Origin of the sequence: Flavobacterium ovatum (assembly GCF_040703125.1) — a bacterium.
In the GTDB taxonomy this organism is placed as follows: Bacteria; Bacteroidota; Bacteroidia; order Flavobacteriales; family Flavobacteriaceae; genus Flavobacterium; species Flavobacterium ovatum.
On sequence record NZ_CP160035.1, the window covers coordinates 4,190,413 to 4,248,083 of the forward strand.

58 protein-coding genes (1 of these 58 running past the window's edge) are annotated in these 57,671 nt (G+C 33.1%); 25 read left to right on the forward strand and 33 right to left on the reverse strand.

Going from position 1 to position 57,671, the window contains the following annotated elements; all coding sequences use genetic code 11:
- Positions 1-144: 144 nt before the first annotated feature.
- The 3 genes from ABZP37_RS17200 to ABZP37_RS17210 all read right to left on the reverse strand — a co-directional run bounded on the left by ABZP37_RS17200 (position 145) and on the right by ABZP37_RS17210 (position 2,693).
- Positions 145-1,638 (reverse strand): malate:quinone oxidoreductase, encoded by a 1,494-nt coding sequence (locus ABZP37_RS17200; protein WP_366184503.1) that lies wholly within the window; start codon positions 1,636-1,638, stop codon positions 145-147.
- A gap of 111 nt (positions 1,639-1,749) precedes the next feature.
- Positions 1,750-2,166 (reverse strand): Holliday junction resolvase RuvX, encoded by a 417-nt coding sequence (gene ruvX / locus ABZP37_RS17205; RefSeq protein WP_366184504.1) that lies wholly within the window; start codon positions 2,164-2,166, stop codon positions 1,750-1,752.
- 293 nt (positions 2,167-2,459) lie between these two features.
- Positions 2,460-2,693 carry a hypothetical protein gene (locus tag ABZP37_RS17210; RefSeq protein WP_366184506.1) on the reverse strand — a complete coding sequence of 78 codons (234 nt, stop codon included), beginning with the start codon at positions 2,691-2,693 and terminating at the stop codon, positions 2,460-2,462.
- A 101-nt stretch (positions 2,694-2,794) separates the two neighbouring features.
- On the opposite strand from ABZP37_RS17210, the gene ABZP37_RS17215 reads away from it, so the two are divergent.
- Entirely contained in the window at positions 2,795-3,610 is an 816-nt protein-coding gene (locus tag ABZP37_RS17215) for a 2,3,4,5-tetrahydropyridine-2,6-dicarboxylate N-succinyltransferase (protein WP_366184507.1), read from the forward strand.
- Positions 3,611-3,671: 61 nt separating this feature from the next.
- Here ABZP37_RS17215 and ABZP37_RS17220 read toward each other — a convergent pair whose 3' ends face one another.
- On the reverse strand, positions 3,672-4,433 hold the full coding sequence (locus ABZP37_RS17220) for a lipopolysaccharide kinase InaA family protein (RefSeq protein WP_366184509.1): 762 nt from the start codon (positions 4,431-4,433) through the stop codon (positions 3,672-3,674).
- A gap of 65 nt (positions 4,434-4,498) precedes the next feature.
- On the opposite strand from ABZP37_RS17220, the gene ABZP37_RS17225 reads away from it, so the two are divergent.
- Positions 4,499-5,560 (forward strand): glycosyltransferase family 9 protein, encoded by a 1,062-nt coding sequence (locus ABZP37_RS17225; RefSeq protein WP_366184511.1) that lies wholly within the window; start codon positions 4,499-4,501, stop codon positions 5,558-5,560.
- Here the strand turns inward: ABZP37_RS17225 and ABZP37_RS17230 are convergent.
- A complete protein-coding gene (locus tag ABZP37_RS17230) occupies positions 5,555-6,376 on the reverse strand; it encodes a glycosyltransferase family 2 protein (RefSeq protein WP_366184513.1) in 822 nt (273 codons plus the stop codon). The genes ABZP37_RS17225 and ABZP37_RS17230 overlap by 6 nt on opposite strands.
- A gap of 53 nt (positions 6,377-6,429) precedes the next feature.
- Here ABZP37_RS17230 and ABZP37_RS17235 point away from each other — a divergent pair, with 53 nt between their 5' ends.
- On the forward strand, positions 6,430-7,167 hold the full coding sequence (locus ABZP37_RS17235) for a glycosyltransferase family 2 protein (RefSeq protein ID WP_366184515.1): 738 nt from the start codon (positions 6,430-6,432) through the stop codon (positions 7,165-7,167).
- A 231-nt stretch (positions 7,168-7,398) separates the two neighbouring features.
- On the opposite strand, the gene ABZP37_RS17240 is transcribed toward ABZP37_RS17235, so the two are convergent.
- Positions 7,399-8,109 carry a polysaccharide deacetylase family protein gene (locus ABZP37_RS17240; RefSeq protein WP_366184517.1) on the reverse strand — a complete coding sequence of 237 codons (711 nt, stop codon included), beginning with the start codon at positions 8,107-8,109 and terminating at the stop codon, positions 7,399-7,401.
- Positions 8,110-8,190: 81 nt separating this feature from the next.
- On the opposite strand from ABZP37_RS17240, the gene ABZP37_RS17245 reads away from it, so the two are divergent.
- Positions 8,191-8,949, forward strand: coding sequence for a glycosyltransferase family 2 protein (locus ABZP37_RS17245; protein WP_366184518.1), 759 nt, complete (start codon positions 8,191-8,193; stop codon positions 8,947-8,949).
- Positions 8,950-8,955: 6 nt separating this feature from the next.
- Here ABZP37_RS17245 and ABZP37_RS17250 read toward each other — a convergent pair whose 3' ends face one another.
- The 6 genes from ABZP37_RS17250 to ABZP37_RS17275 all read right to left on the reverse strand — a co-directional run bounded on the left by ABZP37_RS17250 (position 8,956) and on the right by ABZP37_RS17275 (position 16,294).
- The gene (locus tag ABZP37_RS17250; RefSeq protein ID WP_366184519.1) at positions 8,956-9,822 is read right to left on the reverse strand and encodes a hypothetical protein; all 867 of its coding nucleotides are present in this window, start codon (positions 9,820-9,822) and stop codon (positions 8,956-8,958) included.
- Between the two features lie 166 nt (positions 9,823-9,988).
- Positions 9,989-10,801, reverse strand: coding sequence for a glycosyltransferase family 2 protein (locus ABZP37_RS17255; protein ID WP_264618947.1), 813 nt, complete (start codon positions 10,799-10,801; stop codon positions 9,989-9,991).
- Between the two features lie 85 nt (positions 10,802-10,886).
- Positions 10,887-12,032: a glycosyltransferase family 4 protein gene (locus ABZP37_RS17260; protein WP_264618946.1), complete on the reverse strand. Its 1,146-nt coding sequence runs from the start codon at positions 12,030-12,032 to the stop codon at positions 10,887-10,889.
- A 403-nt stretch (positions 12,033-12,435) separates the two neighbouring features.
- Positions 12,436-13,305: a glycosyltransferase family 2 protein gene (locus ABZP37_RS17265; protein WP_366184520.1), complete on the reverse strand. Its 870-nt coding sequence runs from the start codon at positions 13,303-13,305 to the stop codon at positions 12,436-12,438.
- A complete protein-coding gene (locus ABZP37_RS17270) occupies positions 13,298-14,434 on the reverse strand; it encodes a glycosyltransferase family 1 protein (RefSeq protein ID WP_366184522.1) in 1,137 nt (378 codons plus the stop codon). Before ABZP37_RS17270 ends, ABZP37_RS17265 begins: the two co-directional genes overlap by 8 nt.
- 27 nt (positions 14,435-14,461) lie before the next feature.
- Positions 14,462-16,294, reverse strand: coding sequence for an ABC transporter ATP-binding protein (locus ABZP37_RS17275; RefSeq protein ID WP_366184524.1), 1,833 nt, complete (start codon positions 16,292-16,294; stop codon positions 14,462-14,464).
- Positions 16,295-16,622: 328 nt separating this feature from the next.
- On the opposite strand from ABZP37_RS17275, the gene ABZP37_RS17280 reads away from it, so the two are divergent.
- The 3 genes from ABZP37_RS17280 (at position 16,623) to ABZP37_RS17290 (ending at position 19,610) form a co-directional block, all read left to right on the forward strand.
- On the forward strand, positions 16,623-17,417 hold the full coding sequence (locus tag ABZP37_RS17280; RefSeq protein ID WP_366184525.1) for a glycosyltransferase family 2 protein: 795 nt from the start codon (positions 16,623-16,625) through the stop codon (positions 17,415-17,417).
- Positions 17,414-18,340 carry a glycosyltransferase family 2 protein gene (locus tag ABZP37_RS17285; RefSeq protein WP_366184527.1) on the forward strand — a complete coding sequence of 309 codons (927 nt, stop codon included), beginning with the start codon at positions 17,414-17,416 and terminating at the stop codon, positions 18,338-18,340. Before ABZP37_RS17280 ends, ABZP37_RS17285 begins: the two co-directional genes overlap by 4 nt.
- 70 nt (positions 18,341-18,410) lie before the next feature.
- Entirely contained in the window at positions 18,411-19,610 is a 1,200-nt protein-coding gene (locus ABZP37_RS17290) for an LETM1-related biofilm-associated protein (RefSeq protein ID WP_366184529.1), read from the forward strand.
- 34 nt (positions 19,611-19,644) lie between these two features.
- On the opposite strand, the gene can is transcribed toward ABZP37_RS17290, so the two are convergent.
- The 4 genes from can to ABZP37_RS17310 form a co-directional block, all read right to left on the reverse strand.
- Positions 19,645-20,280 carry a carbonate dehydratase gene (gene can, locus ABZP37_RS17295; RefSeq protein WP_366184531.1) on the reverse strand — a complete coding sequence of 212 codons (636 nt, stop codon included), beginning with the start codon at positions 20,278-20,280 and terminating at the stop codon, positions 19,645-19,647.
- 51 nt (positions 20,281-20,331) lie between these two features.
- Positions 20,332-21,990, reverse strand: coding sequence for a SulP family inorganic anion transporter (locus ABZP37_RS17300; protein WP_366184533.1), 1,659 nt, complete (start codon positions 21,988-21,990; stop codon positions 20,332-20,334).
- Between the two features lie 83 nt (positions 21,991-22,073).
- The gene (locus ABZP37_RS17305; protein ID WP_366184534.1) at positions 22,074-22,361 is read right to left on the reverse strand and encodes a hypothetical protein; all 288 of its coding nucleotides are present in this window, start codon (positions 22,359-22,361) and stop codon (positions 22,074-22,076) included.
- Between the two features lie 128 nt (positions 22,362-22,489).
- On the reverse strand, positions 22,490-22,963 hold the full coding sequence (locus tag ABZP37_RS17310) for a Dps family protein (protein ID WP_366184535.1): 474 nt from the start codon (positions 22,961-22,963) through the stop codon (positions 22,490-22,492).
- Between the two features lie 104 nt (positions 22,964-23,067).
- On the opposite strand from ABZP37_RS17310, the gene ABZP37_RS17315 reads away from it, so the two are divergent.
- The gene (locus ABZP37_RS17315; RefSeq protein ID WP_366184537.1) at positions 23,068-24,009 is read left to right on the forward strand and encodes a LysR substrate-binding domain-containing protein; all 942 of its coding nucleotides are present in this window, start codon (positions 23,068-23,070) and stop codon (positions 24,007-24,009) included.
- 58 nt (positions 24,010-24,067) lie between these two features.
- On the opposite strand, the gene ABZP37_RS17320 is transcribed toward ABZP37_RS17315, so the two are convergent.
- The 3 genes from ABZP37_RS17320 to mnmD form a co-directional block, all read right to left on the reverse strand.
- Positions 24,068-24,265, reverse strand: a complete 198-nt coding sequence (locus tag ABZP37_RS17320) for a hypothetical protein (protein ID WP_366184539.1) — start codon at positions 24,263-24,265, stop codon at positions 24,068-24,070.
- Between the two features lie 428 nt (positions 24,266-24,693).
- Positions 24,694-24,894: a hypothetical protein gene (locus ABZP37_RS17325; protein WP_366184540.1), complete on the reverse strand. Its 201-nt coding sequence runs from the start codon at positions 24,892-24,894 to the stop codon at positions 24,694-24,696.
- A 123-nt stretch (positions 24,895-25,017) separates the two neighbouring features.
- Complete coding sequence (gene mnmD / locus ABZP37_RS17330) at positions 25,018-25,680, reverse strand: tRNA (5-methylaminomethyl-2-thiouridine)(34)-methyltransferase MnmD (RefSeq protein ID WP_366184542.1); 663 nt, start codon at positions 25,678-25,680, stop codon at positions 25,018-25,020.
- Between the two features lie 306 nt (positions 25,681-25,986).
- Here mnmD and ABZP37_RS17335 point away from each other — a divergent pair, with 306 nt between their 5' ends.
- On the forward strand, positions 25,987-27,057 hold the full coding sequence (locus tag ABZP37_RS17335) for a branched-chain amino acid aminotransferase (RefSeq protein ID WP_366184544.1): 1,071 nt from the start codon (positions 25,987-25,989) through the stop codon (positions 27,055-27,057).
- Between the two features lie 54 nt (positions 27,058-27,111).
- Here ABZP37_RS17335 and ABZP37_RS17340 read toward each other — a convergent pair whose 3' ends face one another.
- The gene (locus ABZP37_RS17340; RefSeq protein WP_366184546.1) at positions 27,112-27,498 is read right to left on the reverse strand and encodes a nucleoside triphosphate pyrophosphohydrolase family protein; all 387 of its coding nucleotides are present in this window, start codon (positions 27,496-27,498) and stop codon (positions 27,112-27,114) included.
- 84 nt (positions 27,499-27,582) lie between these two features.
- Between ABZP37_RS17340 and ABZP37_RS17345 the strand changes: the two genes are divergently transcribed.
- On the forward strand, positions 27,583-27,771 hold the full coding sequence (locus ABZP37_RS17345) for a hypothetical protein (protein ID WP_366184547.1): 189 nt from the start codon (positions 27,583-27,585) through the stop codon (positions 27,769-27,771).
- 51 nt (positions 27,772-27,822) lie between these two features.
- Here ABZP37_RS17345 and ABZP37_RS17350 read toward each other — a convergent pair whose 3' ends face one another.
- Complete coding sequence (locus ABZP37_RS17350) at positions 27,823-28,698, reverse strand: PPK2 family polyphosphate kinase (RefSeq protein ID WP_366187558.1); 876 nt, start codon at positions 28,696-28,698, stop codon at positions 27,823-27,825.
- Between the two features lie 324 nt (positions 28,699-29,022).
- Positions 29,023-29,919, reverse strand: a complete 897-nt coding sequence (locus ABZP37_RS17355; RefSeq protein ID WP_366184549.1) for a L,D-transpeptidase — start codon at positions 29,917-29,919, stop codon at positions 29,023-29,025.
- A 335-nt stretch (positions 29,920-30,254) separates the two neighbouring features.
- On the opposite strand from ABZP37_RS17355, the gene ABZP37_RS17360 reads away from it, so the two are divergent.
- Positions 30,255-30,971 carry a 3-ketoacyl-ACP reductase gene (locus tag ABZP37_RS17360; RefSeq protein WP_366184551.1) on the forward strand — a complete coding sequence of 239 codons (717 nt, stop codon included), beginning with the start codon at positions 30,255-30,257 and terminating at the stop codon, positions 30,969-30,971.
- Positions 30,972-31,217: 246 nt separating this feature from the next.
- Here ABZP37_RS17360 and mtaB read toward each other — a convergent pair whose 3' ends face one another.
- Positions 31,218-32,549 (reverse strand): tRNA (N(6)-L-threonylcarbamoyladenosine(37)-C(2))-methylthiotransferase MtaB, encoded by a 1,332-nt coding sequence (gene mtaB / locus ABZP37_RS17365; RefSeq protein WP_366184552.1) that lies wholly within the window; start codon positions 32,547-32,549, stop codon positions 31,218-31,220.
- Positions 32,550-32,744: 195 nt separating this feature from the next.
- On the opposite strand from mtaB, the gene ABZP37_RS17370 reads away from it, so the two are divergent.
- Genes ABZP37_RS17370 through ABZP37_RS17395 form a run of 6 tightly spaced genes read left to right on the forward strand, consistent with a single transcriptional unit; the run spans position 32,745 to position 40,534 of the window.
- On the forward strand, positions 32,745-33,422 hold the full coding sequence (locus ABZP37_RS17370) for a response regulator transcription factor (RefSeq protein WP_366184554.1): 678 nt from the start codon (positions 32,745-32,747) through the stop codon (positions 33,420-33,422).
- Entirely contained in the window at positions 33,415-34,683 is a 1,269-nt protein-coding gene (locus tag ABZP37_RS17375; RefSeq protein ID WP_366184556.1) for a HAMP domain-containing sensor histidine kinase, read from the forward strand. The genes ABZP37_RS17370 and ABZP37_RS17375 overlap by 8 nt, the downstream gene beginning before the upstream one ends.
- Before the next feature lie 51 nt (positions 34,684-34,734).
- Positions 34,735-35,166, forward strand: coding sequence for a hypothetical protein (locus tag ABZP37_RS17380; RefSeq protein WP_366184557.1), 432 nt, complete (start codon positions 34,735-34,737; stop codon positions 35,164-35,166).
- A gap of 4 nt (positions 35,167-35,170) precedes the next feature.
- A complete protein-coding gene (locus ABZP37_RS17385) occupies positions 35,171-36,469 on the forward strand; it encodes a TolC family protein (protein WP_366184559.1) in 1,299 nt (432 codons plus the stop codon).
- A 16-nt stretch (positions 36,470-36,485) separates the two neighbouring features.
- Positions 36,486-37,421 carry a biotin/lipoyl-binding protein gene (locus ABZP37_RS17390; RefSeq protein ID WP_366184561.1) on the forward strand — a complete coding sequence of 312 codons (936 nt, stop codon included), beginning with the start codon at positions 36,486-36,488 and terminating at the stop codon, positions 37,419-37,421.
- Positions 37,418-40,534, forward strand: a complete 3,117-nt coding sequence (locus ABZP37_RS17395) for an efflux RND transporter permease subunit (RefSeq protein ID WP_366184562.1) — start codon at positions 37,418-37,420, stop codon at positions 40,532-40,534. Before ABZP37_RS17390 ends, ABZP37_RS17395 begins: the two co-directional genes overlap by 4 nt.
- Before the next feature lie 117 nt (positions 40,535-40,651).
- Here ABZP37_RS17395 and ABZP37_RS17400 read toward each other — a convergent pair whose 3' ends face one another.
- The 9 genes from ABZP37_RS17400 to hisS form a co-directional block, all read right to left on the reverse strand.
- Entirely contained in the window at positions 40,652-41,449 is a 798-nt protein-coding gene (locus tag ABZP37_RS17400) for a Cof-type HAD-IIB family hydrolase (RefSeq protein ID WP_366184564.1), read from the reverse strand.
- A 96-nt stretch (positions 41,450-41,545) separates the two neighbouring features.
- Positions 41,546-41,764, reverse strand: a complete 219-nt coding sequence (locus ABZP37_RS17405; RefSeq protein ID WP_366184565.1) for a DUF2007 domain-containing protein — start codon at positions 41,762-41,764, stop codon at positions 41,546-41,548.
- A gap of 52 nt (positions 41,765-41,816) precedes the next feature.
- A complete protein-coding gene (locus ABZP37_RS17410; RefSeq protein WP_366184567.1) occupies positions 41,817-42,446 on the reverse strand; it encodes a DEAD/DEAH box helicase in 630 nt (209 codons plus the stop codon).
- 68 nt (positions 42,447-42,514) lie between these two features.
- Positions 42,515-43,678 carry a sigma-54 dependent transcriptional regulator gene (locus ABZP37_RS17415; RefSeq protein WP_366184569.1) on the reverse strand — a complete coding sequence of 388 codons (1,164 nt, stop codon included), beginning with the start codon at positions 43,676-43,678 and terminating at the stop codon, positions 42,515-42,517.
- Positions 43,679-43,942: 264 nt separating this feature from the next.
- Positions 43,943-45,265 (reverse strand): ABC transporter permease, encoded by a 1,323-nt coding sequence (locus tag ABZP37_RS17420; RefSeq protein ID WP_366184571.1) that lies wholly within the window; start codon positions 45,263-45,265, stop codon positions 43,943-43,945.
- A gap of 78 nt (positions 45,266-45,343) precedes the next feature.
- Complete coding sequence (locus tag ABZP37_RS17425; RefSeq protein ID WP_366184573.1) at positions 45,344-46,264, reverse strand: ABC transporter ATP-binding protein; 921 nt, start codon at positions 46,262-46,264, stop codon at positions 45,344-45,346.
- A 266-nt stretch (positions 46,265-46,530) separates the two neighbouring features.
- Positions 46,531-47,649 carry a molecular chaperone DnaJ gene (gene dnaJ, locus ABZP37_RS17430; protein WP_366184575.1) on the reverse strand — a complete coding sequence of 373 codons (1,119 nt, stop codon included), beginning with the start codon at positions 47,647-47,649 and terminating at the stop codon, positions 46,531-46,533.
- A gap of 46 nt (positions 47,650-47,695) precedes the next feature.
- On the reverse strand, positions 47,696-48,271 hold the full coding sequence (locus ABZP37_RS17435; RefSeq protein WP_366184576.1) for a nucleotide exchange factor GrpE: 576 nt from the start codon (positions 48,269-48,271) through the stop codon (positions 47,696-47,698).
- 492 nt (positions 48,272-48,763) lie between these two features.
- Positions 48,764-50,134, reverse strand: a complete 1,371-nt coding sequence (gene hisS / locus ABZP37_RS17440; protein WP_366184578.1) for a histidine--tRNA ligase — start codon at positions 50,132-50,134, stop codon at positions 48,764-48,766.
- Positions 50,135-50,455: 321 nt separating this feature from the next.
- Between hisS and ABZP37_RS17445 the strand changes: the two genes are divergently transcribed.
- The 6 genes from ABZP37_RS17445 (at position 50,456) to ABZP37_RS17470 (ending at position 55,025) form a co-directional block, all read left to right on the forward strand.
- On the forward strand, positions 50,456-51,064 hold the full coding sequence (locus tag ABZP37_RS17445; RefSeq protein ID WP_366184580.1) for a nucleotidyltransferase domain-containing protein: 609 nt from the start codon (positions 50,456-50,458) through the stop codon (positions 51,062-51,064).
- Complete coding sequence (locus ABZP37_RS17450; protein ID WP_366184582.1) at positions 51,057-51,398, forward strand: HepT-like ribonuclease domain-containing protein; 342 nt, start codon at positions 51,057-51,059, stop codon at positions 51,396-51,398. The genes ABZP37_RS17445 and ABZP37_RS17450 overlap by 8 nt, the downstream gene beginning before the upstream one ends.
- 343 nt (positions 51,399-51,741) lie before the next feature.
- Positions 51,742-52,671, forward strand: coding sequence for a putative phage abortive infection protein (locus ABZP37_RS17455; protein ID WP_366184583.1), 930 nt, complete (start codon positions 51,742-51,744; stop codon positions 52,669-52,671).
- A 159-nt stretch (positions 52,672-52,830) separates the two neighbouring features.
- Positions 52,831-52,965 (forward strand): hypothetical protein, encoded by a 135-nt coding sequence (locus ABZP37_RS17460; RefSeq protein WP_366184585.1) that lies wholly within the window; start codon positions 52,831-52,833, stop codon positions 52,963-52,965.
- A 190-nt stretch (positions 52,966-53,155) separates the two neighbouring features.
- A complete protein-coding gene (locus tag ABZP37_RS17465; RefSeq protein ID WP_366184587.1) occupies positions 53,156-53,416 on the forward strand; it encodes a hypothetical protein in 261 nt (86 codons plus the stop codon).
- A gap of 367 nt (positions 53,417-53,783) precedes the next feature.
- Positions 53,784-55,025 (forward strand): ABC transporter permease, encoded by a 1,242-nt coding sequence (locus tag ABZP37_RS17470; RefSeq protein ID WP_366184588.1) that lies wholly within the window; start codon positions 53,784-53,786, stop codon positions 55,023-55,025.
- Between the two features lie 169 nt (positions 55,026-55,194).
- Here the strand turns inward: ABZP37_RS17470 and prmC are convergent, their stop codons facing one another.
- Positions 55,195-56,076 carry a peptide chain release factor N(5)-glutamine methyltransferase gene (prmC, locus tag ABZP37_RS17475; RefSeq protein WP_366184590.1) on the reverse strand — a complete coding sequence of 294 codons (882 nt, stop codon included), beginning with the start codon at positions 56,074-56,076 and terminating at the stop codon, positions 55,195-55,197.
- Positions 56,077-56,185: 109 nt separating this feature from the next.
- Between prmC and ribD the strand changes: the two genes are divergently transcribed.
- Together ribD and ABZP37_RS17485 are read left to right on the forward strand one after the other, a co-directional pair.
- Complete coding sequence (gene ribD, locus ABZP37_RS17480; RefSeq protein ID WP_366184592.1) at positions 56,186-57,232, forward strand: bifunctional diaminohydroxyphosphoribosylaminopyrimidine deaminase/5-amino-6-(5-phosphoribosylamino)uracil reductase RibD; 1,047 nt, start codon at positions 56,186-56,188, stop codon at positions 57,230-57,232.
- Positions 57,225-57,671: the 5' portion of an HAD family phosphatase gene (locus tag ABZP37_RS17485; protein WP_366184594.1), read on the forward strand. Its footprint extends 156 nt past the window's final position; only the first 447 of its 603 coding nucleotides appear in the window; the start codon lies at positions 57,225-57,227; its stop codon lies beyond the right edge, outside the window. The genes ribD and ABZP37_RS17485 overlap by 8 nt, the downstream gene beginning before the upstream one ends.

Here is a 57,671-nt window from a genome sequence, read left to right on the forward strand (position 1 = left end):
ACTCAATAAATTCGGCAAACATAAGTCCGTACTAAGGTTTTTATAGTAAAAAAACCTATAGTAAAAAAACACCCCCGAATAAATTTAGACCAAAAAAAAGAGCTTGACAGTGTCAAGCTCTTTGTACATACATGAATTCTAAAATTATTTTAGTTTTAATACCTCAGCCGTATTAGTACGAATTTGAACTAATAATTCTGGATTTTTATTTAATTCTTGACCATAAGAAGGAATCATCACTTTGAACTTCTCTTGCCATTCAGTTGTCTTCATTTGTTCTTTATAACATCTTCCAATTACATCAATCATAATAGAAACAGCTGTTGAAGCTCCAGGAGAAGCTCCTAGCAAAACAGATAAAGAACCATCAGCAGAAGTAATTACCTCAGTACCAAATTCTAATTTACCCCCTTCTTTTTCGTCCTTTTTGATCACTTGAACTCTTTGTCCTGCACGTTCTATTACCCAATCCTTAGACTTAGCACCAGGAACATACTCTCTTAAAGCATTAATCCTATCTTCGGGTGATTGTCTTACTTGTTCAATCAAATATTTAGTCAATGGAATGTTTTTCGCTCCTGCAATCATCATTGGAACTATATTATCTAACTGAATAGATTTAGGCAAATCTGAATAATTACCGTTTTTCAAGAAACGAGTAGAAAACCCTGCAAAAGGTCCAAACAATAATTGCTTCTGTCCATTAATCATTCTAGAATCAATATGTGGAACTGACATTGGTGGTGCCCCAACGCTCGCTTTACCGTAAACTTTAGACTCATGTTGCGCGATAATTTCTGGATTGGTACATTTCAACCATTGTCCACTTACTGGAAAACCTCCAAAACCTTTACCTTCTGGAATATTTGCTTTTTCTAATAATGGTAAAGAACCACCACCCGCACCAATAAATACAAATTTGGTATACGCTTTTCTCTTTTGACCAGTACTTAAATCAGTTATTTTTATTCTCCATGATTTGTCATCACGCTGTTTTAATTTTCTAACTTCATGATTAAAGTGCATATTAACACCCTCCATTTTAGCTAAATAATCAAACATATTTCGGGTCAACTCCCCGAAATTCACATCAGTTCCAATAGCCATAGTTGTTCCTGCTACTTTCTCTGATTCTTTTCTACCTTCCATTACTAGAGGCATCCACTTTTTTAATTCCGAAAAATCTGTGGTATATAACATCTCCTTAAAAAGAGGATTTGCTTGTAATGCTTTGTAGCGTTTTCTTAGGTATTCTACGTTCTTATCCCCCCAAACAAAACTGATATGTGGAATTCTTTTGATAAAATTCTCAGGAGCAGACACTTTTTCTTGTTGTACCAAATAAGACCAAAATTGACGAGAAACTTCAAAAGATTCTGCAATACTGATGGCTTTTTTAGGATCGATGCTTCCATCTTGTCCTTCTGGAGTATAATTCAATTCACAAAAAGCAGAATGCCCAGTACCAGCATTATTCCATGCATCAGAACTCTCGGCAGCTGCTTTATCTAATCTTTCGTAAATATCAATAGTTAAATCTGGTTGTAATTCTTTTAGAATTAAGCCAAGTGTGGCACTCATAATTCCAGCTCCAATTAGAACTACATCACTACTCGAACGTATGGTTGTATCAGGCATAATATTTTTTTATAAAACGCAAAGATACTTTATATTGTTATAATTAAAACCCCTATTCAAGGCTAAATAGTTACATTTATCACTGCAATATCTCGTTTTAACAAAGAATTATTAAAACATTTTTCGCGATAAATAATCTTGCAGCATAATCGTTGCTGAAATTTCATCTATTAAAGCTTTATTTTGACGCTGTTTTTTCTTCAACCCGCTATCAATCATGGTTTGAAACGCCATTTTGGATGTAAATCGCTCATCTACTCTAACCACTTTCATATCCGGAAAATGATTGGTAAAATGAGTCACAAATCCTTTGATAATAGAAGCACTTTCAGAGGGTGTTCCATCCATTTGTTTGGGTTCGCCTATAAGGACCAATTCGACTTTTTCTTTAGTAAAATAATCTTTCAAAAAAGCAATGGCAGTAGCACTCGGAATAGTAGTTAAGCCCGAAGCTATAATTTGCATTTCGTCAGTAACGGCAATTCCGGTACGTTTTTGACCGTAGTCTATGGAGAGGATTCTTGGCATTTATATGGAGTCTTTGTATTTTATAAAACCGAACACGGTAACTATTTATTTTTCTATATCTACTTCGTAAATAGACACATAACCTTTAAAAACATAGTCTCTACTATTTTCCTTTTTAATGTAGTTCGAGTTTTTAAAGTGAAATGGAGTTTTTAAATCTTTTTTGATGTTTCTCAGTAAATCTTTTCTGAATTTTAACGCTGCTTTTGGTTTATCTTTATAAATATAACGCACTTGGTCAACCAATAAAACTAACTATGTCCTTTAAATCGTAATTAAAATCAACAGTTAATTTAATCCTCATATTTTGAAATAGCATCTTCTAATAAAACATCCAACTCATCAAAAGTAGAATATTTCGCAGTCCCGTTTTTAACTTTATCAATTCTAGCCTGTAACATCCTTTTTTCGGCTTCAAAAGTAGAACCTTCAGTAACTATTTTCAGCTCATCCGAAGAAAATGAACTCAATAATTCTAAGATTTTGCTTTTTATATTCGAATTAAATTCTAGTCTAATAGTTTCCATAGCACAGATATATTAATATACAAATATATAACATTTTCAGCATTCATATCTTTTTTGCTATTGGTTAAAAATGGTATATTTGTGCCAAAAATTTTAAAAACATGAGTGCATTACAGACAATTATAGAACAAGCTTGGGAAAACAGAGCTTTGTTACAAGAGAAACCAACAACTGACGCGATAAGAGAAGTTATCGAATTATTGGATTCTGGAAAACTACGTGTTGCTGAACCAAAAGGTGAGGGTTGGCAAGTAAACGAATGGGTAAAGAAAGCAGTAGTTATGTATTTCCCTATTCAAAAAATGGAAACTTGGGAAGCGGGAATTTTTGAATACCATGACAAAATGGAATTGAAGAAAGACTATGCTGCCAAAGGTGTTCGTGTGGTTCCTGGAGCTTCTGCTCGTTACGGTTCTTATATTTCTAGTGGTGTAATCATGATGCCTAGTTACGTAAACATTGGTGCTTATGTAGACGCTGGAACAATGGTAGATACTTGGGCAACTGTTGGTAGTTGTGCTCAAATTGGTAAAGATGTTCACTTGAGTGGTGGTGTTGGAATTGGTGGTGTTTTGGAACCACTACAAGCGGCTCCAGTTATTATTGAAGACGGTGCTTTTATTGGTTCTCGTTGTATTGTTGTAGAAGGTGTTCACGTAGGTAAAGAAGCAGTTCTTGGTGCTAATGTATGTTTGACTGCCTCAACTAAAATTATTGATGTTACAGGAGAAACTCCAATTGAAATGAAAGGTTACGTTCCTGCTCGTTCAGTTGTTATTCCTGGAAGTTATACTAAAAAATTCGCAGCTGGTGAATTCCAAGTGCCTTGTGCATTGATCATTGGGACTCGTAAACCATCTACTGACTTGAAAACGTCATTGAACAATGCGTTAAGAGAATATGACGTAGCGGTATAATCCCTTACTATAAAATTCAAAAGTCCCCAATTCGAAATTATTTTTGAATTGGGGACTTTTTTTATTTCATCAATCCTGCTTTTCTTTTTAGGTATTTTTTTCTGGTAATTTTACCTTTGAAAGCTTTTGTTTTATCGAGTAAAATTTGATGCAATTGCGCTTCTGGATGTCCGCTTAATTTGGAGTAAGCTTTTGCGATTACTTTTACCATTGTTTTAGATAACCACATTTTCTTGAAATTGTCCATCCTTTTTTCGATAGACATCCTTTCAAATTTCATTCGATTTAAATCTATTAGATAAAAATCATAATCACCTTCACCTTTTTTCACAATCAACGTATTTCCAGGAGAATGGTCTAGAAAATTAACTTTGGATTCGTGCATTTTATAAGTAAAAGCAGCAAACTGTTCCAGTATATTATTACGCTCAGGAAACAACGGATTATGGATTAATTCTCGAATGGTGAAATCATAATCAATTTGCTGGCAGATATAAAAACTATCCTGAAGCAACCCCAAACTATTGTAATTTTCTATATATGCAACAGGCAAAGGTGTTGGTATGTCATGCTCCAATAAATAATTGGCGTAGTCATAAGAACGCTTGGCTTTGGTACTTCTAAAAAAAGAATAAATTATGGATTTAAAAAGTCCTGGTTTTTGAAAAAACTTGATATTAACTACTTCACCATCTAAATCATTTGATTTAATCGTATTTCGAGAACCTTCAACAATCATATCACCACTGCTGAAAAAATAATCAACCAACTGAGAGATAAGCATTTCTTTTTCTTTGTAAAGCGGATGAGCGGTGATTTGCACGATATAATATATTATTTTTGGTTTAAAAGTATAAAAAATAGTACTTTGCAGCAAGAAATAGTTTTATGAAGAAAGTTTTAATCATACAGAATAAACGAATTGGTGATGTTTTAATCAGTTCCGTAATTGCTAATAATTACAAAGCAAAGCATCCTGATTCCATCATTCATTTTATGGCTTATGACTTTACACATGGTGTAATATTAAACAACCCAAATATAGACAAAATCATTACCATCAATGATAAAGAGCTTAAAAGTTTGGTTGTTTTATTAAAACTTATTCGAAAAGTTAAAAAGGAGCAGTACGACATCATCTTTGATCCTTATTCCAAAACGCAAAGCAGATTGATTTGCAAATTCTCAGGAGCAAAACAAACCATTGGTCACAAAAGCCGTAAAAAAATAGGGCAACTAGGCTTTTACACCCACCCTGTGACGATTTCCAAAGAGAAAACCAAAATATGTGGAAAAGCCATCGAAGACCGCATTCATTTGTTAGAACAAGCTGAAAAATTCTCTCCTATAGACTACGAGCCAAAAATATTTTTGACCGATGAAGAAAAAAACGAAAATCTCTTAGGGCACTATGCTAATAAAAAAGTAATTATCCTTGGCGTTTTAGGAAGTACTCCACAAAAGTCAATGCCTTATGAGTATGTTGCAGAAATTGTAGATTTTATTTCTAATAAATATGATGTTTACATTCTGTTCAATTATGCACCACACCAAAAAGCAGAAGCTGAAAAAATATACAATCTTTGCCAAAATAAAGAAAACATTATTTTAGATATTTATGCTCCTAGCATAAGGGATTTTGTCAAACTAATGAATCAATGTGCACTTTTAGTTTCGAACGAAGGTGGAACGGTCCATATTGCCAAAGCATTGAACAAGCCGACCTTTACTATTTTTTCACCCTATGTCAACAAAGACCATTGGGCAAGTTTTGAGGATGGCAAATTTCATTCTTCAGTCCATTTATTAGATTTACTACCCAATGCAATTTCTGATTTATCCTATGAAAAATGCAAAGAGATAGAGAAAAACCCAACAGAACTATACCTAAAACTAACACCCGAAATGATTATTCCAGAACTAGATAAATTCCTTAAATATAATTTATAGTATTTTTTTAATTCCTGAAGCAGTCCAGATTTTCTTTTGATTTTTAGTCTCTTTTCTAATTTGAGTGTTTTTAAGAACCATTTCAGGTTTCACATAACCACGCGCATGATCCAGATGAACACAAACGGTTGAATATCTAATTTGTTTTGGTTTTACACCATAATTTACCAGACGTTCTCCAAACTCTCTATCTTCACCGCCGTACTGCATCCTTTCGTCGAAACCATTGATGGCCAGAAAATCTTTTTTCCATCCCGAAGCATTATGACCGTTCCAGCTTGGTGTAGTTGGCGTTATAGTATTCAATAACCAACTAATCAACCCCTTAGACGACAGCTTACTGTTTTTAAAAGATGATTTCATTCCATGGTTTCTTAACCATTTTAAATCAAAACATTTTCCGGAATAAATAGTTAGCTGATCTATTTTTTGGGATATATCCATAGGTAATTTAAAGTACCCCCCAGAAATAAAGTAACCTTCTTCCCTACTTTTAATATGCTGTTCTACAAAATCTTCTCTTGGAATACAATCTCCATCTGTCATCAAAATATAATCTGTTGCTACAGCCAATATGGCTTTATTTAAAATTATAGTTTTTTGAAAACCCATGTCTTCATGCCACACATGAACAATAGGAAAAAAAACCTCCTTTTTCATTTCTTCTATCAAATCAAAAGTCTCTTGATTGGATCCATCATCTGCAATTATGATTTCAAAATTGCGATAGGTCTGTGTGTTATACCCCCAAAGTACTTTTTTAAGCCATTCGGGAGAATTATAGGTGCTAATTATTATGGATATATCTTTTCTCATTGCATTACAAATATAATTTTTTTTTTTAAATTTGAAATCTATATATCCTTTTCATGAAAACGCTTACCGTAATAATCCCCACCTACAACGAAGAAAGTTATATTACTGATTGCCTGCAATCCATTAATTTTGCAAATCAGATAATTATAATTGATTCTTTTAGTACTGACAACACAGTCGTTAACGCTAAAAAATTTGATTGTGAAATTATTCAACGAAAATTTGATAATTTTTCTTCCCAAAAAAATGAAGCTATAAAAAAAGCTACAGGTGACTGGATTCTATTTCTGGATGCAGATGAACGTGTGACCCAAAAATTAAAATTGGAAATAATTAGCACAATTAACCAACCAAAATACGATGCTTATAAGATTCGTTTTCCTCATTTTTACATGAATCGATTTTTATACCATACCGAAAACAAAGTTTTACGATTAGCCAAAAACGAAACACTCTTTTTTGAAGGATTAGTTCATGAAAAATTAATCCATAAGGGAAAGGTTGGTATATTAAAAAACCACATGCTTCATTACACTTATAAAGGCTTATTTCAATACATCCAAAAAAAGGACTCCTACGCTTGGTTTCAAGCAAAAATGGCTAGAGAAAAAAACAAAAAAGCAACTTATTTTCATTTAATTTTCAAACCCGCTTACCGATTTTTTCATACTTATATTATCCGAAGAGGATTTCTGGATGGTATCCCAGGACTTGCAGTTGCCAGCATTGATTCCTACGGTGTTTTTTCGAGATATGTAAAAATGATTTTATTAGAAAAAGACTTGAAATAATTAAAAGATTTTTGATTTTTGATTTCTGATTTCCTGGAGATAAAACAGGAATTGGCTCCAACATGGTATGCAGTATTAAAATTATAAAGAGAACCTCAATAAATTAATAATTGTCGCAAACTCACAAGGGTTTAGCCAAAATTTAAGCCTTTGAGCCTTCTTAGAAATATAATTTGAAACCTTCTCTCTTAACTGTAGAACCTCTGACTACATTAATTTCCTGGTCTTTTTCTAAAACAATTTTAATTTACCAAAGCGTAATTTTAATTTAAATCGCAGTAGGTTATCTTCACCTCTAATATCAATACGGGTAATTTCGTAACTATTTTTAAACGGAAAACGATTAATCTTATTCCCTATTCGCAATCCCATTTTTACTTTGTTCTCTTTTAACAACGTCTGAAAATGAGTCTTCCTTGGTTTTTTTTTGGGGAAATTCCCGTAAGGGTAAGCTATTGCGGGATAAACCTTCAAGTTGTTTTCACGAATGCTTTTATAACATTTATCAAAATCTAAATTAATTTCCTCATCTGATAAAGTCGCATATTTTCGGTGAGAATAAGAATGTAAACCTAATTCTATTAATGAGTCTAAACTTTGAAGCATTTCAAAGGTCATAATAGATTCGCTCCCCTTATTCCATTCATCGGTTTGACCTACATATTGAAAAGGAATAAAAAAGGTAGCTTTGAGGTTGTATTTTTTCAAGAGAGGAACGGCATATTCCAATTGATTCACGGTTACATCATCAAAAGTAATCACAATACTCTTGGAAGGAATCTCTTTTAAACTTTCAAGTTCTGACAAGTTAAAGGAGGTAAAACCTTCCTTCGCTAAATAACGAAATTGATCTTCTAATTTTGATTCAGAAATAGTCAGTCCTATGGATAAATCATCACTTTTACTGATATTGTGGTACATTAAAATCGGTAATCTAGCCATAGTCAAATATTAAATAAAAAACATCAGCGTAAAATTATTACATTTGTCAACGATATTCTAACAAATAGAAATTAAAATAATTTGAGACCAAAAATAACTGCTTTAGCGATCACCTTAAATGAAGAAGCATATGTAAAAAGATATGTCGAAAGCTTAGCTTTTGCTGATGAAATTCTTTTTATTGATTCATTTAGCACTGATGCTACAGTAAGTACTGCAAAAGAACTAGGTGTTAAAGTGATTCAACGTGAATTTGATGATTTCACTAACCAGAAAAACTTTGCTATCAAACAAGCCCAAAATGATTGGATTATCTTTTTTGATTTAGATGAAATTATCACTACTGAACTTGAAGAAGAAATCATAAAGACCGTTTCTAATCCTATTGAGCATGCTGCTTATAAAGTAAAAAGAAACTTTATTTTCCAAGGAAAAGACATAAAATACGGAGGTTGGCAATCTGACAAAGTTATCCGATTATTCAACAAAAAAAACTGTAGCTATATTGGTGATTTAGTTCCCAAAAGTATTGTGGTATCAACTGGATCAGTTGGGCAACTCAAAAAAATAGTTAATCATCATAGCTATAAGAGTTTTGATAATTATAACCAAAAATTAAATCGACTTAGTCAATTAGAAGCTAAAAGTCTCTATACTAAAAACCAAAAGCCTAACTTTTATCATTTATTCATTAGACCATTATTTCACTTTCATTGGCAATTCTTCTACCGATTGGGTATATTAGATGGTAAAGAAGGCTTTATCCTGGCATACATCCATTCATTTGCTGTATTTAAACGCTATCTACAATTATGGATGATGTATAGAAAATTAGAATAGAAAACTTTACTTCTTAATTAAATACTTAAACCATTGTCCGAAATTTTTTAATCGAATATAGTTTCTGCCTAATTTCATGGTTCTATTCTGTTTGATAAACTTCCGAATTTCTCCAATGTTTTTTGTTGGAAAATAATTCAATTTCTTCCATCTTTTAGGTTCAATGTAATACAAGTCTGAGAACTCTTTGTAGTTGTTTTCATTAACGTTAATCCATTTCCTCATGAATCCTTCGTTCACCTCATTATTATGTCCCCAGTTACTTATTTTTTGTGTTAATTCTTCTTTTGATCTTGATAATGACTCATGCAAAACAATATTATCTAAATAAATCACCCTCTCATCTGTTCTTCGAGCGCATTTATAATTTGGATAATTGGTAGCAAAAATTGCTTTCATTGGTTTATCTACATACAAAATACCATTTTCTGTATATTTATAAATAATAATCCAAAAAGCGGCAATTTGAATTTTATTCTTTTCAGGATTATCTAAATAATGATCGTATTTATGAAGCCTTGTTACAAATCTTTTGAAATTAACAAAATACTCATCTGCATCAATTTGTATTAACCAATTACCAATCCCCATTTTAAGAGAAAGTAAATGACGTTCTCGGGTATCATTATCAATAGCAGAAAGTGTAGGAATATAAAAATCATCTTCATAAATTTCTATCTTATTATCAACATCTATTTTTTTTAGCCACTCATAAAACACGTCTTCTATGACAAATTTTTGTCCTGTCCATGTACGTAGCTCATTGTCTATTGCGATAAAAATCCTATCCGAATCCTTATATACTGGAGGGATAGAAAGTTTTAACTTTTCGTAATCGTATGACAAGAGAAAACCTACATGAATCTTCTTCATTATTTATTTATTTTGAAAAACAGTATTCACGGTAAATTTACTATATTTTTTCATCAATGCTTATGGATAATTATACTTTTCAAAAAAGATGGTCAAAATCTATGAAATAAATTAAAAAAAAACAATCCACGTACTTTTTACTCTTTTAATCCTCAACAACTTAAATCTACTTACTTGTAAAAAGTTCTAAAAAATTAATAATTCCTTTGAACCATTTCCAAGGCCTCTTAAATGTTTTAATATATAAAATTTGTTGAATCCTTTTGGACTTAAAATCATTTACTGTTTTAAACCCGTCCAAAAACAAAGGAAAATACTTATTAAGCACAACTTGCTTTTCTAAATCTAAAATTGACTGATACTCTTTGACTGATGACATACCAGTAAAATCATAATTACTAATGGTCATATTCAAATACTTATAAGGTCTATTCTCTACACAAATAGTATATATAAAAAACTCCCAATCGGCAACGATTTTTAAATTTTCGTTGTACATAAAATAATCAAAAAACAGTTGCCTTCTAATAAAACTAGCCTGATGATTGATGCAACTAGAATAAAAAAACGTAAAAGATAATACTTCTGGATAGGTCTTCTTCCTTCTAGAATTTGGTTTTACCTTAAAGTTATCTCCATAATAAATATCGAACTCATCAACGAGCAATGGATTGACATTCGCTAAAACAGTGTTTTCATAAAAACTATCACCACTGTTCATAAAAATGACAAAATCTCCTTTTGCAGCTTTGATACCTTTATTCATGGCGTTATAAACTCCAGTATCAGGCTCGCTTATCCAGTAGTCTATTTTGTCGGCGTACGATGCTATCAATTCTTCACTTCCATCAGTACTTCCTCCGTCTATGATAATATATTCAAAATCGACCAGAGTTTGATTTACAACAGACTTAATAGTTTGCTCTAATCCCCGTTTGTTATTATAGTTTATAGTAATTACCGAAATTTTCTTTGACATTGATTTAAAACTTTTTATTTATTTGAATAAACTTTATCGACAAAATGCAAAATAGCACCTATAAATATTGAATAAAAAAGACGGTTTAAAAATTAAATAATTTATCAAAATTATCATAAACTGAACTAACGTTATGGTGTGCGTCAAAATATATTTTAGCCTCAGTTGATACTTTTTGATAATACTGTGAATCACTTAATAATAATTCAATTTGTTTAGCAAAATGAGTTTCATCGTCAGTTACTAAACACCCATTATTTGACTTATTAAGTAATCCATCTACCCCTCTTGTATTACAAATCACGGGAAGTCCAAATGATAATGCCTCAATAACTTTAATCTTCAATCCTGTTCCGGACAGCATTGGACATAAACCAACGCGACTATGACAATAGACTTCATCTAAATTATCAATAAAACTAATTTTAGTAACATTTTCCTTGTCAGGAGCAAAGTTTGTAATTTTACCTACAACAAGAATTGTAATATTTTTATCTAAAAGAGGGTAAACTTTTTCAAAAAACCATCTACACGATTTAACATTATGTCCATTGTCACTCGCTACGTAAATCAAATCATAAGTTTTATGCTCCGATAATTCTTTTTTATCTACTGAGTGAGTAATCATGTGAACGGGTTTTCCTAAAAATTGTTCGAAAATATATTTTTCTTCATTTGAAATTACAATTATTTTATCGTATTGATTTGCTAATTGCATTTCTGTTTCGAAATATTCCCCAATTTCGAAAAAACTAAGTTTTTTAAAATGAGCAAAATGAGCAGTTAAAAAATCGTGCGTATCTACTATTTTCACAGTATTTACTAGATTAGGATTATCATTTATAATTTCCGTCCATAACAAGTAGGAAACAACAACATAGTCATACTGATTCTGCTCTAAAATTTGATTAAATTGTTTTTTATAACCAGACTTAGTCCTATCAAAATCCTTAACCTTTATTATATTTTTTTTAGGTAAAAAGTAATCAAAATATTTTCTAAATCTATTTTTCTTTCTTTTTTCCTCGTATAGTAAAAACCCTTTCCTAATAAGTCGCTGAGATTTCATTTTTTCAATATCATCATCCAAAAAGCATTCAGAAGCTATACCTACAAAATCAACAACAAACGATCTGCTTTTAAAATAATTCAACAATGCCATTGCACGTGCATTATTACCTTGAGTTTTTAATAAAGGGTTTTCAGGGTAAAAAAAAAGTAAATTTAGCATAATAATTTTTTGTGTGTGTGTGTGTAAATATAATAAAGCAAATGACGCATTCTAAATTTAAAACATTTGAAATTGTTACCAAAAAAATTTTAGCTATTTCAGCATCAACATATTTTGTGCAAACTTAATTAATTATTAACAAGGTTTTATCTTGACTTTTTGTTTTTATTTACTAAAATTAAATTTGATACAACTTGAAAAATTAAACCAAAAAAGGTTTTTCTCTTAGAACTGTCATTTATATTTTAAATAGAGTATATTTCGCCTTGTAGTTATCCTAAAATAAAAATTAACATCTATTTCTATGCTTCTATTGTGTTTTAGTCTTAAAATAATTATTTATCAATGCTTTAATTAAAAGGGCTTCGTGCATAAGTACTTTATTCCAATTAAAAAAAACAGGTTAAGACCAGTCATTTTCTTTTTGTTTGGGAAGAACAAATAGAAATATAGAAGTCCAATATTTTAATATTTTCCACAAAAATCTACTGTCTTTTATTTTAATTACTTTCTGCATTCTTCGATCAAAGGTTCTATTAACATCACACGTAAAATCATCATAAAATAAAGGGAAATGCTTTTTTAAAAAAACCTTACGCTCTAAAAGTCCAGGAGGAATATTTTCAGGAACTGAAGAAATTCCAGAATAATCATAATAACAAATTATCTTTTCTAAATGTTGATAAGATTCGTTTTTTTTACATAATACATAAACAAAAAATCCCCAATCGGAAACAATTTTGTATTCAAGACTATAAAAAAAGTGTTTGAAAAACAAGTCCCGTTTGATAAAACTTGCTTGATGACAAAGACCGTCAGTTAGAAAATGAGTGAATGTCAAAGTTGATGGCATTTTAATTAGTTTATCATCCCACTCATCACAGAAAAACATTGCATCGCCATACAAAACACCTACATTATTACTAAAATTACTCTTAATTTCTTCTAGAATTGTATTGGTATAAAAAAAGTCTCCACTATTCATAAAATTGAGATACTTCCCTTTTGCAATCTGAATTGCTTTATTCATGGCATCGTAAATCCCTTTATCTTTTTCCGAAACCCAGTAATTAATGTATTTATCATATTTATTGAGCGTTGATAGACTGTCGTCTGTGCTCCCTCCATCGATTATAATAAATTCAAAATCGGTCCAAGTTTGATTAATAATGCTTTCAATAGTTTTTATTAATCCTTCATTATTATTATAGTTAATAGTAATAATAGTAAGCTTAACAGCATTTTTATCTGATTCCAAAACATCTTTAGTCATTTTTTATAGCTTTATTATATAATTCCAAACATTGTGAAGCTGCTTTTTCCCACGTAAATAGTTTTACGCGTTCCAAGCCTTTTAAAATATATTCATTTCTAAAATTTGAATCCTTTAGAACTAAAGCTATCTTTTCTTTTAAATCTTCTTTGCTAGATAGATCAAAATAAATTCCTGCTTCACCTGCAACTTCAGGTAAAGAACTAACATTGGATAAAACTATTGGGCAACCACAAGCCATCGATTCTAAAACAGGAATGCCAAAACCTTCATACATTGATGGAAAAACAAAACACTTGGCATTTTTATAAAACAAACCCAGTTGTTCTTCTTCAAAATATCGTTGCTCTACTTGTTCCTGAAGTCCTAACTTTTTTATAAATTCAACCTCTTCTTCATTAAACTTACCTCCACCTGCACAAATGATTTTCAATGTAGAATCCTCTTTTAATAAATCTAAGATTGACTCCACCAAAAAATAAAAATTTTTGTAATAATCTCTTGAGCCAACAAATAAAACATAATTACTTGGCAAGATTACTTTTAAATTTTCATTAACTTTAATAGAGCTACCATGATAAATAACTTCAATTTTTGATGCGTCTATTTCTGGATATATCGCTAAAATATCTTTTTTAGTATTATTCGATACTGCAATAATTTTAGTAGCTTTTTCTAATAGTAATTTTTTATTTATAACAACATTCAAAGGCTCGCCAATAAAATACTGAGGAAACAATTCGTGAATCATATCATAAACCGTCAAAACAAAAGGAGTATCACCTATATACTCTAAAAAGTAGGGATTATAATAGGTTGGAATAAATAAGTCAAAATTGGAATTCTCTAAAGGATTCTTCAACTTTTTTTGTTCAATTTTTCTTTTTAACGAACGGGTACTAATCCCAATCGAATTCATAGATTTTAATAAAAAAGAAACTAGCCTTTCCTTATTTTCTATTTCTAATAAGCCACTATCAATTACATAAGCATTTTTGGATTCGTGGATAGGTAGCGTTATAGATAGTTCATTATTTTTCTTAAGCTGACTAAAGACTTCCGTATAATACCTCGTGATTCCCCCGTAAGTTTGCATATTGAAAGCTTGAGAGTCCAGAATAATTTTCATGTGTAAAATAATTTTGCAGTAATAAATCTAATTCACCTCTAAGGATTGCAAACTCACTAAATTAGCGTAATTGCCATTCATCCTCAATAACTGTTCATGAGTACCTTGCTCGACAATTCTACCTTTACTCATTACAATAATCAAATCGGCACTTTGCACAGTAGACAAACGGTGTGCAATAACAATAGATGTTCTATTTTCCATCATATTCTCCAGACCAACTTGTACTAACTTTTCAGATTCAGTATCCAATGCCGAAGTTGCTTCATCTAAAATCATAATGGGTGGGTTTTTCATTACCGCTCTAGCAATGGCCACACGCTGGCGCTGTCCACCAGATAACATACCACCTCCATCTCCTACTGGACTATTGTATTGATCTGGAAATTCAGATATAAAATTATGTGCATTGGCGACTTTTGCCGCGCTGATAATAGCATCTAATTTAGGATCATCAATACTTAACGAAATATTATTAGCAATAGTGTCATTAAATAATATCGAATCCTGAGCAACGATTCCCATTTGTTTTCTCAAAGAATTTGCTGTCACATCTTTTACATTGACACCATCAAAAGTGATGCTTCCCTCGGTTACATCATACAAACGAGTCACTAAGTTTGCCAAAGTAGATTTACCACTACCTGATTCACCCACTAATGCCACTCTTTTTCCTTTTGGAACTGTTAGATTAAAATCTCTCAAAACATATTCAGAATCATATTTAAATGAGACATTGGTAAATTTAATTTCAGAATTAAATTCTGTTATTACTTTAGCACCTGGATTATCTTGTAATGGGTTAGTAGCATCCAAAATGAAAGCAACTCGCTCATAAGCTGCATTTCCTCCCATCAAAGCTTGATTTGCTTTGGTAATTGACTTGGCTGGAGTCAAAATTTGGTACGCTAATCCCATGTAAGCAATAAAAGCACTACCACTCATAGAATGATCGATTAATACTAAGGACCCTCCATAAACTAATAAAATAGAAATAACAAAAATCCCTAGAAATTCACTCATAGGACCTGCCAAACTCATACGAGCTCCCATTTTATTATTCAAATTATTAATGACTTCGGTAGAGTTATAGTAGCGTTTTTTGAAAAAATTCTCCGAAGTAAAGTTTTTAATCACTTTAATACCTCCTAAAGTTTCTTCAATATCTGATAGTAAATGACCTTCAAGTGAAAAAATATCACCAGATTGGCTTTTTACAGATTTGCTTAATTTGGATATTAAAAACCCCGAAATAGGCAAGAATAGAAAAACAAATATGGTGAGTTTCCAACTTATAAAAAGCATTGATGCTAGAGTAAATACGATTGTCAATGGCTCACTCACCATCATTAAAACGCTCATAAAAGAAGCTTTAATGGTATTAATATCAGCTGTCATTCTGGATATCAAATCTCCCTTTCTTTCATTTGAGAAAAAAGAAACGGGTAAACTAATTACTTTTTGATAAACATCATTTCTTAAATCTTTCAAAATTCCGTTGTTCAAATAAGTCATGTAAACAATCGAAATAAAATTGAACAGGTTTTTTAATAAAAAAGTGGTCAATACAAAAACTACCATCCAAACTAAAGTACTCAAAGCCCCTTTAGTTTCCGTATTATGAGTAATAAAATAGTTCAATGACTCTTCCAAATAACGTTTATCAATACTTTTAAACCCCTCATAAACTGGCTTAATCTTTACTTTTTCACCATCAGAAAACAATACCTTCATCAACGGAAAAAGGGAAAGCATTGAAACAGCAGAAAATAACGCATATAAAACATTAAAAATGATACTAATAATAAAGTTTCTTTTGTGAGGTATTATGTATTTAAAAAAGCGTCTGAAGTTTTTCATCGAATGTCATTAAATTGAACACTTACCTATACGTTTAGGTTAAGATTTCTTTTTGCAAAGATAAAATTAAATTACTTTTAAAACTAAATAAAATAAAATCCTTGTTAATAGTATGTGAATAAACTCCGGGGATTTAAAAATGAAACTTCATCGATTATAAAACAATATTTTTTTTACGCTAAAACCTTCGCTTTTCTATAGAAAAACAAGATTAAACAGACAAATAATGCTTCGTTATTGAAATAAGTTTTGAAAGGAAACAAATCTATTTTTTTTGTTTTAGGCTTTTTAAATTTTTAATGTATTTTTACTGAAAATTTTCAGTTACATGCCTTATCCTAAATGCACTTTAGTTACTCCTACATACAATTGGCCAGAAGCCTTAGAGTTATTGCTATTGAGTTTATTAAACCAAACCATATTGCCAAATGAAGTAATTATTGCTGATGATGGGTCAAATGAGGATACAAAAAAATTAATCGAAAAATTTCAAGCTAATTTTCCTATTCCATTACTGCATGTTTGGCATGAAGATAACAAAAACCGAAAGCCAAAAATAATGAATAAAGCCATCGCAATGGCAAATTATGATTATATAATAGAAGTGGATGGAGATATTATCATGAATAAAAACTTCATCAAAGACCATCTTACTTTTGCTGAAAAAAACCATTATCTATTTGGTTCTCGCGTAAATATTCAAGAAAGCATATTATCAAAAGTTCTTTCAGAAAAAATCATTCACTTTAATTTGTTTTCAAAAGGAATAAAAAAGAGAGGCAGAACGATTCGGATTCCTTATTTAATGAAATTTTCAAAAAATATTGATCAGCGTTCTAAAAAATTAAGAGGTTGTAACATGTCTTTTTGGAGAGAGGATTTCATTAAAATAAATGGATTTAATGAAAATTTAGTAGGTTGGGGTATAGATGATTCAGAAATGATTCAAAGATTACACAATATCAATATCAAAGGGTTACGATTAAAATATTCAGCAATTGTATACCATATTTTCCACAAAGAACAATCTAAAAACAACGTTGAAATCAATAACGAAATTGAGAGAGTTACCACTGAAAAGAAACTTACCTATATAGAAAAAGGAATCAACCAATACTTATGATATTTGATATAGCCGTAGTTCTGATCAACTACAATTCAAGTGAGCACAGCATAAATTGCATTCGTTCTATTATTCAAAACACTTCAAATAAACTTTCATATCAAATCATCATAACCGATAATTGTTCTGAAAAAGAAGATTACCTTCAACTAAAGACTTTTTGTGATAACTTAGATTTCCCTAACTTAAAACTCCTAAGAAGCTCGATAAACACTGGCTTTGGCGGAGGAAATATGTTTGGACTTCCGTTTGTAAACGCTACATTTATTGCTTTTATAAACAATGATACTTTACTTAAAAACGATTGCCTATCTATTTTAAAAAATACTTTACACAATAATCCATCCATAGGAATTGCAGGTGCTCAAGCTTATAATCAAAAGGGAGAATTTATGATTTCATTAGATCATTTTGCTTCTCCAACTAGAGAAATCTTGGGGCGAAATTTTTTAGAACGCGTTAATTCAAAAAAATATCCTAAACGAAAACAATTATATACTCAACCGACACAAGTAAACTTTATTCCTGGAAGTTTTATGTTTGTAAGAGCCACTGATTTTTATGAAGTTGGAGGCTTTGACACTACCATATTTCTCTATTATGAAGAAACAGATTTATGTCTTCGACTAGCCAAAAAACACAAATTTGCCTATTTGGTTCCCCAAGCTGAATTTATACATTTTCACGGAGCCAGTACACCTTCAAGTATTTATATCAAAACAGAACTTAAGATCTCTTTACTTTATATTATTCGTAAACATTATGGTTATTTGAGTTACCTATTAGTTTTGAACTATTTAAGAATAAACTATTCTTTTAGCACATTATTTAAACCCAAATATTGGTATTTACTTAAAATATTGATTGCGGGAGCCCCTATATCTAGTTCTATCAAGACAAAGCAACAGATAGAAGTATTATAATTTTGAATATCAAATTATTTACTTAAACAAAACATAAAAAAAGCTAGCTTTGTAGCTCGATAAAGAAAACATGATTAACGCTTCATCTCCAGGTTGGATAGATAAATATTTTTTTAAACACAAAAAATCTAAATTCGTTTTAACGAACGATATAGATGCGTTTTATCTAAAAGTAAGAAAGACTGGATTTATATATGGCCATATTGTTTCTTTTGAAACAGAGACGCCAATTGACACTAAGGGTTGGGTTCAAAATGAAATTCCAAAAGTTGCGTTACTCAATATTTTACATGCTACTTACAGATTGCATCATCAAGATGAAAACCCCGGGCATTTTATAAAAAAAGCATTAGATTTTTATGACGCAATGCATCCACAAGGATTCAACTTGTTTAAAAAGGTACTCCCCAATAGCCCTGATTCTCTTAATTTAGAAAAAATCATTGACAGTCGAGTTCAAACTAACATTGATATTGTAAGCAAGAATTTTTCTCATATTGTTACCAATGCATTACTTTTTATAGATGTATTAGCTTTTCGTGAATATCTTACTCGTGGTGAATTGCCTGAAAAATATTTAAAAAAAATTGAAGAGTCGATCGTTAGTGTTATTTCGTTATCCTTAAAAACTAAAACCAATAAATCTAAATACGATGATTTATTAATCAAACTTTTTGAGGCTTCAGTACGCTACAGTAAGTTCTCAAATAGTAACATCCAAAATATAGAAGAACTAAACCTGAACTACTTTAGCTCCGAATTAGAGAAATACTATATTATTGACATGGCAGGAATGTCCTTATGGAGTGATGGAAAATTAGAAAACGAAGAATCCTATTTTCTATACAAATTGGCTGAAAAAATTGGAGTCTCAGATGATTTTGTAACCAATAGCATCCAAGAAACGAATGATTTTATTACTCAGTATAAAAAGGAAATCCCTTTTTTTAATTACTCAAACCCAGTCAAACATTTTTACGATCAAACCACTAAAAATGTGGAAACCTTAATCACAAGAAATAAAAATCGTTTGTTTAAGGAAATAACAGGAAGCAAGGAATTAATGATTCTTTTAGCAACTTCTACCACAAGAGATTTAGATGAAAAAGAAAAGAAAAAAGTAAAAAAACAGTTATTAGAGATCTGTAAAACAATACCATCCTTAACTATTTTTTTACTTCCTGGAGGAAGTTTATTACTCCCTATTTTAATAAAATTTATTCCTAAAATGCTTCCTTCCGCATTTAACGAAAACTTAGATAATGAATAAAAAAAAATCGCCTTAAAAGGCGATTTTTTTAATATTATAGATCTAATTTATAGACTTCACTTAGCCCTTCATTAGAACTAAAATTTACTTTTAAATCCGTTACATAACCTGAATTCAATCCATAAACCCAACCATGTATCGTTAAATCTTGACCTGTTTTCCAAGCTCCTTGAACGATTGAAGTCTTGCAAAGGTCAAATACTTGTTCTTTCACATTTATCTCTACAAATGTATTAAAACGAGTCGTTTCATCTTCGATTGAATCTAAGTACACATTATGCATTCTATATACATCTTTAATGTGTCTAATCCAGTTATCAATTAACCCTATAGATTGATTCCCCATTGCTGCTTTTATACCACCACAACCATAATGACCACAAACTATTACATGTTTTACTTTCAGTACGTTTACAGCATAATCCAAGACACTCAGCATATTCATATCCGAGTGCACGACCATATTGGCAATATTACGATGGACAAATACCTCTCCTGGTTTAGCACCTATAATCTCATTTGCAGGAACCCTACTGTCTGAACATCCTATCCATAATAGTGGCGGACTTTGTCCTTTGGCTAAATCAGCAAAATAGTTTTCATCTATTAATAATTTAGACTCTACCCATTCCTTATTATTCTCTATTATTTTTTTATAAAAATCACTCATTATAATATTATTATTTTATTAAAACACTAAAAAACACCGCTACTAAGTTAATTAATCTTCTTGAAAAGTATTTTGAATACTTTGCTTTTTTATTAGTTGACGTTTAGCCACATCATACTCGTGTTCTAAGGTTACATGATTTGTCGCATTAGTTGAGTTCTCTAAATCATAAGCGTCTTTAAACCCTTTTAACTTCACCTTAATATTTTCTTCTTTACCACGTATCTCCTTAAACTCCTCAATTAAATCTAAAATATCATGAGCTATATAAACAGTATCAGAGGCATTAATTATTACATTAGAATTTTCAGGAATATTGTTTAACGTTGATTTAATAGCCGCTTTGTTTAGAAAAGATACCTCTTGAGCTAAATCAATATGAATAACATCACCATCTACATATTCCTCTTTCTTAAAACTATAAGCTCTTTTAAGATTCCCTCTTAAAATAAAAATTATACTAATCACCATTCCTAGCATTACTCCTTTTAGCAAATCAGTTGCTACAACTGCAACAAGTGTCGCTATAAATGGAATAAATTGGTACTTTCCTTTTTCCCAAAAATGTTTAATAGTAGCAGGTTTAGCTAACTTATACCCTACTAATATTAAAATAGTCGCTAAAGTTGCAAGTGGAATTTTATTCAATAGAACTGGAACTATTAATACACTTAATAGTAATAACACTCCATGAATGATAGTAGACATTTTTGATTTAGCCCCAGCATTATTATTAGCCGAAGAACGCACAACCACTGATGTCATAGGCAAACCACCTAAAAGCGAACTTATCATATTACCAATTCCTTGTGCTTTTAACTCAACATTTGTATTGGTATATCTTTTTTGCACATCCATTCTATCTGCTGCTTCAATACACAACAAAGTTTCAATAGAAGCAACAATAGCAATAGTTAAACCTGTAACCCAAACTTTAGGATTTGTTATTCCAGCAAAATTAGGCGTAACTATAATAGCTTTAAATTCATCAAAAGATGTTGGAACGGGTAAAGAAACCAAATGATTAGCAGAAATGGCCAAACTACTTCCTGTGGCTATAAAAACTTCGTTTAAAATAATACCCGATGTAACAGCAATCAAAGCACCTGGAATTAATTTCAATTTTTTCAAAAAAGAAAATTTATCCCATGAGATAAGTATTACCAAGGAAACTACAGTAATAACTACTGCTCCCAATTGAATATGATTAAAAACCTCGAATAGAGAAGAAAAAGAATTATCTCCATTATTTTGAATAAATGATTGATCTCCTTCAAAATCGGCGTCATATCCAAAAGCATGAGGAATTTGTTTTAAAATAATAATAACCCCAATACCCGCTAACATTCCTTCAATAACATTGGTCGGAAAATAATTAGAGATACTCCCCGCTTTTATAAACCCAAGCGCTAATTGAATCAATCCTGCGATAAAAACTGCAGTTAAAAAAATATCAAAAGCCCCAAAATCAGTAATAGCGGTTAGTATAATTGCAGTTAAACCAGCTGCAGGACCTGAAACACTAATATGAGATTGACTTAAATACCCAACCACAAGACCCCCAATAATTCCGGAAATAATTCCGGAAAACAAAGGCGCTCCTGAAGCCATCGCAATTCCTAAACATAATGGCAACGCCACTAAGAAAACAACCAAACCTGAAGCGAAATCTGACTTAAGGTTGGCAAAAAGATTAATTTTTTTTGACATAATACTTTATAAATTATTAAACATAAAAAACAACTGCATAATTAATTATTTGCAGCCATTTTGAAATTAAAAAATCGAATGTATTATATAAAATCTGGTGGAGGTGAAAAAATTCTAGATGAAACATTATCGTGTTTAGATAAATTTTCTGAAAGAATCAAACTGGACTTAGTTGTCTTTAAAAGTAAAAAATCTTGAGACAATACATTTGTATAAGCAAAAACTTTTACCTCTTTACTATGCGAATGTTCTTCTTCAGAGAATTTATAGAACATAGAAACATCGCATTGCTTTTCTATTAACGTTATTATTGTAGGCGTTATTAAAAAGGTTACAAATAAGAAAAATAAAAGTCTAGCGATTAATTTCATAAATACAAAAATAGACTTATTCTAAAAAATAAGAGCTATTTTTTGTAAAATTAAAAAATAATTAACATTATTAATATGTTTTTAACTCTAGACTTCCATTAATTAAATTCTTATTATAATCGAACCAATTATTCAGACAACCATGCTTTCATCATCCAAATGGTCTTTTCTTGTTCTGCTATAAAATCACTCATCATCGAGTTAGTCCCTTCATCATTAATACTAGATGAATCCTCTAAAATTTTACGCTCCAACTTTAACAATTCTGTTAATGAAGCTACAATTAGCTGAACCGATTTTTCATCATTTGATATATTTTTACCAACTGCAATAACCGAATTCTTCATGTAATCTTCAAAAGTATGCAACGGAGTACCCTCTAAGGTCAATATACGTTCAGCAATACTATCTATTTTTAATTGAGAATCATTGTATAATTCTTCAAATTTTACATGAAGATCAAAAAAACGTTTCCCTTTTATATTCCAATGTAATCCCCTTAAATTTTGATAATAAATCTGAAAATTAGACAATAAAACATTTAAACTTCCTACCATTACAACTGATTCCTGAACAGCTAATCCTATGCTATTTGTTTTCATAATTACTCTATTTTTATTTATACATACAAAAGTACCAACAAAAGCAAAAAATAAACTATAAATTAAATTGATAGTTTTTATCTTTGCATCAAAAAATACTATCAATGACAATTACCCAACTCAAATATGTTCTTGCAGTTGCTGAACATAAAAACTTCACCCTTGCTGCTGAAAAATGTTTTGTAACCCAACCAACGTTGAGTATGCAAATTCAAAAAATTGAAGAAGAATTAAGTATCACTATTTTTGATCGATCCAAAAAACCGATTCAGTTAACTGATATTGGTCAAAAAATAGTGAACCAAGCTAAAAATATTGTAAACGAAGCTGATCGTATTCAAGATATAGTAGAACAACAAAAAGGTTTTATAGGTGGCGAATTTAGACTCGGTATCATCCCAACCATTATGCCTACTTTACTTCCAATGTTTTTATCTAATTTCATTAAAAAATATCCTAAAGTAAAACTCATCATTGAAGAGCTAAATACAGAAGAAATAATCACAAAACTTAATAACGGGCATCTTGATGCAGCTATTGCAGCTACCCCATTAATGGAAGAAAAAATTAAGGAAATCGTCTTGTATTTCGAACCCTTTGTTGCTTATATTCCAGAAAATCACGAGCATTTTCAGAAAAAAGAAATTGAAGTAGCTGACTTAAACTTAGACGAAATCTTATTACTTCAAGACGGTCACTGTTTTAGAGACGGAATATTGAATTTGTGTAAAAACAACAAAAACAACGATACAAATCGTTTTCAAATTGAAAGTGGAAGTTTTGAAACTCTAATTAAACTAGCGGATGAAGGCTTAGGCACGACTTTATTGCCATACTTGCATACATTAGACTTAAAGGATACTGATAAAATAAAACTTCGCCATTTTGCAGAACCAAAACCCGCTAGAGAAGTCAGTCTTATATACCCCAAAAGTGAGCTCAAAATCCAAATTATTGATGCCTTACGAAGTACTATTACAGGAGTAATAAAAGGAGCAATTGTTTTTCAAAATGTACAAATAATTAGCCCTTTACAAAAGAAATAATATAACAAAAGGAACTCTTACAACAAGGGTTCCTTTAAGATTGGGGCAAATAGGGAAACTAGTCATTTACAACATAGAGACATTCTTTCAAAACTGGCTTCTCATTAGTATAATACAAAAGCCAATTTTTTAAATGCTCAATTTCATAAGGCAATAAATTTCTAACTGCTTTTTTAAGTTCTTTTATAAAAAGATCTGGGCTAAAGCTTACTCTTTCGAGTACCTCTTTTGTGTAATCATAAATCATTCTAGACATAACAAATAGGTTTTAAAAGATTATTTATTTTACTCAAATCAAATCTAGAAAATTCTCTCCAAAAACAACGATAAAAAACAAAAATAAACGATTAAATACATACATCGCTTTTTAAAGTAAGTTTTTTAATACTTAAAATATAAACAAAAACAAGTCATAAATTAAATATTACACTTCATTTTAAGGAACTAAACCACTACTCCTTAGATTTGGTTGGCAGACTTAAAGTCTGCAAGGATGAATTACAAAAAAAAGAAAATCAGCCACTGATTAAATTGATTTCCACAGATTAAATCCTTCTAATTCAAATAATCTGTAGCAAAACGTTTTTAGAAGCTAAAGTAAAATGCACTAAAGCACATCGTTTTAACTATAATTTGAGACCAATAAAACCATAAAAAAAAAGGAGCCTAATAAAGGCTCCTTTTCTATATCGTTTCAACAATTAGCAAACATTGTTTTAATTCAGGTTTTTCTACAATAAACTCAAACAACCATTCTTTTAATTGTTCCAGTTCAAAAGGCAACAATGTCCTAACTGCTTTTTCTAATTCTTTACAAAATAATAACGGATCAAAGCTTACTCTTTCTAAAATAGATTTAGTGTAATCAAACATTACTTTAGACATAATTTTAGGAGTTTTAAGTTTACAATTTAATTTTAAATCGTTAGTAAAAATACATTATTTGACAATACTTCATTAAAATTTTAACACTATTTTTTCAATTAACGGTGTTAACAACCGAATCTTCTACAACTTTCTAGCACGAAACATCTCTCGCTTACCCGGAGGACCTGCTAATTTTTCCACACTAAAACCCACTTCAATCATACTTCTTTTTACGACACCTCTAGCTGCATAAGTAACCAAAACACCATTGTTTTTCAAAGAAGTATACATCTTTTGAAAAATTTCTGTACTCCATAATTCGGGTTGTACTCTGTAACCAAAAGCATCAAAATAAATCAAATCATATTTTTCAATATCATCAATTTCTTGAAAAAGTTGTTTACGCTTTGTCAAAACAAATGAATTTTCAATGTTTATTTCTTCACCCCAAGCCGATTGATGCATGGTATTAAAAATAGAAGAGTAATCGTGAGCTTTCAATTCTTCTACATAATTCATAGATGTTAATTCCTCCGAAGATATAGGATAAGCCTCCACACCGGTGTAATCAATCTTTTGTTGCAACCTTTTACTTTCTATAAAAGTTATGAATGCATTTAGCCCTGTCCCAAAGCCAATTTCTAGAATAGATACATTTTTATTTTCGAATAATGCCAATCCATTTTTTATAAAAACATGCTGCGCTTCTTGAATCGCTCCATGTTTTGAATGATAACTTTCATTCCATTCCTTAATATGAATTGTCGTGGAACCGTCAAGGGTCTGTATAATTTCTCTCTCCAAAATTGTAAATTAATTAATTTGCAGTGTCTCTAAATGAGATACGCCTCAAAAATAACCAAAACAAAAACACATAATTGAAAAAAAACTGAATATTTTATCTATTCTTTATAAATACTCTATGATTATTAAAAAAATTTAAAAAATAAATAATTAACAATTTATTACCATATTTAATAACATAATCACACCCTTTTTAGTCTTTTTTACTTAATTTTGCTATCAATTGAAGTGCCTTATGATTTAAAGATAGATTTTATACCCTAAGTGATTCACTTTTAAAAAAATAAAACAAAATATTACCCAATTATGAGTACAACTCAAACTAACAAAATTGAAATAAATAAAGTAGCTACATCTAAAATTAACGATGTTGATTTTGAAAATTTAAGCTTTGGTTCTGTTTTTACAGATCATTTATTAGAGTGTGATTTTACAAATGGTGAGTGGCAAAAACCGGTCATTAAGCCATACGCACCTTTTTTGTTAGATCCTTCTGCTCGTGTTTTTCATTACGGCCAAGCCATCTTTGAAGGCATGAAAGCCTACAAAGACGAACAAGATTCTATCTGGCTTTTTAGACCTGATGAAAACTTTCATCGTTTCAACTCTTCAGCAGTTCGTATGGCAATGCCTGAAGTTCCTGAAGAAGTTTTCATGGACGGACTTAATGAACTATTAAAAATAGACCACGAATGGATCAAAAAAGGTTTAGGAAACACATTATACATTAGACCTTTCTTGATTGCTACAGGACACGGTGTTGTTGCTAATCCGTCTGATGATTATAAATTCATGATTATTCTATCACCTGCTAAAGCCTATTATTCAGGTGAAGTAAAAGTATTAATTGCGGAACATTATAGTCGTGCTGCTAATGGTGGTATTGGTGCTGCAAAAACTGCTGGTAATTATGCTGGACAATTTTACCCAACTAATTTGGCTAATAAAGAAGGATTCCAACAAATAATCTGGACTGATGATGCCACGCATACTAAACTAGAGGAAGCAGGTACAATGAATGTATTCTTCAGAATCAACGATACTTTATACACCGCTCCAGTAAGCGAAAGAATTCTTGACGGTGTAACCAGAAAGAGTTTAATTGATATGGCAAAGAAAGAAGGAATCAAGCTTGAAGTTCGACCAGTATTAGTAGCTGAACTTATCGAGGCAGCTAAAAACGGATCTTTAAAAGAAATCTTTGGTGCAGGTACAGCTGCTGTTATAAGTCCTATTTCAGGATTCTCATACAGAAAAGAGTATTTTGAATTACCCAAAATTACTGACTCAATTGCACTACAACTAAAAGATAAATTGACTAACATTCAACACAAACTTGCCGAAGACAGTTTCGGTTGGACTGTAAAAGTATCTTAGTTCTATTTTACATCATAAAAAAAGAGCGATTTTCTAATTGAAAATCGCTCTTTTTTATTCGCCTAATATTTTAGAAAAATCAGGTTTAAAGTAATTTGGACCTTTCATCACCTTTCCATCTTCACGGTAAATTGGGTTTCCATCTTCGTCTAACTTACTCATATTACTTCTCTGAATTTCGTCAAATACCTCTTCTATTTTGTGTTGTAATCCATGTTCTATAATCGTCCCACAAAGGATATACATCATATCGCCTAGCGCATCGGCAATTTCGACCAAATCATTATTCTTGACCGCTTCTAGATATTCCTCATTTTCCTCTTTCATTAAATTGTAACGAAGGATTTTCTTTTCTTCGGCAAGATTTGCAATTGGGGATTCACTATGCCCTATCTTAAAGGCAGTATGAAATTCTTTAACGGAGTCTAATTGTTTACGCATACTTTTATTTAACTTATATTTGAAAAAGCAAATTAGCAACAATTTCTATACAATTGCGTACTTTTGCCAAAAAAAATTAAAACTATGTTTAGTACAGGACAATTAATATTTGCCGCATGTTTTTTTGTTGCTTTTGTCATCGCTGCCATCTATTCTTATCGAAAAGATTTAGCCCTTCACAAAATATATTACAAAGGAAACTATAAAATTCTCTTGGGGTTCCTAATTTTCATAGGCCTCCTTTTTGTCATCAAAATCTATTTTAAAAGATAATACAATATAAAAAAAGGCTGTTTCAATATCTATTTCTAAACAGCCTTTCCTTTATTCTTTTAATTGCTCTCGATACATTGCAAAATTCATTTTCACTTTATCATCTAGTTCCGGCTCCTTAATATCGGTGTATTTCTGCATTTCTTCCCAAATAATTTTTGCCACAATATAGCGCGCCATGTCCTTATCATCTGACGGTATAATGTACCAAGGAGCATGTTCTTTAGCTGTTTTATTTATCGCTTCTTCATAATACTGCATGTATTCATCCCAATGTTCACGTTCCTTCAAATCCCCAGGAGAAAATTTCCAATGGTGTTCCTCATTTTCCAATCTTCGCAACAACCGTTTGCGTTGCTCCTCTTTACTCATGTGAAAGTAAAACTTTAAAACAATCGTTCCGTTTTGGCTGATGTGCTTCTCAAAATTATTGATTTGCTCTATCCTATTTTCCCAAAACTGAGGCGTTATATCCTGTACTTTTTCAATTCCCGGTAAATTCTCATTCAATATATACTCAGGATGCACACGAGTAACCAACACATTTTCATAATGCGTACGGTTAAAGATCGCAAACTTCCCCTTCTCTGGCAAAGCTATATAATGGCGCCACAAATAATCGTGTTCCAGCTCTGTCGAGTTCGGTGTTTTAAAACTATGCACTACCACTCCTCTAGCATTACACTCCTTAAAAACCTCTCTAACCAAACTATCCTTCCCTGAAGTATCCATTCCCTGTAAACAAATCAAAACCCCATAGCGGTTGTGTGCATACATCACATCCTGCAACTCACTCATTTTCTCCCGCACACCGTCTAATTTATCTTCTTTATCATCATCACTCGCTTTATTATTCAAGTCCGTTGGTAAATCTTTCAGACGTATGGGAGCAGTAACTTTAAAGTCTTTTGGATCAATTGATTTCATACTCTTATATTTTTGTTTCCAGTAAATATAATATTTTCCAAGAGCAAATTCCTGCTTTCCGTTGCAATACTTTTCAAGCAATTGTTTTTTTCTTAGGTCGCCACAGGAGCTTCCTCTGGTCGCTCTGTATCTCCCAGAAAAAAACACAATTCCTTTTCAAAGTATTTTCACTACAATCAGGGCTAGGCATTTGTTTCCATAATTTATTTTAGATTAAACTAAAAAACAACCATTCCAAACTAATTAAACAAAAAAAAAACAGCTAAAAAAAGATAAACGGCTAGTTTTTCAACTAGCCGTTTATCGTCCCAAAAAAAACTAAACTTACTTATTATTTTGTGCAACAAGCTTGCTTTTATTTTGCTCTTTTATAATAGTTTCTATTTTCGGTTGTACCAATTGACTAATTTCATCTTCTGAAATCTCAAAAGAAGCAGGATTTGTCAACAGTTGCAACCAAGGCTTTTTTCCTCTAAAAGGATATTCTCCAAAAACGACAACTGGAGTTCCTTTTGACTTAATATTTTCATCATCGACCAAAACCCATTGGTTTGCCCAATCGTAAAGGTATCGAGCATCTTTTTCTTGCAATCGCAAACAGGAATGTGATGCTGGATAACCCGGCAATTCATATTGATGAAAACCAACTCCCAATTTATTTTCAATATTGAAATTCCACTTTAATTCCCACTCATCATTAAAGGTACTGGTGGTTTCTTCGGCTTTCCAATTGGTAAAAAACAATCCTGTTGGAGTAGGGTCTTTTTCCCTTCCCATATTGGTTGGACCAGTATATACCAGTGTTCCGTTTTTATAGGCCGCAAAGGTTTGTGTAGGATAAGAAAAAAACAATATTTTATCAACCCTTTTAAGAGCTTCTACTTGCAATGGAAAAGGCAAAAAATCCTCTCTTTTACCCTCTAATTTAGAAGGAATAATAATCGAATCCATTTTGGCTAGATTCTTTTTGTCCGTACGATTAACATCCATGACGATTTGCAAGGCCGATTCGTTTTTTTCATTTATCGTCAACCACGCTTTGCTGTTCATCATTTTATACTGAATCCCTTTGAGTTTTTCTCGAGCTATAATCGTTATTTCCTCTTCATCCTCATTGAAGCTACTTTGACTATTGGAACTTTCATCGTTCTTACTTTCATTGTTCTTACATGAAATAGAAACGATAGCCAAAAACAACGATAACATTATATATTTTCTCATAATTTAAGTTTATAACACAAAGATGGTGTAGAAGTACTTATTTTATGTTACAGGATATTGCAAAAAAGTTATCTAATTTTCAGATTTTGCAATTTTGAGTCGTATAGTCGCGTGAAGGATCGAAGCGGCATCCTTTTTTGTCCGCCGCGGCGGACAAAAAAGATACAGCGGAGAGCCTGGCCCGTAGTCCCGACACTTCGTGATTACGGAGGGACACGCCCAAATTATTCCCATTATCAATCTAAAAGCGAAAAATTATCATTTATTTCACATCATTTCCGCCTTCAAGCCAATTGCAAAAACGTAACTTTGTTTGTGAATTAAAAACTACAATAATGACAGACTTAAAAAACAAAAATGCCCTAATCACAGGAGCTGGAAAAGGAATCGGAAAAGCAATCGCCATAGCACTTGCCAAAGAAGGTGTCAACGTAATATTGGTCGCACGTACGCAAGCTGACATAGATGAAGTAGCAAAAGAAATCGCTCCATTGGGAGTAAAAACCCTAGCATTAACAGCAGATGTTGCCGATATTGAATCGGTAAACGCTGCTGTTGTAAAAGCATTAGCCGAATTCAAGACCATCGACATCCTAATCAACAACGCCGGAATAGCTGCTTTTGGAAATTTCTTGCAAATGGAAGTAACTGATTGGGAACGCATCATACAAGTCAACTTAATGGGGACTTATTATGTGACTCGCGCCGTATTGCCGAACATGATTGAGAGACAAACGGGAGATATTATCAATATTTCATCGACTGCTGGATTGAACGGAAATGCCGTAACGAGCGCATACAGTGCTTCAAAATTCGCTGTTCTAGGTCTGACAGATTCGTTGATGCAAGAAGTACGCAAACATAATATTCGTGTTACTGCTTTAACGCCAAGCACCGTTGCAACTGACATGGCCAAAGACCTCAACCTAACGGACGGAAACCCAGATAAAGTAATGCAATCTGAAGATATGGCAGAACTAATCGTTGCGCAATTGAAATTAAACCGTCGCGTGTTTATTAAGAATAGTAGCATTTGGTCTACTAATCCGTAATTTATTATGCAGAGATTCACAAAGAAAACACAGAAGTTCACAGAGTATTATTTTATACTTTGTGAACCTTTTTTTTTTTAGTAAATCAAATTCAAAGGTCAATCTCAAAAATCAAATTTTAAAAAAAATAAATGGTTTTCATGTATCCTTTGTTCTTAAATCAAAAATCGTTAATTTTAAAACCTTTGCGTCCTTTGTGCTTCCTTAGCGAACTTTGCGGTTAAATCACTTCAAAAATCGTTAATCTTAAACTGATTCTACAGCAACAAACTCCATTCGAACCGCACCATCTTCATCAATATGAGTTAAGTTCACATTCTGCAATGTATTCGCTAACTCAGGATTCCAAGGCGTTTTTACTTTTACATAATTCTCCGTAAATCCATGAATATAGCCTTCTTTGTTTTCGCTTTCGAACAAAACCGTTCTTTGCGTTCCAAGTTGAGTTTCATAAAAAGCACGACGTTTTTTCACAGACAAACCTCTTAGCATTTTGCTACGTTTAGCACGTACATTGGCAGGAACAGCTCCTTCCATTTCAGCGGCTTCGGTATTATCTCTTTCTGAATAAGTAAAAACGTGTAAATAAGAAATATCCATTTCGTTCAAGAAATGATACGTTTCTAAGAAATGCTCGTCACTTTCCCCAGGAAAACCCACAATCACATCAACACCTATACACGCATGAGGCATGACTTCTCGTATTTTATTAACTCGCTCTGTATAAACATCACGTAAATAACGACGTTTCATCATCTTCAATATGGCGTCACTTCCTGATTGCAACGGAATATGAAAATGAGGCACAAAAGTGCGGCTTTTAGAAACAAATTCTATAGTTTCATTTTTCAATAAATTCGGTTCAATAGATGAAATTCGTAATCTTTCAATTCCTTCTACTTCATCCAATGCTTGGACTAAATCCAAGAAAGTATGTTCATGTTTTTTGTTCCCAAATTCCCCTTTACCATAATCCCCGATATTTACACCAGTCAAAACAATTTCTTTGATGTTTTGCGCTGAAATATCTTTAGCATTTTGAAGCACATTTTCGAGTGCATCACTTCTAGAAATCCCTCTCGCTAGTGGAATCGTACAATAGGTACATTTATAATCGCATCCATCCTGCACTTTCAAGAATGCACGAGTACGGTCACCAATGGAATAACTACCGACGTAAAAATCGGCTTCGGAAATTTCGCAAGAATGTACTTCACCCATGTCATTTTTACTTAAATCATTGATATAATCCAAGATTTTGAATTTTTCCGTAGCGCCTAAAACTAAATCAACGCCATCAACTGCCGCCAATTCTTCCGGTTTCAACTGCGCATAACAACCCACCGCCGCTACAAAAGCTTTGTTGTTGAGTTTCATGGCTTTTTTGACCACTTGCTTGAATTGTTTGTCGGCATTTTCAGTAACGGAGCACGTATTAATTACATACATATCCGCAACGTCTTCAAAATCTACACGATCAAAACCCTCATCTTGAAAATTACGTGCTATTGTAGATGTTTCTGAAAAATTCAGTTTACATCCAAGAGTATAAAAGGCAACCTTTTTTCTGTTTTCCATAAGTAGTCACTAATAATGAAATCGTTGTCAAAAATTAGCGTGTGCAAATTTACAAACAAATCCCAAAAAATCACTTCTATTCTAGATTTAATTCAATATGCATTTATAAACGCAGATTGAAAACAACACAATCCATTCCGAAACTGTTTTTCATAACTTCTAATTTAATTCAAAATTTATAAACATCTTTGTATTATGAAAATCTTACTCATTGAAGACGAAAAAGAATTGGCAGAAAGTATCAAATCGTATTTGTCTGGAAACGACTTTATTTGTGAGTGGACAGATAATGTGAAGACTGCGATTGAAAAAATCTCTAATTATGAATACGACTGTATAGTGTTGGATTTGACTTTACCCGACGGAAATGGTCTTGAAATTTTGAAAGAAATAAAGAGACAAAACAAATCGGAAGGTATTATTATTATTTCAGCAAAGGAAACATTAGAAACACGTATCGAAGGACTTACTTTGGGTGCGGATGATTTTTTAACCAAGCCTTTTCATCTGTCTGAATTATTAGTACGAACCCAAGCTATTATTCGGAGAAAAAAATTCAAAGGAAATAATTTTGTTACCTTCAACGAGATTGAAATTGATATCCTTTCGAAAACGGTTAAGGTGAATGGTAGAAAACTCGATGTCACCAAAAAAGAACTTGATTTACTTTTGTACTTAATTGGAAATCAAGACAGAGTACTTTCAAAAAGCGCCATTGCAGAACACCTTTCGGGAGATATGGCCGATATGCTAGACAATCACGATTTTGTTTATGCACACATCAAAAACTTAAAAAATAAATTGAAGGAAGCTGGAATCATAGATTACATTAAAACGGTTTATGGACTAGGTTATAAATGGCAAAATGAGTGAAAAACTTTTACATAAAACATCAAAAGCATATCTGGTTTTTGCACTGCTATTGCTAATAGTTGCCGCTCCATTGTTTTATATTCTAATCGAAAAACTGTATATCGATGATGCCGACGAAGCCTTACTACTTCGTAAAAATGAGTTTATTCAATATTCAGCTAAAAATATTAAAACAACCGATGTTCCAATTTGGAATAAATTCAACCGTGATATTAAAATTATTGCTGCAACTCCTCTGAAAAAAGATTCCCTTTTCTACACGTTTTATTATGATACATTGTATAATGAAAATGAACCTTATAGAGAATTGCGTTTGCCTATAAAAATTGAAGGCAAGTCGTATACCTATTCGGCAAGAATAAATTTGGTAGAAACATCCGATTTAATCGAGAGTATTGCAATCTTATTTTTGGTAATCATTTCGTTGTTGCTTATTGGTTTATTTTTTATTTCGAAAAGGCTATCTCTTAATCTATGGAAACCCTTTTACAAAACATTATTGCAAATTGAACAATTTGAAATTGATAAGTCAAACCTTCCACAATTCGCAAAAACGGATACAGAAGAATTTAACCGTTTGAATCAAAGTATTCAAAAATTGATCGAAAAGAATACCTCCATTTATAGAAGTCAACGGGAATTTATTGAAAATGCCGCTCATGAATTGCAAACCCCATTAGCCGTGTTTCAGGCTAAAATTGATACACTCATTCAGCGTAATGATGTGACACAAGAGCAATCCGTGATTTTGTCATCTTTGAATGATAACGTTTCAAAACTGAATCGTTTGAACAAAAATCTTTTGTTGCTTTCCAAAATTGAAAACGATCATTACGCCAACAAGCAAACCTTCTATTTGAAAGAGGCTATAGAAAAGAACCTTGCCTTTTTTGTAGAACAGGCAAATGCCAAAAACATCTCAATCAAAACGGATATTGATCCATCATTTACTATTGCATCAAATCCAGTATTAGCAGAGGTTTTAATTAGTAATTTGTTTCTTAATGCCATCAAACACAATGTTTCAAACGGACAAATAGCGATCACGCTTTCAAATCAAACACTAGTTTTTTCTAATACAGGATCTCCCAGTACTTTGTCTTCTAGTAAATTATTTAATCGGTTCTCAAAGTCGAATACATCCGAGCATGGTAATGGTTTAGGTTTGGCTATTGTTAAGAAAATTGTAGATAGTAACGACTGGATTATTCGATATAATTTCAACCATAATTTTCATTGTTTCACTATAGACTTTCGCTAATTCTAAATTTCTTCTAAATCGTATATTAAATTTGGACTAAAATAGACGAAAATGAAAAATTTAACCCTCCTTCTTTCTGCATTGTTTGCGTTCACCGCTTGCAAACAATCTAGCACTAGTAGAGAAGTTCCAGAAAACATAAAAATGGCTTTTGTCCAATCGCATCCTCATGCAGTCATTTTAAAATGGAATGACGAGCCACCATTTTGGGAAGTAAAATACAAAGAGGCTACTGAAAAAGGTGCTGTATCCTATGATAAAAATGCTGTTATTACTGAAACCGAATTGGTAATCACAAAAGATTTGTTACCAAATGGAACGACTATTCCTGACTACATCAAAGTAAATTATCCTAAAGAGAAAATTCAAGGTTATGAGAAAATAACAACTGCTAGCGGAATGATTACTTATGAAATTCAAATCACAGGACAAGAAATTGTATTTGATGTGAATGGGAAGTATTTATTAGAAGAAAAAGATTAAAACCATGATAAAAACACGTTTAATAATTGTGGTGATGCCTGTTGTTGTTCTATTGTTTTCATTCGAATGTGTCATAGCGCAGAATGATTTGAGTTATTACAACACGGCAGCCAAACAAAATAGTCCTTTGATAAATGACAATAAACTAGTCAATAAAAGCAATCAATTAGAAATAGAGAGGCTAAAAGCTTTTTATACCAAAGCCCAAATTGGGGTTACAGCCAATTATTTGTTTTCGCCACTTATTTCTAAAGATAATAACAAAACCACTTTTGAAGCCAATTCAGCTGGAGCAACTAATTACTATGGGTATGATTTGGCTTATTCCAATGGTGGAACCTATCAGGCAATGTTGAATGTTTCACAGCCTTTATTTAATGGGATACGTTATAAAACAGCTAGTGAACAAGTTGCCGTTGCGTCTCAAATAAGTCAAAATAATGTCCTATTAACGGAACATGATTTGGAGAAAATAGTAAGTGATCAATATATTTTGTGTTTGCAGGACAATAAACAAACGGGCTATGCGGAAACAATGGTCAAATTATTGGCAGATCAAAAAGATATTTTAATAAAATTGGTTGAAAGCAGTATTTACAAACAATCGGATCTTTCTTTATTAAGTATCGAACATCAAAATTTTGTAGCGCAACTGACCACTTTCAAAGCCAATTATCGCAGAGACTTAATGGACTTAAATATTCTTTGCGGCATTAATGATACACAATTACATGAACTCCAAAATATGGAACTGAGTTTGAAGAATACCAGTGCCAAATCGATGTTTATGGAGAAATACCGATTGGACAGTATCAATTTGGTCGCGCAGCAAAAAATAGTTGAATTAAAATACAAACCACAAATTAACCTTTATGCCAATACAGGGCTCAATGCGACTTATGCGCCCACGATTCCCGACCGATTTGGATTGAGTGCAGGGGTGAACTTTACGTATAACTTTTTTGATGGTGGTCAAAAACAATTGACTCAAAAGAAAACAAAAGTATTAGAAGAGTCTATTTCCTTTTACAAAGACAATTTTATTTCGCAAAACACTATTCGGAAATCAAAAATAGAGGCAGAAATTGAATCCTTTTCTACCCGAATTGCAATTGCAGATCAGCAACTCAAAGACTATGACTCATTACTGAAAACGTATAAAAAAGAGATTTTTTCGGGACAGTTAACTATTATAAATTACATCACGGTTTTGAAAAATATGGCAATGCTACAGCGTGATAATGCAATCTTGATTTCACAGCAACAATTACTTATTAATGTCTACAATTACTGGAACTGGTAAACAACATAATATAAAAATGAAACACTATAAACTATATTTTTTGACGGTAATAACTTTGCTCTTGTTCTCCTGCGGAAAAAAGGCTGAAACCACCGATGAAGTAATTGAAACACCCAAAACACCTGTAAAGATAGTGATGGTAACGCAAGGGGCAATTGATGATGAACTGACTTTATTTGGAACAACGGCTTATTTAAAACGAAATTTGGTTACCGCTTCTATACCTGCATTCATTACACAAGTGCATATAAAATTGGGAGACCAAGTAAAGAAAGGAGATTTACTCTATGTATTAGAATCGAAAGAAAGTCGAGCATTAGGAAACAATGTTTCAAAAATTGACGACTCTCTGAATGGTTTTGGTATCATCAAAATTAAAGCATCAGCAAGCGGTATTATTACGACACTAGACAAACAACAAGCGGGCGATTATGTTTTGGAAGGTGCCTTATTGTGTACTATCGCCGAAAGTAATGATTTGATATTTCAGGTAAATGTACCATTTGAATATACTGCTTATACTCAAACAGGGAAAACGTGTACGATCATTTTACCCAATAATTTGAAATATACTGCCGTTTTTACAAAAGCCTTGATGGCCATGAATGTCAATGCACAAACACAAACGATTTTGGCGAAGTGCAACAAAAACCTATTCTTACCCGAAAATATGATCGTAAAAGTGAGCCTAAATAAAGGAGGGCAAAGTGGTCAACAATTACTCCCAAAATCATGTGTGTCTAGTAATGAGATGATGAATGAATTTTGGATAATGAAAGTTAAAAATGACAGTATTGCTGTGAAACAATTGGTAACCATTGGGAATAAAAATGAGGAATGGATAGAAATTCTTTCTCCAAAATTAAATCCTGAAGACAGAATTATAAGTGAAGGGAATTTTGAACTACCCGATAATTCTTTAGTAAAAATAGCAACTACCAAAGAAAAATGAAAAAGCAAAATATATTTCAAATATTCAAAAAACCAATCCTATTTGTAGGGCTGTTGTTAGTATTGGCGGGAATTTATTCCTATTCCAAAATGCAAACCAATCTTTTTCCAGAAGTACTATTTCCAAGAATTACTTTAATTGCTGATGCGGGTCAACAACCTATTGATCGCATGATGATCACGGTGACAAAGCCACTAGAAAGTGCTGTCAAAAAAGTCAAAGGTGTAACGATTGTCAAAAGCACGACCAGTAGAGGGAATTGTGTGATTGATGTGTTTTTTGACTGGGGTACTAATGTTTATGATGCTAAAACACAACTGGAAAGTCGGATAAATGAAATAAAAAACTTTTTACCCCAAGGTGTTAGTATTGCAACCGAGGCGATGAATCAATCCACTTTTCCGGTTTATGGTTTTACTTTAGAAAGCAAAACACATAGTTTGGTTGCATTGAAAGACAAAGCCAATTTGATTGTGCGACCTTTATTCTCGCAAGTGCAAGGGATTTCAAACACCATCGTTCGAGGTGGAAAAAACAAAGAATTTGTAATTGTTCCCAATGCCACAAAAATGGCTACTTTGGGGATTACTCCCAATACCATTATTACGGTATTCAACAACAATAACTATGTATTGTCCAATGGTTCCGTTGAAAATTATGATAGATTGTACTTATCGTTAACGGATACTAGGATTTTAGATTTCGACCAACTTGAAAATACGGTAATCAAGAATGACGGAACAAGACTCATTAAATTAAAAGATATTGCTAAAGTTGAAGTAAAAGAACAAGTCGAATTTGTGGTGGTCAATGCCAATGGACATGATGCAGTAATAATCGATTTAATAAAACAACCGGGAGTTAATTTAATTGACTTTGCTAATGATTGTCAAAGTAAGGCGGCTGAAATACAAAAACAATTACCCGAAGGGATGGTACTAAAACCATACTATGACCAGTCCAATTTTGTTGGAGAAAGTGTTCATAGTGTAATCAAAACTATTTATGAAGGATTGTTTTTGGCTATTATTGTTATGATTTTCTTCTTGAAGTCTTGGAGAGCTAGTTTGGTCGTGATGATTACTATTCCGGTTACCTTAGCCTTTACCATCCTAGTACTATACTTGTCTGGGATTTCGATAAATATCATGTCATTGGGAGCCATCGCAGCTTCGATAGGTTTGATAATAGATGATGCCATTGTGATCATTGAACAAATTTACCGCAAACACGAAGAAGACCCCGATAAGGACCGTTATGATGTTGTAAAAGAAGCCATTCATGACCTGTTTCCTGCTATGATTGGATCTTCATTGGCAACGATTGTGATTCATTTTCCTTTTCGAATGATGAGTGGACTGGCGGGTAGTTTCTTCAAAGAGCTTTCAGATACCATGCAACTAACCATGGTTACCTCCTTTTTGGTGACTTGGTTGTTGTTGCCTGTGATTCACATTCTTATAGGGTTTAAACAACCCAAAAAATCACATCTGGTTAAAGAGGAAGATTCAAAGCAAAAGCTACGTTGGCTTACCTGGTTTTTTGACAAACCTATTTTTTCTTTCTCATTGATTTTCTTTTTCATTGTAGCAGCTTGGGTCAGTTTTAGCAAATTAGAAACCGGTTTTCTACCCGATTTGGACGAAGGAACAATTGTGCTAGATTATTTCATGCCCGAGGGAACATCGCTAAAAGAAACGGATAGGGTACTCAATGAAGTCGAGAAAACAATTATAGCACATCCAGACGTAGAAACCTACAGCCGTAGAACTGGTATCCGAATGTCCTTTAGTACTGTCCCGCAAAATTTTGGAGATTATTCGATACAACTTAAAAACAATAGAAGTAAAACTACTGTTGATGTGATTGATGATTTACGAAAAGCGATTGCTGCCAAACAACCCGTACTACACATTGGATTTGGACAACGAATTGCCGATTTACTAGGCGATTTAATGTCTACTCCATCTCCAATTGAAGTAAAATTTTTTGGTGATAATTACGAACAGTTGCAACATATTTCCAAACAAGCCGAAGAAATAATAGGCACTATTTCTGGTGTAGCTGATATTGATAATGGAATGCGACTTGCAGGTCCTTCTTTGATTTTTATGCCCAATCAAGAAGTCTTAACGCAATATAAAATTTCCTTGCTTGATTTTCAAACCCAATTGTCCGCTTATACGGGTGGCGTTACCTTGGGTAGTAATGCCAACCAGCCTGTTCCTTCGCCTGCGCAAGCCGCTATGACTGCTGGAATTCAAGTGGGTCAAATTCAAGAAGGAGAACAAATGCGAAGAATCATCATGCGCTATGCTGACATGAACGCAAATAACCTTGAGAAAATAAAACAGCAACTGATTTTCTTGCCCGATGGCACGACAAGACCTTTGACTTTCTTTTGTGATGTCAAAGTGGTAAAAGGAGAAAACGAACAGCGCAGAGAAAATTTAAAATCATGTGTTGTCTTAACTGCCCGTTTGGACAATCGTGATTTGGGTAGTGCTATTGCTGAAATACAACAAAAACTCAATACACAATTATCTTTACCCAAAGGCTATTCGATTGCTTACGGTGGTGCTTATGCAGAACAACAGCAATCATTTAAGGAGCTGATGTTAATACTTTTTCTGGCTTCACTATTAGTCTTTGGTGTGTTTTTGTTTTTGTTCAAAGAATGGTTGCTGTCCGTACTACTATTGTTTATTTCGGTAATGGGTATCTGTGGTTGTATTATTGCTTTATATCTGACGAATATTCCGCTGAATGTAAGTAGTTATACCGGAATAATTATGATTGTAGGGATTCTTGCCGAGAATGCCATTTTTACGGTAGCCCAATTTCGATTCAATATGGAACAGAACAATAATAATATTGATCAATCTATCAATTATGCGATTGCTTTGCGAATTCGCCCAAAATTAATGACAGCCATTGGAGCAATTTTAGCGCTTACGCCATTGGCCTTAGGATTGGGTATAGGTGCGCAAATGCAACAACCTCTTGCAATTGCTGTAATTGGTGGCTTTGTGGTCGGTTTGCCAATGTTACTATTGGTTTTCCCTAGTTTAATGCGACTGTTGTATAGAAGACAACTTGTACTAATTCATTAACGAAACCAAAATAATTTAGTACCTAAGTATCATTTATTTTGAACTAAAAAGCAAAAAAAGAACCATTCATAAATTAAGGTAATTTATGAATGGTTCTTTTTAATTTAAAAAAATATACTAATTCAATATAAACTTTCTGATTACTTCAGCGACACCATGGTCATTGTTTGAAGCTACAATTACATTCGCACGGTCACGTAATTCGGGAGTAACATTATCTACCCAAACACCTAAACCTGCATATTCTACCATCGTCAAATCATTGCCTGCATTACCTACGGCTATAATTTCACTTTGCTGAATATTCAATTTTTCTGCCAGTATTTTGATACTATACGCTTTATCAATTCCGGTTTGAGCAACTTCTAGAAAAAAAGGTTTTGACATGCAAATACTCAAATGTGGCATCGTGGATTTCAAATCTTTCTCAACCTCTTTTAAATACGAAGGTTCTTCTAGCAAAATACATTTGATTGCTGATTTATAAACCGAAGCTTTAAAATCAGTAACTAAATTATGTTGCAGTCCTGTAATATTCAACTCTACATCGATATATTCAGAATGCGTTTCACTTACTACTTTTCCGTCTAAATAAGTAATGATATGTGTTTTACTTTTTTGGCTGTAATCGTATAAAGTATGAATTTGTTCTTGCGTTAAGGTTTGTTCAAAAATGACTTCGTCGCTACTTAAATCCGTTATAACCGCTCCGTTATATGAAATCATATAGGAAGTATGCATGTTAAGTTCCTTAGCATATTCAATCATTGCAGGTGTTGGTCGTCCCGAAGCCAAAACCACATGTACTCCCAGCTCTTGAGCCTTGGTAATCATTTCTTTATTTTCAATTGAAATAATATGGTCATCATTCAACAAGGTGTCATCCATGTCAAGGACCAGCATTTTGTATTTCATATTTTATGCTATTTCCGCCATTAGCGTGTTTATTATTTTTTTCAGAAGTCATCTCGACTCCGCTCAATCTAGCAAACGTAATTACAATTGATGCTACTAAATACTTAATCGAAACTCCTCAATTACCGGACTAACTTTACCATATTCCGTTTCTTGAACAAATAATTCAACCGCTTGGCCGTAGCTTCCAAAACCTGCTAAACGTGCTGATTGAATGTTGTCTTTCATCACTACGTCAATTCCTATTGCTTCAATTTTTTCTTTCAAAGCCAAGGCTAATATTTCACTTCCTGAAAACACTTTCATTAATCCCATAATATCTATATTTTACTTTTTCTTACTGACCACTAAAACTGAATACTGCAAACTAATCTTCTTCCTCAGATTCCTCAAAATCAAACTCAAAAGGCTCAATCAACATTTTATCTGCAAGAGACTCAATGCGGTCTGTCAATTCGGTAGCAAAGATGATTCGCTGCGTTTTGGCAATACTGTTGGAAATACGTACGATTTTTGTCTCGTGACGTAGTCTCAACATTGGGTCGGCATCATCAACGATAAACATTTTCAAACGGTTGACATTGTATCCTGCAGTACTTAACATGTCGCTTAATTTAGTAGGTGTACCTACCAAAACATCGACACCTCCAGAAATATAATTCTTATCGTAATCAATATCGCCTTTGTCGTGAACACCAAAAACTGTCAAATCAGTATGAGCGCCAAGTTTTTCAAATACAGATAACATTTCAACTACTTTATCTTTGTCTTGTACCACAATCAAAGCTCTTGGAGATTGCTCTCCTTCTTTTACTAATTGCTGAATAACATTCAGAGCAATAGTCGTTGTTTTCCCTGAACCAGCAGGAGCCAAAATCAAACAATCAGCCCCACTTTTGATGGTTGAAAATGTTTCTTTTTGCAAATCGTTTGCTTCAATCAATCCACAATCGATAAGTGATTGCTGTAGCCCTTCATTTAATTTTTTTAATTTCATATTTTTAGTTATAAGTTATGTGTTATGAGTTATGAGGCTAAACCTCTAACCTCTAACCCATAACTATTTTATTTACTAGCAAAAAGCTTCACGTCATTCTCTGATATTTCTGTACTTCCAAGGATAATCAAACGTTCGATTACATTTCGTAACTCTCTAATGTTTCCTGTCCAATCATATTCTTGCAATAGTTTCACGGCTTTGTCTGAGAATTTCTTCACTGCGGTTCCGTTTTCCGAAGCAATTTTGTTTGCAAAATGACTGATTAAAAGCGGAATATCTTCACGTCTGTCATTCAAAGAAGGAACTTTGATTAAAATCACCGCCAATCGGTGGTACAAATCCTCACGGAAACGACCTTCGGCGATTTCTGTTTTTAAATCTTTATTGGTAGCGGCAACGACACGTACATCTACTTTGATGTCCTTGTCTGCTCCTACTCTAGTAATCATACTTTCTTGCAAGGCACGTAACACTTTGGCTTGAGCCGAAAGACTCATATCTCCAATTTCGTCCAAGAAGATGGTTCCTTTGTCAGCGGCTTCAAACTTTCCAGCGCGGTCTTTAACTGCAGAAGTAAAGGCTCCTTTAACGTGACCAAACAATTCGCTTTCTATCAGTTCTGACGGAATCGCAGCACAGTTTACTTCGATTAAAGGGAAACTAGCACGCTCACTTTTTTCGTGCAATTGATGGGCGACCAACTCTTTTCCTGTTCCGTTGGCACCTGTAATTAGGACTCTGGCTTCGGTTGGGGCTACTTTGTCAATCATGACTTTTATCAAATCGATGGCTTCGCTTTCGCCGATCATTTGGTAATTTTTAGAAACTTTTTTCTTTAGAATTTTGTTCTCTACTACCAATTGCTTTCTGTCTAATGCGTTTCTAACCGTGTTTAACAAACGGTTCAAATCGGGTGGTTTTGAGATATAATCAAAAGCCCCCAAACGCATCGTATTTATAGCGGTTTCCATATCTCCATGACCTGAAATCATGACCATCGGAATTTCTGGTTTAATTTTTTTGACTGCTTCAAGTACCTCAACACCATCCATTTTTGGCATTTTGATATCACAAAGAACTAAGTCGTAATCGTTATTTTTTATTTTTTCAAAACCGATAGTTCCATCCTCAGCTTCTTCCACTTCATAAGTGTCATTTTCTTCTGAAAGTATTTTGGATAATACTCTACGGATAGCGGCTTCGTCTTCAATAATTAATATTTTCGGCATTTTTTTTATTTTTGAAAAGGCTGTTGGCACTTAGCTTTTGGCTGTTGGCTTTTTACCTATATTTTTAATTCTTAATTGGCAATGTTCGCAAAAATTCATTAACTCTCTCTTTAGCCCTGATAGAGCCGATATCCTCGCAGCGGAGCGGAGAGATAAAGGTGAAAGCAGGAACAATATTTACTGACAAAAACCAAGCCATTCGCTCCTAATTCTTCTTTAAGCGTTTATTTGTTTATTCGATTAAGCGATTAAACAAATAAACGCTTAACCCGCATACTTCAACCAGCGGTACAATTCTTTCCATGATGGTTTTTTGCCGTACATTAAGATTCCTACTCGGTAAATCTTGGCGGCGAACCAAACTACTCCCAAAAAGGTCGTAAATAAAATGGTAACCGAAATCGCAATTTGCCACAAAGGTACGCCAAACGGAATTCGCATGAGCATTACGATTGGAGATGTTAACGGAATCATCGAAAACACGACCGCTATCGTGCCGTGTGGGTCGTTGACTACGCTGAAAAACCCGATGTAAACGCTCAAAATAAGCGGCATTATGATAGGTAACAAAAACTGTTGTGAGTCGGTTTGATTGTCGACTGCGGCTCCGATGGCGGCGTAAAACGAACTGTATAAAAAGTAGCCTCCTATGAAATAAACGATGAATCCTAGCAAAATTGATGCGATGGGTAAGTTCCACAATTCTTTGATGTACATTTGGATGGTACCTGCCATTTCACTTTGGGCGTGTTCCATAATTTCGGGCGAAATACGTGCGGTAGGTCCAACATTGACTCCAAAAAAGTAAGAGGCAAAAGTCATAATCGAAAGCCCTAAAATGGTCCAAATAGTGAATTGTAGAATTCCAGCCAATGAGGTTCCAACGATTTTACCAATCATTAACTGAAAGGGTTTTACCGAGGAAATGATGATTTCGATGATGCGATTGGTTTTTTCTTCGATAACCGAACGCATGACCATGTTTCCGTACATGATGATGAACATCATGACCAAATAACCAAAAGCACCTCCGATGAAAACCTTGATTTCATTCAGCCCTTTTAGCGTTTCTTCACCAGATGTTTTGGCAAGGTTCAGAACAACTTTGGATTGTGCTTTATGAATCGCTAAAGTATCCAAATGTGCTTTCTCGAGGTTGAGTTGCGTTATTTTCTTGCCGATTACATCTTGAACATTTTCGATAAATGAAATGCTGGGACTGGTATTGGCAATAAGTTGAATTTTATTTTCTAAAGCCGTTGGATCTGCTTCACTTGGGATTAGAAGTAATCCTTCATAACTCTGATTGGCGATGCTGTCCTTGAGAAACTGCACATCGATTGGGGATAAATCGACGTATTTATATTCTGCTTCCTTTTGGTTTTGTGCCACCAATTCTTTGACAAAAATACCCGATGGGTCGTGAATGGCGATGCGCTTCGTATCTGCTTTCATCGAGCTCAGGTAGCTGATAAAAACCGTGATGGCCACAAACAGCAACGGACTCAAAAAAGTCATCACAATAAATGACCTATTGCGAACTTTGGATATAAATTCTCTTTTTATAATTAATGAAATGATGCTCATATCGATTAACGATTTTTGATTGTTGATTAACGTCCCGACGGTTCGGGATTGATTTTCTATAGATAACCGCTAATCTTTTTAACCACTTACTGTTTGAATAAATATATCATTGACAGACGGGATTTTTTCTACAAAATGGGTGACTTGTCCTTTTTGAACTAAAATATTCAACAACTCATTTGGCGTTGCGTTACCAATATGAATTTCCAATTTCAACTCGTTATTCAATGATTTAAAATGGGCTGGATTGACCGTGAATTTTTGGGTGACGGCAAACATCAAACCTTCGACATCAGAACTTAAAATTCCTACTTCGTAACTGTTGGTGCGAAATTGTCGTTTGACATCGTTTAGTTTTCCTTCTATTAATTTATTGGATTTGTGAATCAAAGCGATATCGTCGCATAATTCTTCAACACTTTCCATGCGATGAGTCGAAAACAATATTGTAGTTCCTTGCTCTTTTAGAGCTAAAATTTCATCTTTGATGACATTGGCATTTACAGGGTCAAATCCTGAAAAAGGTTCGTCGAGAATCAACAATTTGGGTTGGTGTAAAACACAAACAACAAACTGAATTTTTTGCGCCATTCCTTTCGATAATTCTTGGATTTTCTTATTCCACCAACCTTGAATTTCGAGTCGGTCAAACCAGTAATCCAATTGCTTTTTGGCTTCGCTTTTTGATAAACCTTTCATCTGTGCCAAATACAAACACTGCTCACCCACTTTCATGCTTTGGTACAAACCACGCTCTTCGGGCAAATAACCGATATGCTGAATGTGTTTGGGTTGTAGTTTTTCGCCATCTAATAAAATCTCACCACTATCTGGCAAAGTGATTTGATTGATGATTCGGATTAAGGAAGTTTTCCCTGCTCCATTTGGCCCTAAAAGCCCGTAAATACTTCCTTTAGGAATACTTAACGAAACGGCGTTCAAAGCGGTATAATCCCCGTATTGCTTGACAACTTTGTTGACTTCAAGTAAGTTACTCATTCTAAAATTTGAATTTGTGTAAAAGTAAAGAAATCAAAGCGAATTCCTTTGTTTTAGCATCAAAAAACCCATCCTCTTTACAGAAAAAAGGATGGGTTTTGTATTTAAAAAAAACAAACACTAATTTCACTAATTTTCACAAAACATTTCGTGAAATTTATTTCTTAGTGAAATCAATCATAAAACAGTTGAATTAGTGTTAATTCGTGCGATTCGTGTTTAATTTTTAGTTGCTACATTGGTAAAAATAATCATCTCACTTTTTCCTAAGAGAACATATCTTTTACTTTTTCGAAAAACGATTTGTCTGATTTCTCAGGATTCGGAATAAAGTTATCGTCTGTTAAGTTTTTCTCGAAAAATTGTCTTTGGTCTTTGCTCAACTCTTTTGGAGTCCAAACATTTACATGCACCAATAAATCTCCGTTTCCGTAACCGTTGATATTTGGAATTCCTTTTCCTTTCAAACGCAAGATTTTACCCGATTGGATTCCATCTTCAAGTTTGATACGTACTTTTCCGTTTACTGCTTCAATATCTTTAGAAACTCCCAAAACTGCTTCTGGAAAACTGATGTATAAATCATAATGTAAATTCTCTCCTTCACGTTTCAAGAATTCATGTTCTAATTCTTCAATGGCAACAATCAAATCTCCTGGTACGCTATTTCCTGGCGCATCATTTCCTTTTCCAGAAACTTTCAACTGCATTCCGTCCACAACACCAGCAGGGATTTTGATAGAAACGGTTTCGTCTTCCAAAATCATTCCTTGACCATCAGCTTCAGCAGGTTTTTTGTCCAATTGCTGACCAGCTCCTCCACAAGTAGGACAAGTAGTTGCTGATTGCATACGTCCCAAAATAGTATTGGTCACACGCATTACCTGCCCTTGACCGTTACATGTAGAACAAGTCTTATAGCTTACACCTGGCGCTTGCACCTTGCGTTTTACTTTTACTTTTTTCTCTACACCATTGGCAATTTCTTCCAATGTCAATTTGACTTTGATACGAAGGTTGCTTCCTTTGACTCTTTGTGGGCCACGAGAACCGCCACCACCAAATCCGCCAAAACCACCACCAAAGATATCGCCAAACTGACTAAAGATATCGTCCATGTTCATGCCGCCATGACCACCGCCACCACCAAAACCACCTGAACCGTCAAAAGCTTGATGACCGTATTGATCGTATTTACCTTTTTTGGCAGGATCGCTTAATACTTCGTAAGCTTCAGCTGCTTCTTTGAACTTTTCTTCTGCCGTTTTGTCTCCTGGATTTTTATCAGGATGAAACTCAATGGCTTTTTTTCGGTAGGCTTTCTTAATAGCTGCAGCATCTGCACCTTTAGTAATACCTAATATTTCGTAAAAATCTTTTTTCATTGTACTCTTTTATGTTGAAAATTACAGCAGTGCGTCTTACGCCTAATTATTGCCCAATTACAACTTTAGGAAAACGAATAATTTTATCTCCTAATTTGTATCCTTTTTCAAGAACATCCACAATTTTACCTTTCATATCGTCAGATGGTGCTGGTATTTGTGTAATCGCTTCAGCAAAGTCAGCGTTGAAAGCATCTCCTGCATTTACCTCAACTATCTCTAAACCTTTACCGTTCAAAGTGTTTTTTAATTTTTCGTGAATTAACTCAACTCCTTTAGAAACTGCTTCATTTTCTGATTTTGCAATTTCTATAATAGCTCTGTCAAAATCATCTAAAACTGGCAACAAAGACGTTACAACATCTTGATTGGCTGTTTTGAATAATTCAATACGCTCTTTAGTAGTTCTTCTTTTGTAATTTTCAAATTCAGCAAATAATCTCAAAAATTTATCTTTTTCATTTGCTAAGTCTTTGGTTAATTGTTCTTCAACACTTAATTCTTCCGCAAGAACTTGCTCTTCTGTCGCATTGTTATCCAATGTTACTTCCTCTACTTTTTGATCGATTTCTGTATTTTCAGTAGTCATATTACCTTTATTTTTAAAAATATTCTTAAACATATTTTGAACTTTCTTTTGGAAAGCAAAAGTACTGCCAAAACGTTCTAAACGTCAAATTGTCAGTTGCATTTTTGAAAAACACAAAATTGACTGTTATTTTTTCATTATTAATTTAAATTTTAATACAATTTTAAGAATTATATCAATTGTTTTATTTATGTTTGTGATATATTCTATTTAAAAAGGAATCTAAGGTTATTTACATACATTATTAATTCACTATACCTTATATCAAAAAAAAGCTTTGTTTTCTAAAACAAAGCTTTTTTTATGCGTTATAATTTCTGATTTTATTTTTTTGGATACGAGCGAAAGCCAACAGGCGAAGCAATTGCACCGATTTTTTCAGACACTAATTGCACAAATTTTGTTCGTCTAAAAAATCAATTACACTAATTTCTCTAAAACTTGTACACTCTGTACAAGTTTGCATAACAAAAAAATCCGTTTTAATCAGCGTTTTCGCGATAGCGAATCCGTTTTATCAGCGTACTATCTAAGTGCGGCTTTCAATTCTTCTAAATCTAACAAATTCTGTTCTCCTGTTGCCAAATTTTTCAAAGCGTATTTCCCTTGGTTCATTTCTTCCTCGCCTGCGATTACGGCATAAGGAATAAAACGTTTATCGGCATGTTGAAATTGCTTCCCAACTTTTGCGTTATCTGGATACAATTCCACTTTTATTCCTGCAGCTCTCAATTGCTTGATCGCATTCATCGCATAAAAAGCTTCTTTTTCGCCATAATTAATAAACAAAGCTTTGGTCGAAACCGTTACCGTTTGCGGAAACAAATTCAATTCTTCCACCACCAAATAGATGCGGTCTAGTCCAAATGAAATTCCGACACCGCTCATGTTTTTCAATCCAAAGATTCCAGTTAAATCATCGTAACGACCACCGCCACCTATCGATCCCATGGCTACTCCTTTGGGTGCTGCTACTTCAAAAATAGCACCTGTATAATAATTCAGTCCACGAGCCAAGGTTACGTCTAAGTCCAATTCAGCAGTAGACAACCCTAACTGAATCACGTTTTCACAAATAAAACGCAACTCTTCAACACCTTTCATTCCTTCTTGCGAGTCGGCTAATAATTGTGCTAATTGCTCTAATTTTTCGGTAATTGTTCCTGTGAAATTAAACAAAGGTTGCACTTTGGTGATTGCGTCTTCAGAAATTCCTTTTTCAATCATTTCTTTCTTTACGCCGTCCTCGCCTATTTTGTCCAACTTATCCAAGGCTACGGTAAAATCAATTAATTTATCCGAAGCGCCGATTACCTCAGCGATACCAGATAATATTTTACGATTGTTGATTTTCACGGTTGCACCCGTCAATCCCAAATCGGTAAAAACAGCGTCGTACAATTGCACCAATTCCACTTCTTGCCAAAGCGATTTAGACCCCACCACATCGGCATCACATTGAAAAAACTCTCTAAAACGCCCTTTTTGCGGACGATCTGCACGCCAAACAGGCTGAATTTGGTATCGTTTAAAAGGGAATTCAATTTCGTTTTGGTGTTGCACCACATAACGAGCAAAAGGCACAGTCAAGTCATAACGCAAGGCTTTCTCAGAAATACTTGCCGTTAATTTCGTACTGTCTTTTGCCTCTAAATGTCCCGCATTGGCCTTAGCCAAATAATCTCCCGAATTCAGGATTTTGAAGATCAAGCGGTCGCCTTCCTCTCCGTATTTCCCCATCAGGGTTTCCGAATTTTCGAATGAAGGCGTTTCAATCGGTTGAAAACCAAATTTCTCAAAATTGGTTTTTATAGTTTGTATGATGTATTGTCTTTTTGCCACCTCAGCAGGTGAAAAATCTCTGGTTCCTTTAGGAATACTTGGTTTTGATGCCATTATAATAGTTTACTTTTATAAAATTGAAAACGGTTTTTATAACTGTAAAAAAAGCCGAAATTCTAATTGGGTACAAATATCTTATTTTTAATAGAAATCTGTTTATAAAAAGGGAAATTAAATTTGGAGGTTTTTTTGAAACACATAGAATCATAGAATTTTGATTGAACCTAAAAAGAGGCGTTTCACTCACAGAGGAAACATAGATTTTCTTTAAACCATAATAAGAAATTGAAGAACATTTAATAGGAATGGAAGTGCATTTAACTTAAAATCTTGGAAAAAATATATTAGGATTAGACAGCGTATTCATTTGTTTTTTTGGCGCCTATTCCAGTTATTCGCTATAGCCCTCTTTCAAAATGCTTTTTTTACAAGGTCGTTACAGGGGCTTCCTCTGGTCGCTCTGTAACTCCCGTAAAAAATAGCATTTTTCAGTCGGGGCTACCGCTACTACCTGGGGCGTTGGCGAGTTGGATATATAAAGATGTTTATATATTCCAATTAAATACTAAAAATAGAAAGCAATTTAAAATCCTGCGGCAACAAAAAGCTACAAACACCTTAGCAAAACAGAACATAAAAAAATGTAATATATTTTGCGTATTTTTGAAGTTAGATATTTACACCATGAATTTGATACAGAATTATAGCAAAGAGATAATAAACTTATGTAAAATACATAAAGTTAAATCTCTGTATGCTTTTGGTTCAGTACTTACAGACAAATTCAATTCAGAAAGTGATGTTGATTTAGTTGTTGATTTCCAACCGATCGATGTTCTTGATTATGGTGACAATTATTACAATTTAAAATTTTCTTTAGAAGACATTTTCAAAAGAAATGTTGACCTACTAGAGGAAAAAGCACTGCGAAATCCATATTTCATAAAGACCTTGAATAAAAATAAAAAACTTATTTATGGATAACGATTTAAAGACTTGGCTTTATGATATTTTAAGCTCCATAAATGAAATCGAAAGTTATTATGTCGAAACTCCCAAAATGTTTGAAATTTATCAAAATGATTTAAGAACCAAACGAGCAGTTGAACGTAATATAGAAATTATTGGAGAAGCAATGAGCAGAATATTAAAGCAAGATCCTAAAATTGAAATTTCTAACTCACGGAAAATTGTTGACGTAAGAAACAGAATAATCCACGGTTATGACTCTGTTTCCGATGCTGTAATTTGGGGAATTGTTATTAAAAACTTACCCGTTTTACAAATCGAAGTCGAGAAATTACTTAACGAAAAATAAAGTAACAATGTCAGTTTAATTATAGACTATAACTCTCCCTTCAGCAATCACATTTACAAGTAAAAAAAACTAACTAGCAGGAACTCGCTCTGTAAATCACGTAAAAAATAGCCTTTTTCAGTCTTGGCTACCGCTCCTACTTGGGGCGAAGACGAGTTGGATCAGATTTGGTATTTGTTTATATCTTGTCGAAAAAACTTTTAGTTATTTATAAGTTTTCTTTTATATATTTGAAAAAGAAAATAAGGCAAAACAAACCTACTCCAATCTACCCTAAAATGGGTTGGTATACAAAGGTTTTTTGTACCTATATAGAAGTTAGCAGCCATTAATAAAAAACATCATGCAAAAAATACTCACCGAAAAATTTAGTGTTCGAATTTTAATTTCAGGAATTATTATATTTTTTCTTGCTATAATAATATTCTCCTTCAATAATTGGAATTTTGCAACAGATCAGGATATTCAATTAGAAAGATTATCTGGATTAGCTGACTTTATAGGCGGCTTTGTTGGCCCGATATGGGCACTTGTCGGCGTAATTTTATTTTATGTTGCGTTAACCGAGCAAAGGAAAGATTTTACAACAAATCGAGAAGCATTAAAAGCTCAAACTAAAGCTTTAGAACAACAAATAATTGAATTTGAGCTACAACGTGAAGAATTAGCTGAAACAAGAGAAGTTTTCAAAATTCAAAATGATACATTTAGAAAACAACAATTTGAATCAACATTTTTCAATTTAGTTAATTTACATCATCTAATAGTCAACTCGATAAATCTCTCAAAAAGAGTTCCAAAATATCCAGGATTAGAAAAGCTTTTTACAAGAAGTGAAGATCGCGATGAAAAAACATCAATTACAATTCATGGTAAAGATTGTTTCGGAGAGTTCAGAAAATCATTTATAGAAAAATTTCACGAGCATGAGTCAAAATCTCCAGAAAAACCTACTACCGAAAAGTTGGAAGAAAGTTATTGGGAATTCTTCCAACAAAATCAATCTCAACTTGGTCATTATTTTAGAAATTTATATCATATTTTTAAGTTTATAAATAATTCAAATGAACCAAATAAACTAATATATTCAAGTTTGCTTCGAGCTCAAATGTCAAACGATGAATTGTTTATGTTGTTTTATAATTGCTTATCATCTTTAGGGAATCAAAAATTCAAACCGTTAGTTGAAGATTTTCACTTGTTACAAAACCTGAATCCCGATGATTTGATAAATATTGACCACAAACAATTTTATCAAGCAACGGCATTTTAACGGCTGCTAATCGAGTAGACGTGTGCGCCCCAAATGGGACGGACTGTATCTCTCACACCACCGACCCGATCGCTATGATATGCACAAATCCTATCGTAACCGATAGCGCGGAAATTTTTTCCGTGCCCGCAACAACATTTTAATAAAAAAAATAAGAGGATGAAAACACATAGTTTAGATGAAGTAACAGATAAATTCGTTGGTAAAAAAGGAACAGCAAACAGAGATAATTTTGAAAACGAATTAAAAACCGATTTGATTGATCAAACCATAAAAAAATCTCAAAAGAAATAAAACAAACGCTAAAATTAATTTTAACGTAGAATAAATTAATCCCAATACTACAACCTTCTGTAATTAAAAACATATTTTTATACTGAGACACATTTGCAATTTTCAAATAAATATAACCGAAACACATAAAATAAAAGTGTAGTAGTGACCAATTAAAAAAAATTGTAATTTTATATAAAACAACTAGGTTATGATATCTCAAATTATTTTAAAATTATTCGAAATAATCCAAGAGTTTATAAAAGACAAATCCAAAGCACGTGAGTTTGTTTCTAGGATAGAGCAAACTATTGATGCAAAATTTGACTCACAGAAAGATTATTTTGTAAGCAAAAAAGACTTATACGAAGTAGAGGCTAAAATATCTACAACTATATATATTGTTGGCTTAATACAGTTCTTAGCAATCGTTGCCTCAGTACATGCTATAGTTGGTTTTATGACAAAATAAATATTAACACCACTCTTTAGTATCACCCGAAACTGTTTGAAAACAAGATTCCAATTGTGTAGTATTTGATCAAAAACACTAAAATTTACAATCCATAAAGCACAGCTCTAGTTGTGCTTTTTTTACTATTTATAAATTCCAAAATAAAACGTCCCTTTCTATCTAGCCCAGATAGAAGTGGAAATGATGCCCGAAAAAACACTATTATTTTCTTGACCCAAAGAGCGACTGGAAGAAGCTCCTTTGGGGCAATAGAAAATAAAGCGTTTTGAGAAATCATTGGAACGAATAGCTGGATTGGCTACAAATAAAAAAGACAACCCTAATATTATATCAAAAAGTGTAATTTAGTAGCAAATTAGTCAACATGTTTCATTTGTTTAGAGAAAATATACGGATTGCGGTAGGTTCTATACGAACGCAAATTTTGAGAACGATTTTGACGGTGATTATTATCGCCATCGGAATTACGGCTTTGGTGGGGATTTTGACCGTGGTTTCGGCATTGGAAAACACAATTGCAACTGACTTTTCGTCGATGGGTGCCAATACTTTTTCGGTAAAACAATATGAAAACGACCTACGAAAACGCCGTGGGGAAACTCGAAAAATCATCAATCCCGTGATTTCGTATCCTGAAGCGGTTGCTTTTAAGAATAAATTCCATTTTCCGCTTACGGAAACCTCCTTGTCTTTTAGAGCAACCAATACGGCCGAAGTGAAATTTGAAACCGAGAAAACTGATCCCGAAATTACGATTATGGGTGTCGATGAATTTTTCTTGGTAAACTCTGGATTGGAAACGAGTTCGGGACGTAATTTTACCAATTTCGACATTAGCAATAATACGTATTCCTGTATTGTAGGTTCGGATTTTGAGAAAGGCTTATTGAAAGATGTGAATCCGATTGGGAAAACCATTTCTATTCGGGGTGCACGATTTAAAGTTGTGGGAGTCTTGAAAGAAAAGGGAGCGACCTTTGGCAACAACCAAGATTTACGGGTTTTGATTCCGATTCAGTTGGCGCGGTCGTTATTTACGGCTCCCAATATTAATTATACCGTGAGCATTTTGACGCAAAACAGCCAATTACTAGACCAAGCGATTGATCACGCTATCAGTACGATGCGTAACATTCGAAAATTGAGTCCCGTGAAGGAAAATAATTTTGGCGTGGTGCGCTCAGATGATTTGATCAATAAAATTCTCGGGATTACAAAATACTTAGGAATGGCTTCTTGGGGAATTGGGGTGATTACCATTCTAGGTTCTTCGATTGCTTTGATGAATATTATGATTGTTTCGGTAACGGAACGCACTCGAGAAATTGGGGTACGAAAAGCGTTGGGTGCTAAAAAATCAACTGTGGCGATTCAGTTTTTTATTGAAACTTTACTCATTGGTCAGCTCGGCGGAATCATCGGAATCATCCTCGGAATCTTAATTGGCTTCGGAATCGCAACGGCCATGAAATTCGATTTTGTTATTCCGTGGTTGGCGATTTTTGCGGCTTTTATGACGAGTTTTATTGTGGCTATTATTTCTGGGTTGTATCCTGCAATTAAGGCGGCTACGTTGGATCCTATTGAGGCATTGCGGTATGAATAGCTGCGTTTAACCACCAAGTACACTAAGAAAAAACGAAGTTCACAAAGTTCTTAAACCATATAAGAAATTTAAGAGCATATAAGCTTTTGTGTGTAATAGTCGGAACGTTAGAGTATAGAGTCACTTAGAGAGTCCCCATCAAGAAAACAAAAATTGGGTTTATGTCTACCTAAATATTACCATAAATCATTCGGTCATTCCCATAAATATCTTTTTTTAATTCGATGTTCTTGAAATCTAATTCTTTTAGCAATTCAATCATTTCTGGCCCGAGGTATTGATTGATTTCGAAAAATAATTGTCCGTTTGGAGCTAGATTTTTTTTAGCTAATTCGGCTATTTTTCGATAAAAAACTAGGGCATTATCATCGGCTACGAATAATGCCAAATGTGGCTCGTACTCCAAAACATTCTTTTTGATTTCTTCTTTTTCTAAATTTCGAACATAAGGGGGATTGGAAACAATGATGTCAAATTCTTGTTCTAAATCGAATGTTTCTAATATGTTTTTTTCTAAAAAAGTAACCGATACTTGATTGTTCTCGGCATTCTTTTTGGCCGTTTCCAAAGCTTCTGGAGATACATCAATCGCAAAAACGGCAGCGTTCGGAATATTGTTGGCCAATGAAATCGCAATGCAACCCGAACCCGTACCTATATCCAAAATCTTGATTCTTGAAGTTTGACTTTTGATTATTATTTCTTGACCTTTGATTTTTGACTCTTGACTTTGAACAATCCATTCTACCAACTCTTCAGTCTCTGGTCTTGGAATCAACACATTTTCATTTACTAAAAACTCTAGTCCAAAAAAACTAGTACTTCCTAAAAGATATTGAACTGGAATTTCGAGTTCCAATTGCTTTGATAATTCGTCCCAAATTACTATTTCATTTTCAGAAAATACCAAATCAGGATTTAAGGCCAAATCTACACGTTTCAATTGCCTTTTATTTTCTAAAATCAAATAGAAAAAGCTCTCTGCTTCGTCTTCTCCATAAAGCGGACTTAATTTTTGAATGAATTGGTCACGGTATTGTCTAATGTTCATGGTTTTGAATCTGAAATTGGTATTGAAAGGCATCACAAAAGTAACAATAGTTCTACGCAAATTCCATTTTTATCTTTAAAACTAAAAACCAAAATAGTATTTTTGCTATATGAACACCAATGAAAAATACATACAGCGTTGCATTGACCTCGCCCAAAACGGATTGGGTACTACTTATCCAAATCCAATGGTAGGAAGTGTCATCGTTTGCAATAACCAAATCATTGGCGAAGGTTGGCACAAAAAAGCTGGCGAAGGTCATGCCGAAGTCAATGCTGTGGCTTCTGTAAAAGACAAATCGTTACTCTCGCAAGCAACAATTTATGTCAGTTTGGAACCATGTAGCCATTTCGGAAAAACACCGCCTTGTTGTGATTTGATTATTGCCAATAAAATTCCGAATGTCGTGATTGGTACTGTAGACCCCAATTCACAAGTTGCAGGATCAGGAATTAAACGATTAATTGAAGCCGGAATTAACGTAACCGTTGGTGTTCTAGAAACAGAATGCAACGAACTCAACAAACGTTTTTTTACTTTTCATCAAAAAAAGCGCCCTTACATTATATTAAAGTGGGCAGAAACTCAAGACGGTTTTATAGCTCCACTGGAACGTGATGAACAAAAACCGGTCTGGATTACCTCCAACCGTTCTAGACAATTAGTACATAAATGGCGAACGGAAGAACAAGCAATTCTAGTAGGAACACAAACCGCTATTGATGATAACCCAAAACTAGATGCTAGGGATTGGAAAGGCAATAACCCGATTCGAATAGTTTTGGACCGTAAAAACAGAATTCCAAATGATCATAATTTATTAGATAATAGTATTAAAACTATTGTAATTTGCGATTCGGACACCAAACAAAACACAGAAAATTGTATCTTTGAGAGGATTGATTTCGAAAAAGAAATAACAACACAAATCATTGCCGTTTTGTATCGCAATCAAATCCAGTCGGTAATTATTGAAGGAGGACGACAAACAATTCAATCTTTTATTGATAATAATCTTTGGGACGAAGCTTTGGTTTTCAAAGGTCAAAGTACATTTACAAAAGGCATAACTGCACCTAGATTAAATAAACATACACTACTTGATCGAAAAAACATTGGTCAAGACGAACTTAAAACATATAAAAACCATGATTGAGTCCATAATTTTTGATTTTGGTGATATTTTCATCAACCTAGACAAACCCGCTACTTTTGAAGGATTAAAAAAATTAGGTCTATCCGACTGGAACGATGATTTAGACCATTTGAACCATCAATTTGAAATGGGAAAAATCTCTAAAGATGATTTTTTAACTGGAATTCAAAAACATTGCCCGAATGCTTCTGTGGAGGAAATTCAAAAAACGTGGAATGCTATTTTACTCGATTTCCCTTTGTATCGTCTAGAATTTCTACAAATGCTTTCGCAAAAGTACCGTTTGTTCCTTTTAAGCAATACTGATGCTATCCATATCGAACGGTTTCAAAAAAGAGCTGGAGAAACTTTTTATTCTGATTTTTATCGCTGTTTTGAACATGTTTACTTTTCATATGAAATTGGTATGCGCAAACCTAATGTGGATATTTATGAACAC

Excerpts from the sequence above, each read along its gene's own strand:
- ABZP37_RS17200 (WP_366184503.1), bottom strand. The coding sequence starts at position 1,638 with ATGCCTGATACAACCATACGTTCGAGTAGTGATGTAGTTCTAATTGGA.
- ruvX (WP_366184504.1), bottom strand. The coding sequence starts at position 2,166 with ATGCCAAGAATCCTCTCCATAGACTACGGTCAAAAACGTACCGGAATT.
- ABZP37_RS17210 (WP_366184506.1), bottom strand. The coding sequence starts at position 2,693 with ATGGAAACTATTAGACTAGAATTTAATTCGAATATAAAAAGCAAAATC.
- ABZP37_RS17215 (WP_366184507.1), top strand. The coding sequence starts at position 2,795 with ATGAGTGCATTACAGACAATTATAGAACAAGCTTGGGAAAACAGAGCT.
- ABZP37_RS17225 (WP_366184511.1), top strand. The coding sequence starts at position 4,499 with ATGAAGAAAGTTTTAATCATACAGAATAAACGAATTGGTGATGTTTTA.
- ABZP37_RS17230 (WP_366184513.1), bottom strand. The coding sequence starts at position 6,376 with ATGAGAAAAGATATATCCATAATAATTAGCACCTATAATTCTCCCGAA.
- ABZP37_RS17235 (WP_366184515.1), top strand. The coding sequence starts at position 6,430 with ATGAAAACGCTTACCGTAATAATCCCCACCTACAACGAAGAAAGTTAT.
- ABZP37_RS17240 (WP_366184517.1), bottom strand. The coding sequence starts at position 8,109 with ATGGCTAGATTACCGATTTTAATGTACCACAATATCAGTAAAAGTGAT.
- ABZP37_RS17250 (WP_366184519.1), bottom strand. The coding sequence starts at position 9,822 with ATGAAGAAGATTCATGTAGGTTTTCTCTTGTCATACGATTACGAAAAG.
- ABZP37_RS17255 (WP_264618947.1), bottom strand. The coding sequence starts at position 10,801 with ATGTCAAAGAAAATTTCGGTAATTACTATAAACTATAATAACAAACGG.
- ABZP37_RS17260 (WP_264618946.1), bottom strand. The coding sequence starts at position 12,032 with ATGCTAAATTTACTTTTTTTTTACCCTGAAAACCCTTTATTAAAAACT.
- ABZP37_RS17265 (WP_366184520.1), bottom strand. The coding sequence starts at position 13,305 with ATGACTAAAGATGTTTTGGAATCAGATAAAAATGCTGTTAAGCTTACT.
- ABZP37_RS17270 (WP_366184522.1), bottom strand. The coding sequence starts at position 14,434 with ATGAAAATTATTCTGGACTCTCAAGCTTTCAATATGCAAACTTACGGG.
- ABZP37_RS17275 (WP_366184524.1), bottom strand. The coding sequence starts at position 16,294 with ATGAAAAACTTCAGACGCTTTTTTAAATACATAATACCTCACAAAAGA.
- ABZP37_RS17280 (WP_366184525.1), top strand. The coding sequence starts at position 16,623 with ATGCCTTATCCTAAATGCACTTTAGTTACTCCTACATACAATTGGCCA.
- ABZP37_RS17285 (WP_366184527.1), top strand. The coding sequence starts at position 17,414 with ATGATATTTGATATAGCCGTAGTTCTGATCAACTACAATTCAAGTGAG.
- ABZP37_RS17290 (WP_366184529.1), top strand. The coding sequence starts at position 18,411 with ATGATTAACGCTTCATCTCCAGGTTGGATAGATAAATATTTTTTTAAA.
- can (WP_366184531.1), bottom strand. The coding sequence starts at position 20,280 with ATGAGTGATTTTTATAAAAAAATAATAGAGAATAATAAGGAATGGGTA.
- ABZP37_RS17300 (WP_366184533.1), bottom strand. The coding sequence starts at position 21,990 with ATGTCAAAAAAAATTAATCTTTTTGCCAACCTTAAGTCAGATTTCGCT.
- ABZP37_RS17305 (WP_366184534.1), bottom strand. The coding sequence starts at position 22,361 with ATGAAATTAATCGCTAGACTTTTATTTTTCTTATTTGTAACCTTTTTA.
- ABZP37_RS17310 (WP_366184535.1), bottom strand. The coding sequence starts at position 22,963 with ATGAAAACAAATAGCATAGGATTAGCTGTTCAGGAATCAGTTGTAATG.
- ABZP37_RS17315 (WP_366184537.1), top strand. The coding sequence starts at position 23,068 with ATGACAATTACCCAACTCAAATATGTTCTTGCAGTTGCTGAACATAAA.
- ABZP37_RS17320 (WP_366184539.1), bottom strand. The coding sequence starts at position 24,265 with ATGTCTAGAATGATTTATGATTACACAAAAGAGGTACTCGAAAGAGTA.
- ABZP37_RS17325 (WP_366184540.1), bottom strand. The coding sequence starts at position 24,894 with ATGTCTAAAGTAATGTTTGATTACACTAAATCTATTTTAGAAAGAGTA.
- ABZP37_RS17335 (WP_366184544.1), top strand. The coding sequence starts at position 25,987 with ATGAGTACAACTCAAACTAACAAAATTGAAATAAATAAAGTAGCTACA.
- ABZP37_RS17340 (WP_366184546.1), bottom strand. The coding sequence starts at position 27,498 with ATGCGTAAACAATTAGACTCCGTTAAAGAATTTCATACTGCCTTTAAG.
- ABZP37_RS17345 (WP_366184547.1), top strand. The coding sequence starts at position 27,583 with ATGTTTAGTACAGGACAATTAATATTTGCCGCATGTTTTTTTGTTGCT.
- ABZP37_RS17350 (WP_366187558.1), bottom strand. The coding sequence starts at position 28,698 with ATGAAATCAATTGATCCAAAAGACTTTAAAGTTACTGCTCCCATACGT.
- ABZP37_RS17355 (WP_366184549.1), bottom strand. The coding sequence starts at position 29,919 with ATGAGAAAATATATAATGTTATCGTTGTTTTTGGCTATCGTTTCTATT.
- ABZP37_RS17360 (WP_366184551.1), top strand. The coding sequence starts at position 30,255 with ATGACAGACTTAAAAAACAAAAATGCCCTAATCACAGGAGCTGGAAAA.
- mtaB (WP_366184552.1), bottom strand. The coding sequence starts at position 32,549 with ATGGAAAACAGAAAAAAGGTTGCCTTTTATACTCTTGGATGTAAACTG.
- ABZP37_RS17370 (WP_366184554.1), top strand. The coding sequence starts at position 32,745 with ATGAAAATCTTACTCATTGAAGACGAAAAAGAATTGGCAGAAAGTATC.
- ABZP37_RS17375 (WP_366184556.1), top strand. The coding sequence starts at position 33,415 with ATGAGTGAAAAACTTTTACATAAAACATCAAAAGCATATCTGGTTTTT.
- ABZP37_RS17380 (WP_366184557.1), top strand. The coding sequence starts at position 34,735 with ATGAAAAATTTAACCCTCCTTCTTTCTGCATTGTTTGCGTTCACCGCT.
- ABZP37_RS17385 (WP_366184559.1), top strand. The coding sequence starts at position 35,171 with ATGATAAAAACACGTTTAATAATTGTGGTGATGCCTGTTGTTGTTCTA.
- ABZP37_RS17390 (WP_366184561.1), top strand. The coding sequence starts at position 36,486 with ATGAAACACTATAAACTATATTTTTTGACGGTAATAACTTTGCTCTTG.
- ABZP37_RS17395 (WP_366184562.1), top strand. The coding sequence starts at position 37,418 with ATGAAAAAGCAAAATATATTTCAAATATTCAAAAAACCAATCCTATTT.
- ABZP37_RS17400 (WP_366184564.1), bottom strand. The coding sequence starts at position 41,449 with ATGAAATACAAAATGCTGGTCCTTGACATGGATGACACCTTGTTGAAT.
- ABZP37_RS17405 (WP_366184565.1), bottom strand. The coding sequence starts at position 41,764 with ATGGGATTAATGAAAGTGTTTTCAGGAAGTGAAATATTAGCCTTGGCT.
- ABZP37_RS17410 (WP_366184567.1), bottom strand. The coding sequence starts at position 42,446 with ATGAAATTAAAAAAATTAAATGAAGGGCTACAGCAATCACTTATCGAT.
- ABZP37_RS17415 (WP_366184569.1), bottom strand. The coding sequence starts at position 43,678 with ATGCCGAAAATATTAATTATTGAAGACGAAGCCGCTATCCGTAGAGTA.
- ABZP37_RS17420 (WP_366184571.1), bottom strand. The coding sequence starts at position 45,265 with ATGAGCATCATTTCATTAATTATAAAAAGAGAATTTATATCCAAAGTT.
- ABZP37_RS17425 (WP_366184573.1), bottom strand. The coding sequence starts at position 46,264 with ATGAGTAACTTACTTGAAGTCAACAAAGTTGTCAAGCAATACGGGGAT.
- dnaJ (WP_366184575.1), bottom strand. The coding sequence starts at position 47,649 with ATGAAAAAAGATTTTTACGAAATATTAGGTATTACTAAAGGTGCAGAT.
- ABZP37_RS17435 (WP_366184576.1), bottom strand. The coding sequence starts at position 48,271 with ATGTTTAAGAATATTTTTAAAAATAAAGGTAATATGACTACTGAAAAT.
- hisS (WP_366184578.1), bottom strand. The coding sequence starts at position 50,134 with ATGGCATCAAAACCAAGTATTCCTAAAGGAACCAGAGATTTTTCACCT.
- ABZP37_RS17450 (WP_366184582.1), top strand. The coding sequence starts at position 51,057 with ATGGATAACGATTTAAAGACTTGGCTTTATGATATTTTAAGCTCCATA.
- ABZP37_RS17455 (WP_366184583.1), top strand. The coding sequence starts at position 51,742 with ATGCAAAAAATACTCACCGAAAAATTTAGTGTTCGAATTTTAATTTCA.
- ABZP37_RS17460 (WP_366184585.1), top strand. The coding sequence starts at position 52,831 with ATGAAAACACATAGTTTAGATGAAGTAACAGATAAATTCGTTGGTAAA.
- ABZP37_RS17465 (WP_366184587.1), top strand. The coding sequence starts at position 53,156 with ATGATATCTCAAATTATTTTAAAATTATTCGAAATAATCCAAGAGTTT.
- ABZP37_RS17470 (WP_366184588.1), top strand. The coding sequence starts at position 53,784 with ATGTTTCATTTGTTTAGAGAAAATATACGGATTGCGGTAGGTTCTATA.
- prmC (WP_366184590.1), bottom strand. The coding sequence starts at position 56,076 with ATGAACATTAGACAATACCGTGACCAATTCATTCAAAAATTAAGTCCG.
- ribD (WP_366184592.1), top strand. The coding sequence starts at position 56,186 with ATGAACACCAATGAAAAATACATACAGCGTTGCATTGACCTCGCCCAA.